We start from the raw sequence: 40,391 nt of genomic DNA, 5'->3' as shown, positions 1-40,391 counted from the left end.
TCGCCGGGGCGGTCGCGGGGGTCGCGGCCGCCACGGCCGGGGTCGTGATGCTGAGCCAGCTGACGGCACCGGAGCCGCGCGTGGAAGCCGTGCCGGTGCAGACGCTCGATCCGCGCCCGCACGGCGACCCGCTGCCGCGTCCGTCGGCGACGTCGGGGACGGGTGCGACCGAGCCGTTCCCCGGTACGACCCCGCAGGCGGGGCAGTATCTGCACGTCACCACGACGGTGGACTCTCTCCTGTATCGGGACGCGCGGGTGACGGTGTTCACCTGGCCCTGGCATCAGGACGGCCTCGCGCCGATCGGCGCGCTCCTGGTTCGGGACCACAGCGAGACGTTCGTCCCCGCTGATCGCTCGGGCGAGTGGAGGGGGAGCAACGGCCCGAACTCCCAGCGGCTGCAGTTCTTCCCCGAGGACCAGTGGCCTGCGGGGGAGCTGGCCTGGGACAACCTGTTCCCGGCGAACGACAGCGTGGGCCGATGGACGTTCACCGGGGGATTCGATACCGAGGTGGGGCCGCCCACCGGCTCGACAGAGTACTTCGCGCAGTTCCCCCGCGATCCGCAGGCGTTGCTGGAGTTCGCGAAGAGCTTCGAGCGCGGGTACGAGATGGTGCCGGAGCAGGCGGACGAGGCAGCGGTCATCACGATCATGGACGCGCTCCGGTCTAATGTGGCCCCGGCCGATCTCCGCGAGGCACTGATCTCGGCCCTCGCCCTCTCCCCGCTCGTCGAGGCCACCCCGTCCGGTGGGACCGTGATCTACCGCGCACGGTTCCAGCACATCGATGCGCGGACCGACACCCTGACGGTCGATACGACGACCGGCTGGATGAGCGAGTACACGCTGCGCTACGACCGCACGGACGGTGCGGACGGCGACATGGTTCCGACCGACGTCCCCGACATCCGATACACCGCGACGGTGTCGATCGTCGACGCGATCCCCTGACAGCCACGGCGACCCGGACACGGGCCCCGGCACCGATCTCGGTGTCGGGGCCCCGCCGTAGACTCGGAGCATGGCATCCGATTCCTTCGTCCACCTGCATGTGCACAGCGAATACTCGATGCTGGACGGCGCGGCGAAGATCAATGCCATGACGCAGGCGGCGGCCGACTACGGCATGCCGGCGATCGCCGTGACCGACCACGGCAACACGTTCGCGGCGTTCGAGTTCTACCGGGCGGCTCAGGCCGCGGGCATAAAGCCGATCGTCGGGCTGGAGGCGTACGTCACCCCCGGCACGCACCGCAGCGACAAGACCCGCGTGCAGTGGGGCTCGCCCGATCAGAAGAGCGACGACGTCTCGGGGTCCGGCGCGTACACCCACATGACGATGTGGAGTCAGAGCACCGAGGGGATGCACAACCTCTTCCGGCTCAGCTCGCTGTCGAGCATGGAGGGCTACTACTTCAAGCCCCGCATGGACCGCGAGCTGCTGCAGACCTACGGCAAGGGCCTCATCGCGACGACCGGGTGCCCCTCGGGCGAGGTGCAGACGCGTCTTCGTCTCGGGCAGTACGACGCGGCGCGGGCGGCGGCGGCGGAGTTCCAGGACATCTTCGGCAAGGAGAACTACTTCGCCGAGATCATGGACCACGGCCTGTCGATCGAGCGCCGGGTGATGACCGACCTGCTGCGGCTGGCCAAAGACCTGGGCATCCCGCTGGTGGCCACGAACGACTCGCACTACACGCACCAGCACGAGGCCGACGCGCACGAGGCGCTGTTGTGCGTGCAGTCGGGGTCAACGCTCGACGACCCGAACCGCTTCAAGTTCGACGGCGACGGGTACTACATCAAGACCGCGGCCGAGATGAGGCAGCTGTTCCGCGATCACCCGGAGGCGTGCGACAACACGCTGCTGATCGCCGAGCGCTGCGAGGTGGAGTTCAACACCTCCGCCAACTACATGCCCCGCTTCCCCGTGCCAGACGGCGAGACCGAAGACAGCTGGCTCATCAAGGAGGTCGAGAAGGGCCTCCACTACCGCTACCCGAGCGGTATCCCCGACCGGGTGCGCAAGCAGGCGGAGTACGAGACCGGCATCATCCTGCAGATGGGGTTCCCTGGCTACTTCCTCGTCGTCGCCGACTTCATCAACTGGGCCAAGGACAACGGCATCCGCGTCGGTCCCGGCCGAGGCTCCGGTGCCGGATCGATGGTGGCGTACGCGATGCGGATCACCGACCTCGACCCCCTGGAGCACGGTCTCATCTTCGAGCGCTTCCTCAACCCGGACCGCGTCTCGATGCCCGACTTCGACGTCGACTTCGACGACCGCCGCCGTGGCGAGGTCATCGAGTACGTGACGGAGAAGTACGGCTCCGAGCGCGTGGCGCAGATCGTGACCTACGGCACGATCAAGTCCAAGCAGGCGCTCAAGGATGCCGGCCGCGTGCTCGGGTTCCCGTTCAGCATGGGGGAGCGTCTGACCAAGGCCATGCCCCCCGCCGTCATGGGCAAGGACATGCCCCTCGACGGCATGTTCGACTCCGCGCACCCGCGCTACAAGGAGGCGAGCGAGTTCCGGGCGCTGATCGAGACAGACCCCGAGGCGAAGACGGTGTTCGATCGCGCGCTCGGGCTCGAGGGGCTCAAGCGCCAGTGGGGCGTGCACGCTGCCGGTGTGATCATGTCGTCGGAGCCGCTGCTCGACATCATCCCCATCATGCGCCGCGAGCAGGACGGGCAGATCGTCACGCAGTTCGACTACCCGTCGTGCGAGACGCTCGGCCTGATCAAGATGGACTTCCTGGGGTTGCGCAACCTCACGATCATCTCGGACGCGCTCGACAACATCCGCATGAACCGAGGCGAGGAGCTCGACCTCGAGCACCTCGGACTCGACGACCCTGCGGTTTACGAGCTCCTCGCGCGCGGCGACACGCTGGGCGTGTTCCAGCTCGACAGCCCTCCGCTGCGGTCGCTCATGCGCCTGATGAAGCCGGACAACTTCGGTGACATCTCGGCCCTCATCGCGCTGTACCGCCCGGGCCCGATGGGCGCGAACTCGCACACGAACTACGCGCTGCGCAAGAACGGCCAGCAGCAGATCACGCCGATCCACCCGGAGCTCGAGGAACCCCTGGCCGAGATCCTGGAGGAGTCCTACGGCCTCATCATCTACCAGGAGCAGGTGATGGCCATCGCGCAGAAGGTCGCCGGGTTCAGCCTCGGTCAGGCCGACATCCTCCGTCGCGCGATGGGCAAGAAGAAGAAGTCCGAGCTGGACAAGCAGTACGAGGGCTTCGCCGGCGGTATGAAGGAGCGCGGCTTCGGCGAGGGCGCGATCAAGGCGCTGTGGGACATCCTCCTGCCCTTCTCCGACTACGCGTTCAACAAAGCGCACTCCGCCGCGTATGGTCTCGTGTCCTACTGGACCGCGTACCTGAAGGCGCACTACCCGGCCGAGTACATGGCGGCGCTGCTGACGAGCGTCGGCGACTCGAAGGACAAGATGGCGCTGTACCTGAACGAGTGCCGCCGCATGGGTATCCGGGTGCTGCCGCCCGACGTCTCGGAGTCGATCAACTTCTTCGCCGCCGTCGGCGACGACATCCGCTTCGGTCTGGGAGCGGTGCGCAACGTGGGCACCAACGTCGTCGACGGGATCGTGCAGGCCAGGAAGGATGAGCGCTTCACGTCGTTCCACCACTTCCTCGACAAGGTCCCGCTGCATGTCGCCAACAAGCGCACCGTGGAGTCGCTCATCAAGGCGGGCGCGTTCGACTCGATGGGCGACACGAGGCGTGCGCTGCTGGAGGTGCACGAGGACGCCGTGGAGGCCGCGGTCGACCGGAAGCGCAACGAGGCTCAGGGCGCGATCGGGTTCGACTTCGACAGCCTGTACGACGGGCTGGAGGAGGTCGCGCCGGCCAAGGTCCCCGCCCGACCCGAGTGGATCAAGAAGGACAAGCTGGCGTTCGAGCGGGAGATGCTCGGGCTGTACGTGTCCGACCATCCGCTCGCGGGCCTCGAGGTGCCTTTGGCGAAGCACGCGTCGATCTCGATCCATGACCTCAACAACTCGGAGGACCTGCAGGACGGCGACCAGGTGACGGTCGCGGGCCTGGTCACGAGCGTGCAGCACCGGGTGGCGAAGGCCAGCGGAAACCCGTACGGCATGATCACGGTCGAGGACTTCAACGGCGAGGTCACCGTGATGTTCATGGGCAAGACGTACACGGAGTTCCAGCACACCCTCCAGCAGGACGCGATCCTGGCCGTGCGGGGGAGGGTGTCGCGCCGCGACGACGGCCTCAACCTGCATGCCCAGTCGGCCTTCGCACCCGATGTGGGCTCGTTCGACGCCGCAGGCCCGCTGTCGCTCGTGCTCGCGGAGCAGCGCGCCACCGAGCGCGTGATGCACGAGCTTGCCGAGGTGCTGCGACGGCACAACGGCGAGACCGAGGTGCTGCTTCGGGTGCACCGCGGCGGGACGGCGAAGGTGTTCGAGGTCCCGATGCCGGTGAAGGTGTCGGCCGACCTCTTCGGCGACCTCAAGTCACTGCTCGGCCCGACCTGTCTGGGGTGAACGGGTAGGATCGGGAGCCGTCGACAGCACCGCCACGGCCAGAGTGCGCCGGTGATGAAAGGACCACTATGAGCACGGAACTTCCCGAGCCGGATGCCGCCGACGCGGTGTTCAGCGACGAGGACGGCGTCCTCTACGACGACGAAGTGACCCCGGAGTACGGCATCCTCGGCTTCACACTGCGTGAGCTGTTGATCGTCGGCGTCTGGCTGGTGTCGTTCCTCGTCTCCTTCTTCCCCCTCAGCGGCGGCGTCTCGCTGTGGGGCATCGGCATCCAGTGGATCCTGCCGATCGGCGTCCCGACGGTGGCCGTGTTCCTGCTGGTGCTGCGCCGGTTCTCTCCCGACGGCATCCGCCGCGTGGGCTCGTTGGGCATCGATCAGTTCGCCTCCGTCGCCTTCGCCGTATCCGCGTGCGTGTGGGCGGGCAACCTCTGGCTGGCGGTGTCCGCCGCGATCGCCACGGGTCAGTGGGGTCTGCCGTGGAACGCGCTCGTGCAGGTCATCACGTCGGTGGCGCTGGTCGTCCTGACCGTTTTCGCACCGCTGATCCCGGGGCTGCGTGAAGACTTCCAGGGTCGGCTGGTGACTCTCGCGCACCGGAACGCGAATCCCGTCCGGCCGGTGATCGCCCGTCCGCGCCCGGAGTCGACGTCCGGGGAGACTCAGGACGAGGCGGCGGTGGGGTCGCCGGAGGAGTCCGACACGGACGCGGTCATCGACACCGGACCCCCCACCAGCCCGGACACCGCAACCGACGCCGTCACCGACGTGGTACCCGATGCGGGCGATGGCGATCGGCGTCACGACGACACCGACGCGTACCCGGCCGACTACTCGGACCGGATCCCGCTCACTGCGCACGCGTCGGGCGGAGGCACGGGGACGATACCCGTGGCCGACGAGGAGGAGTACACGCCGAGCTACTCCCGGCGTTCCCGGGCCGAGCAGCCCGAGATCGTCTCCGACACCGGGAGCATCGAGTCGCTCCTCGGCACGACCGCTCGAGAGGAGACAGGAGCGGTCGATGTCCCCGACGATGCCACGGCCGTCAATCCGATCGTCGCGGACGAGCAGGACGACGACGTCGAGGCCACGATCCCCCGCCAGTACACGGAGGCGGCGCAACCGTTCTGGATCCTGGCGCCCACCGAGCGCGATGTGCACGACGAGCGCGGCGAGCCGATCTTCCGGGTGGGGCCGACCGCGTGGGCGCTGGTGATCGAGGATCGCGGAGGGGCCTACGTCGTTCGCCATGACGACGGCCGCATCGGATACCTCCACGACATCACCGACATCACGAAGGGCTGACATGCGCACGATCGATCTGCGGGGGCGCGAGCTCTCGCCCGCGGACATGCTCGCGGCCGTCCCCCGCGCCACGCAGGCGCGCGCGGAGGCGCTCGACACCGCGGCACGCCTCGTCGAGGAGGTGCGGGAGCGCGGTGAGGGTGCGCTGCGAGAGCAGGCGGAGCGGTTCGACCGGGTCGTCGGGCACGAGGTTCGCGTGCCTGAGGCGCACATGACGCAGGCCCTCGACTCGCTCGATCCGGCAGTGCGGGCGGCGCTCGACGAGGCGATCCAGCGCGTGCGCCTGGCCTCAGCCGCTCAGGTCCCGGCCTCGCAGGTCACGACCATCGGCGCGGGCGCCACGATCACTCAGCGGTGGCAGCCCGTGCACAGGGTCGGTGTCTACATCCCCGGCGGAAAGGCCGTCTACCCGTCGAGCGTCGTCATGAATGTCGTCCCCGCGCAGGTCGCCGGGGTGCAGCAGATCGCCCTGGCCTCGCCGCCGCAGGCGGATCAGGACGGTCGTGTCCACCCGACGATCCTGGCGGCCGCGGCTCTGCTCGGAGTGACCGAGGTGTACGCCATGGGAGGTGCGGGAGCGATCGGTGCCTTCGCGCACGGTGTCCCCGGTCTCGGCCTCGATCCCGTCGATGTGGTGTCGGGCCCCGGCAACAACTACGTCGCCTCGGCCAAGCGGGCCGTGGCGGGTGTCGTCGGAACGGACTCCGAGGCTGGAGCGACCGAGATCCTCGTGGTCGCGGATTCCACCGCCGATCCGCGTCTCGTCGCCGCCGACCTGGTCAGCCAGGCCGAGCACGACGAGCAGGCGTCGGCCGTGCTCGTCACCGATGCGGAGGGACTCGCGGACCGGGTCGTCGCCGAGGTCGAGCGGCTCACCGCGGCGACGCGCCACAGCGCACGTGTCGCTGCCGCGTTGGCTGGTCCGCAGTCCGCGGTCGTCCTGGTCGACGACCGCGCGATGGCGGTGGCGTTCAGCAACGCGTACGCGCCGGAGCACCTGGAACTGCACCTGTCCGACGCCGAGCAGGCAGCGGCGGCGTTCACCAGCGCCGGCGCGGTGTTCGTGGGCGACCACACCCCGGTGAGCCTCGGCGACTACATGGCGGGGAGCAACCACGTGCTGCCGACCGGCGGCCAGGCGCGCTATGCACCGGGCCTCGGCGCCTATACCTTCCTCCGTCCGCAGCAGGTCGTCTCCTACGATCGCGCCGCCCTGGCCGCGGTTCGCGAGGGGGTCGTCGCCCTGGCGAACAGCGAAGCGCTGCCCGCGCACGGTGAGGCGATCGAGGCGCGGTTCACCGCGTAGGATCGGTCAGATGCACTGCCCCTTCTGCCGTCACCCCGACTCCAGGGTCATCGATTCCCGCACCAGCGACGACGGACTCTCGATCCGCCGTCGCCGACAGTGTCCGGAGTGCGGAGGACGGTTCTCGACGACGGAGACGGCCAGCCTGAACGTGATCAAGCGCTCGGGCGTGATGGAGCCGTTCAGCCGGGAGAAAGTGATCTCCGGCGTGCGAAAGGCCTGTCAGGGGCGTCCGGTGACGGAGGCCGACCTGGCGATCCTCGCGCAGCGCGTGGAAGAGGCGGTGCGTCAGACCGGGGTGTCCCAGCTCGATACCAACGAGATCGGCCTGGCAATCCTGGGTCCGCTGCGTGAGCTCGATGAGGTCGCGTTCCTTCGATTCGCGAGCGTCTATCAGGCGTTCGACTCTCTGGAGGACTTCGAGGCGGCCATCGGCGATCTCCGCGCCGACCACGCGAAGGCGGAGGCGGGCGACCGGTAATCTGGCAGGGATGTATCCCCTCCTCTTCCGCGCCGTCCTGTCGCGCTTCGATCCCGAGTTCGCCCACCACGCCGGCATGGCCGTCATCCGTGCCGTCGGTGTCCCGCCGCTGTCCTGGGCGACCCGCGCGATGACCAGGCCGGATTCGTCACTGCGTGTGGAGGCGCTGGGTCTCACGTTCCCGTCGCCGTTCGGTATCGCCGCGGGCTTCGACAAGAACGCGGTCGGCGTACGAGGTCTCGCCGCGCTCGGCTTCGGACACGTCGAGGTGGGCACGATCACGGCGATCCCGCAGGACGGGAATCCGAAGCCGCGGCTCTTCCGCCTGATCGCCGACCGTGCCGTGATCAACCGGATGGGCTTCAACAACAGGGGAGCGGACGCCGCGGCCCGTCGTCTGGCCCGGCTCCGGCGGGGCGCGCCGGACACGGTCATCGGGGTCAACATCGGCAAGAGCCGCGTGGTCGATGTCGAGGACGCGACCGCCGACTACGTCGCGTCAGCCACCCGGCTCGCGCCTCTCGCCGACTACCTCGCGGTGAACGTCTCCTCTCCGAACACTCCCGGCCTTCGCGGGCTTCAGGCGGTGGAGACGCTGGCGCCACTGCTGCGCGCCGTCCGCGACGCTTCGGGCTCGACCCCGCTGCTGGTCAAGATCGCGCCCGACCTCGCCGACGATGAGATCACCGCGATCGCGCAGCTCGCCGTTTCGGAGGGACTAGCGGGGATCATTGCCCACAACACCACGATCAGCAGGGACGGGCTCGTCACCGATGCCGCGACGGTCGAGGCTGCGGGTGCCGGCGGGCTCTCCGGTGCTCCCCTCAAGCGGCGCTCTCTCGAGGTGTTGAGGGTCGTCCGTTCCGCGGTGCCCGAGGACTTCTGCGTGATCGCGGTCGGCGGAGTGGAGACAGCCGCCGACGTGCAGGAGCGTCTGGACGCTGGAGCGACCCTGGTGCAGGGGTATACGGCGTTCCTCTACCGCGGCCCGTTCTGGGGTCGCGAGATCAACCGCGGGCTGGTCAGTCGGGGTACTGCCCGCGCTTGACCTGCGGCTTCGGCAGGCGCATGAACCGCATCTGCAGTGCGCGCATGCCGGCGTACCATCCGAGGCCCTTCTCGACGCGGTCGGCGCCGAACTTCGCGGCCGCCTTGCGCTTGACCCGAAGGCCGAGCAGGATCATGCCGCCGATCGCGATGACGAGGTACGCCATCATGAACAGGTACGCGTAGAACGAGATCATGAGGTTCGTCGGCAGGAGTGACGCCAGGATCACCAGCACCATGACGCCCATGACGAACTCCGCCGGGTGCCAGCCCGCGTCGACGTAGTCGCGCACCCAGCGCCGCTGCGGGCCCTTGTCGCGCACCGGGAGGTACTTCTCCTCACCGGCGGCCATCCCCGCCTGGGCGCGTGCGCGCCGCTCGTTCAGCTCGGCACGGGCGGCCGCCTTCGCCTCCTTGGTGTTGGCCACCAGCGGCCGACGTCGCGCGGCCTCCTGCTCGGCGCGGGTCGGCGTGGCGCGCCCCTTGCCGACGGCGGGCGTCTGCGGGGCGTCGTCGTTCGTCGAAGGGGAGACGGGGGTAGTGGCCACGGGTTTCCTCGGTTCGCTGAAGATGGTCACCTTAAGATTACTCGCATGACCTCACCTGCACTTCCCAGCGAGTCCGACGCCGCCGTCCTCGAGGCCGTGGCCACCGGCATCCCGTCCGTGCTGTCCGATCTGGGGCACCTGGTCCGCATCCCCGGCATGGCCTGGCCCGCGTTCGATCAGACGCAGCTGGAGCGCAGTGCGGACGCCGTCGCGACGCTGGCCAGGGACACGGGGGTGTTCGACGAGGTGCGTGTGCTGCGTGCCGCGATCCCGGGCACCGATGAGCACGGGCAGCCCGCGGTGCTCGCGACCCGCGCTGCTCGCAACGGCAAGCCGACGATCCTCCTCTACGCCCACCACGATGTGCAGCCCCCCGGCGACGACGCCCTCTGGGAGACCCCGCCGTTCGAGCCGACGGTGCGCGACGGCCGCCTCTACGGACGCGGGGCCGCCGACGACAAGGCGGGGATCATGGCCCACATCGGTGCGATCCGCGCGGTGTCGTCGGTTCTCGGTGCCGACCTCGACCTCGGGATCGCGATGTTCATCGAGGGGGAGGAGGAGTACGGCTCCCGCTCGTTCGCCCAGTTCCTCGCCGACAACAAAGACGCCCTCCGCGCCGACGCCATCGTCGTGGCGGACTCCGGCAACTGGGATTCGGTGACGCCCGGGCTCACCGTGTCGCTCCGGGGGAACGCCCGGTTCACGATGAAGGTCCGCACGCTCGACCACGCGTCCCACTCGGGGATGTTCGGTGGCGCGGTGCCCGACGCGATGATGGCCACCGTCCGGCTGCTCTCGACGCTCTGGGACGCCGACGGATCGGTCGCCGTCGAGGGTATGACGAGCCGCGAGGCGGAGACGCCGGAGTACGCGGAGGCGACCCTGCGCGACGAAGCGGGTCTCCTTCCCGGCACGATGCCGATCGGCGACGGGACGATTCTGAGCCGCATCTGGAACAAGCCGTCGGTGACCGTCATCGGCATCGACGCGACGAGCGTTTCGGCCGCGTCGAACACGCTGCTGCCGGAGGTCACCGTCGTGATCAGCGCGCGGGTGGCACCCGGGCAGACGGGGCAGGAGGCGTATGACGCGCTGGAGCGGCATCTGCGTGCCCACGCCCCGTTCGGCGCCGAACTGTCGTTCTCCGACGTCGACCTGGGCAACCCGTTCCTCGTCGACACCAGCGGCTGGGCGGTCTCGCTCACCCGCGACGCGATGCGCGACGGCTACGGCGTGGCGCCGGTCGACCTGGGAGTCGGCGGGTCCATCCCGTTCATCGCCGACCTCGTCCGCGAGTTCCCCGACGCGCAGATCCTCGTGACGGGAGTGGAAGACCCGCATTCCCGCGCGCACAGCCCGAACGAGTCGCTGCACCTGGACACCTTCCGTCATGCGGTCGCGACCGAGGCCCTGCTGCTGGCACGGATGAACGCCGTCGAGCTCTGAGCCCGTCGCGGGAAGCGGCGGTAGAATCGTCACAGAAGCCGTGTATCGCGGCCCGTCCCAAGGAGTGACATGACCGACACCACCCTGTCCGCAGAGACCACCCGCGCACACGGCGTCAGCCTGACGGACGCCGCGGCCACCAAGGTCAAGAACCTTCTGGAGCAGGAGGGCCGTGACGACCTGCGTCTGCGCGTGGCCGTTCAGCCCGGCGGGTGCTCCGGCCTGATCTACCAGCTCTACTTCGACGAGCGCTTCCTCGAGGGCGACGAGACGGTCGACTTCGACGGCGTCGAGGTCATCGTCGACAACATGAGCGTCCCGTACCTCGACGGCGCGTCGATCGACTTCAAGGACACGATCTCCGAGCAGGGCTTCACGATCGACAACCCGAACGCCGCGGGAAGCTGCGCCTGTGGAGACAGCTTCCACTGATCTGCGGATTTCCGGACCACGGCCGTCGTCACCTCGCGTGACGGCGGCCGTTTCGCGTGCGGAACCTGCGTGGATGGCATGAATCGGGTGTGAGGTTGCTCTAGACTTGAACGTGCCCTGTCCGCAATCTGAAAGGTGCATCGTGCCCTCGAAACGCCGCCTTCGTTGGGCCGCACTCCCTGTGGGAGTCGTGGCAGCTGTGGCTCTGGCGGGATGTACTCCCACCGAGCTGAACGGCTTTCTTCCGGGCTTCGTGGAGGGTGGCCCGGCAGCGACCAACCAGACGGAGCGCGTGTCGTCGCTCTGGGTGAACTCCTGGATCGTTCTTCTCGCCGTCGGCGTCATCACCTGGAGCCTCATGGCGTGGGCCGCGATCGCGTACCGCCGGCGCAAGGGGCAGACCGGTCTCCCGGTGCAGATGCGCTACAACATGCCGATCGAGATCTTCTACACGATCGTGCCGCTCATCCTCGTGCTGGGCATGTTCTTCTTCACGGCGCGCGACCAGACCGAGATCGAGACCAAGTGGGACAACCCCGACGTCGAGATCACCGCGATCGCCAAGCAGTGGGCGTGGGACTTCCAGTACAACGGCGACACCGAAGACGACACGGTCTGGACGATGGGCATCCAGGCCCAGCCCGATGCCGAGGGCAACATCGACAAGGCCGAGCTCCCGACGCTGGTGCTCCCCGTCGACAAGAAGGTCACGATCAACCTTCAGTCTCGCGATGTGATCCACTCCTTCTGGATCATCGACTTCCTGTACAAGAAGGACATGTTCATCGGCAAGGACAACTCCTGGTCCTTCATCCCGACGCGCGAGGGCGAGTACGCCGGCAAGTGCGCCGAGCTCTGCGGTGAGTACCACTCGATGATGCTGTTCAACGTGAAGGTCGTCTCCCAGGAGGAGTACGACGCCTACCTCGAGTCGCTCGAGGAGAAGGGCAACACGGGCGACATCACCGACGCGTACGACCGTCTCTCGAACCTCCCCGGCACCTCCGGGAAGACCGACACCGAGGAAGGAGAGGAGTAAGTCATGTCGACCACTGAAGCTCCTCGCACCGACGAGGCACCCCGCTCCCGTCCCACCACTCTGCCCGCACGTCAGGCGGCTCTCATGAGCTCCTCGCGTGTGGAGCAGAAGGGCAACATCGTCGTCAAGTGGATCACCTCCACCGACCACAAGACCATCGGGTACATGTACCTGATCGCGTCTGTGCTGTTCTTCCTCCTCGGCGGCGTGATGGCCCTGGTCATCCGCGCCGAGCTCTTCGCGCCGGGCATGCAGATCATCCCGACGAAGGAGCAGTACAACCAGCTGTTCACGATGCACGGCACGATCATGCTGCTGATGTTCGCGACGCCGCTGTTCGCCGGTTTCGCCAACGCGATCCTGCCGCTGCAGATCGGTGCGCCCGACGTCGCCTTCCCACGTCTCAACGCCTTCGCGTTCTGGCTGTTCCTCTTCGGGTCGACGATCGCCGTCGCCGGCTTCCTGACCCCGCAGGGTGCCGCCTCCTTCGGCTGGTTCGCCTATCAGCCGCTGGCCAACGCCTCGTTCTCGCCGGGTGCCGGTGGAAACCTCTGGATGCTCGGTCTGGGCATCTCCGGCTTCGGAACGATTCTCGGTGCGGTGAACTTCATCACCACGATCATCACGATGCGTGCCCCGGGTATGACCATGTGGCGCATGCCGATCTTCTCGTGGAACACGCTGATCACCAGCCTGCTCATCCTGATGGCGTTCCCGGTGCTCGCGGCCGCGATCTTCGCCGCCGCCGCCGACCGCGTCCTCGGCGCTCACGTCTACGACCCGGCCAACGGCGGTGTGCTCCTGTGGCAGCACCTGTTCTGGTTCTTCGGGCACCCCGAGGTCTACATCATCGCGCTGCCGTTCTTCGGTATCGTCTCGGAGATCTTCCCGGTCTTCAGCCGGAAGCCGATCTTCGGCTACAAGACGCTGGTGTACGCGACGATCGCGATCGCCGCGCTATCGGTCGCGGTGTGGGCGCACCACATGTACGTCACCGGTTCTGTGCTGCTGCCGTTCTTCGCGCTGATGACGATGCTCATCGCCGTCCCGACCGGCGTGAAGATCTTCAACTGGATCGGCACGCTCTGGCGAGGGTCGGTCACGTTCGAGACGCCGATGGTCTTCGCGCTCGGCTTCCTGGTGTCGTTCGTCTTCGGTGGTCTGACCGGTGTCATCCTCGCGGCCCCGCCGCTGGACTTCCACCTCAGCGACTCGTACTTCGTGGTGGCGCACTTCCACTACGTGGTGTTCGGCACGGTCGTGTTCGCGATGTTCGCGGGCTTCTACTTCTGGTGGCCTAAGTGGACGGGACGCATGCTCAACGAGCGTCTGGGCTACGTGCACTTCTGGATGCTGTTCGTCGGCTTCCACATGACCTTCCTGATCCAGCACTGGCTGGGTGTGGACGGCATGGTGCGTCGCTACGCGGACTACTCGGCGGCCGATGGCTGGACCTGGCAGAACCAGGTCTCCACGATCGGCGCGATCATCCTCGGCGCCTCGATGCTGCCGTTCTTCCTGAACGTCTGGATCACCGCGCGCAAGGCGCCCAAGGTGACGGTGAACGACCCGTGGGGTTACGGCGCCTCGCTCGAGTGGGCGACCTCGTGCCCGCCGCCGCGGCACAACTTCACGTCGATCCCGCGTATCCGCAGCGAGCGTCCCGCGTTCGACCTGAACCACCCGGAGGCGGCCGAGTTCGCGACCACCGCACCCGGCGAGCGAGAGGGCCACTGAGTCATGCGCGATAACGTCATCATCTGGTGGGTCCTGACCGCGTTCTTCGCCCTTGTGGGCGTCGTCTACACGGGCTGGAACATCCTCGCCCACCCCGGCCTGCCGCTCGTGAATCAGATCGAGTGGGTCGGCACCGTGGCGCTGTTCTTCTCCGCCTTCATGGGAGCGATGGTCGCGTTCTACCTCGACCGCACCCACAAGGCGCAGAACGGTGAGCTGCCGGAAGACATCCTGACCTCCGACATCGACGACGGTGACCCCGAGCTCGGAGAGTTCAGCCCGTGGTCGTGGTGGCCGCTCGTGCTCGCCGCTTCGGCCGGTGTGTTCGTTGTCGGGCTCGCGGTGGGGCACTTCCTCCTGCCGATCGGTCTCGCGATCTTCGTGGTCGCGATCGTCGGCTGGGTCTACGAGTACTACCGCGGGAACTTCGCCCGCTGAGCGCTGTACCTGCGAAAGGCCCCCCGGATCGTTCCGGGGGGCCTTTGCCGTGTGTGTGAGTGCGGCGTTCAGGCGCGCGTGCGGATCCGTGGAATCCCGGTGAGGGGATCGACGGGGCGGTGGTGCACGCCATCGGCATCTTCGACCGGGTATCCCTCTCGCACCCAGTACTCGAATCCGCCGATCATCTCGCGGACCCGATACCCGAGGCTGGCGAACTCGGCCGCGCCCCGCGTACCGCCGTTGCAGCCGGGGCTCCAGCAGTACACCACGACCTCGGCGTCGGGGGAGATCTCCTGCGGCGCCCGGGCGGCGATCTCACTGTGGTGCATGTGAACCGCGCCCGTCACGCGCCCCTGGGTCCACGCCTCCGAGGACCGGACATCGATCACGACGAGCTGTTCGCCCGCGGTGCGCGCGGCGTGCACGTCGGCGGGATCCGTTTCATAGGCAAGCTTGGCGGCGAAGTAGTCGGAGCGCGAGATCATGTCTCCACGCTAGTTCCCGCTCTGGCCGCGTGGCGCAGTGAGACGGACGTCGGTCGTGCGGATTCTGCCGTTGGCCCCCGCTGTCAGTGGCCCCCGCCGTCAGTGGCGCCGCGTCATCTGCACGCGTGTCCCGTATGCGTCCAGCCCGAGGGCGTGCTCGATGCTCACGAGGGACTCGAGGAACGGCGTATCGGGAGTGCTCACGGCGAACCCGCACGTGGCGTAGAACGGGGCGTTCCAGGGAACCTCGGCGTAGGTGCGCAGGGTGATGCGCTGATTCCCCCGTCGAACGCTCTCGTCCTGCGCGGCATGCACCAGCTGCCGACCGATACCCCGGCGACCATGATCAGGGTGCACCGACAGTTGCTCGAGATGCCCATCTCCGTCGATCTGCAGGACGTGGGCGAAGCCGACGACGGTGAGCGCAGGTCGGGCGGGATGCGCGGCACGGCGCGAATCGACCACCTCGCCGACCAGGACGTAGCCATCATGGGCGGCGCGCTCGGCCGCCGTCGCCGGGGGCGGCCAGTCCTGCGCGCGGAAGCGTTCGACCAGGAGACGATCGGCCGCGAGCTCGATCTCCTCCAGAGCAGCGATGTCCTGCGGCTCCGCCGGCCGGATACGCACGCGTGTCATAGCGACGCCGCCGAGCCGATGACGGCGGGGGTGCTCCGTGTCGTTTCGTCCTGGGCCGCGTGCCCCATGTCCAGCGTGATCGGGAACGTGTCGGTCGTGGCCGATGCAGGGGTCGATGGGTTCGGCATGGACCGCGTGACAGACGCGAACCAGCGGTGCACGTTACGGGCTCCATGTCCAACGATGTGGATGTCGGTACGGGCTTCGGCGATGGGCTCAGCAGCGCCGGCGTGAGTGCCGTCAGGGGGAGCGGCGGGGGCAAGGGGCCCGGCAGCGGCGTGGGGACCGGCGAGGGGTCCAGGAGCGACGACGTGAGTGCTGCCGGTGGGAGCTGCGGCTGTAGAGGCGGCGGTGACGGGTCCGCCGGCGTCGTTGAGATCGTCGAGGGATAGGGATCCAGCAGCGCCGTGGGGACCGGCGAGGGGGCCAGCAGCGGCGTGGGGACCGGCGGCAGACTCAGCGGCGAGATGGAGCGCGCGTCGGGGCGAATGTGCGCGCGAGCGAGCTGGCCGAGCACTGGATGACATGAAGTGATCCTCTCATCGGTGAGACGACGAAGGCCCCGTCCGACGGGACGGGGCCTTCAGCGGGGGAGTGGCGACTACTCGTCGTCCTCCGACTTCTTCTTGCGCGGACGCTTCACGGGCTCCGTCGAGATCACCGTGCTGGGCGTGTTCGGCGTCTCGTCGACGTGAGTCTCGTCCACCGTGAGCGGGGCGTCGGGGAAGCCGGCGCGCTCGTGAGCGCCCTGGATCTCCGCGGCCTCGGCCGCCTCGTTGTCCGCCGTGACGTGGTGCTGGTGTGCATCGGCGGCGTCAACCTCGGCCTGCGTGAGCGGAGCCAGACGGTCCTCGAAGAACCAGCGCGACATCGCCGAACGGAGGTTCTCCGTCCACGGGATGCGGCCCTTGGCGTTCGGGCGCACCACGAGGGGCTCGTAGCCGTCGATGTCGATGAGCTTCCAGCGGTCGTACTTGTCGACCGGCTGGTGCACCTCGATGTACTCGCCGCCGGGGAGGCGGACGATGCGGCCCGACTCGAAGCCGTGCAGCACGATCTCGCGGTCCTTCTTCTGCAGCGCGATGCAGATGCGCTTGGTGACGAAGTAGCCGATGATCGGGCCGAGGAACAGCAGCACCTGGAGCGTGTGGATCACGCCCTCCATCGTGAGCATGAAGTGCGTCGCGATGAGGTCGGACGATGCCGCCGCCCACAGCACGGCGTAGAAGATGACGCCCGCGACACCGATCGCCGTGCGCGTGGCCGCGTTGCGGGGACGCTGAGCGATGTGGTGCTCGCGCTTGTCGCCCGTGACCCACGCCTCGATGAACGGGTAGATCGCCACGATCACGATGAACAGGCCGAGCACTGCGACCGGAGCCAGGATGCCGAACGACCACGTGTGGTTCAGGAACACGATGTCCCAGTTCGACGGGGCGAGGCGCAGCGCGCCGTCCGCGAACCCGATGTACCAGTCGGGCTGCGTACCCGCCGAGACGGGGGACGGGTCGTACGGGCCGTAGTTCCAGATCGGGTTGATCTGGAAGAACGTCGCGATCAGCACGATGGTGCCGAAGACGATGAACAGGTAGCCGCCCATCTTGGACATGTAGACCGGCATCATCGGGTAGCCCACGACATTGTCGTTCGAGCGGCCGGGGCCGGCGAACTGCGTGTGCTTGTTGATGACCATGAGCATCAGGTGCAGGACGATGAAGGCGATCACCAGCATCGGGAGCAGCAGGATGTGCAGGGTGTAGAGACGGCCGACGATGTCGGTGCCGGGGAACTCGCCGCCGAAGAGGAGGAACGACGTCCAGGTGCCGATGAGGGGCAGGCCCTTGATCATGCCGTCGATGATGCGCAGACCGTTGCCCGAGAGCAGGTCGTCGGGGAGCGAGTAGCCGGTGAAGCCCTCGGCCATCGCCAGGATGAACAGCAGGAAGCCGATCACCCAGTTCAGCTCGCGCGGCTTGCGGAACGCGCCGGTGAAGAACACCCGCAGCATGTGCACGCCGATACCCGCGATGAAGACCAGCGCAGCCCAGTGGTGGATCTGGCGGACCAGGAGCCCACCGCGCAGGTCGAACGAGATGTGCAGCGTCGACTCGAGAGCCGAGGACATCGCGATTCCGCGCATGGGAGCGTATGCGCCCGTGTAGTGCGTCTCGACCATCGAGGCCTGGAAGAAGAACGTCAGGAAGGTTCCGGAGAGGAACACGACGACGAAGCTCCACAGGGCGATCTCACCGAGCATGAACGACCAGTGGTCGGGGAAGATCTTGCGACCGAGCTCCTTGACGAAGCCGGAGAGGCTGGTGCGCTCATCGATGTAGTTCGATGCGGCGCCGACGAAGCGGCCGCCGAGAGGCGCCTTGGTGTCCTTCTCGTCCTTGGACAGCGTTGCGGTGCTCAATGGCGCTCCCAGAAGCTCGGGCCGACGGGTTCGGTGAAGTCGCTGCGTGCGATGAGGTAGCCCTCGTCATCCACGGTGATGGGCAGCTGCGGAAGCGGACGGGCGGCCGGTCCGAAGATGACCTTCGCGTGGTCGGTGACGTCGAACTGCGACTGGTGGCACGGGCACAGCAGGTGGTGCGTCTGCTGCTCGTACAGAGCCACCGGGCAGCCGACGTGGGTGCAGACCTTGGAGTAGGCCACGATGCCGTCGTACGACCAGTCCTTGCGGTCCTCGGCCTCGATCAGCTGCTCGGGCCGCAGGCGCATCATCAGCACGATGGCCTTGGCCTTCTCCTCGAGGTAGCCCTCGTCGTGGCCGAGTTCGGCGAGGTCCTCGGGGATGACGTGGAAGGCAGAGCCGAGCGTGACGTCGGCGGCGCGGATCGGCGTACCGTCGGGGTCGCGCACCAGGCGCATCCCCTTGTCCCACATCGTGTGCTTCAGCAGCGCCACCGGGTCGCCCTTGGTCGGGTCGTCCGGCGTGGAATGCGGTGCGAGACCGCGGAACAGCGTGACTCCGGGGATGATCGACGCCACGATCGCCGCGAACAGCGAGTTGCGGATCATGGTGCGGCGGCCGAATCCGGACTCCTCGTTGGCGTCGGCGAACGCCTTGATGGCGGCCTCGCGCGTCGAGTCCTTGCCCCGCGTGGGGTGGCGCAGCTCGACGTGCTCCTTGTCGGACATGAGCGCCTTCGACCAGTGGATCGCGCCGATGCCGAGGGCGAGCAGCGCGAGAGCGATGCCCAGACCGATGAAGAGGTTGTTCTGCCGGATGTCGATGAGCGCGCCGCTCTCGATCGGGAACAGCATGTAGGCGGCGACCGCCCAGATGCTGCCGGCGAGCGACAGGTAGAACAGCGTGTAGACGGTACGGACCGCAGCCTTCTCAGCGCGCGGGTCCTTATCGGTCATCCGCTCGCGGTGCGGCGGCAGCCCGGGGTTCTGCACGGGATCGCTGACTGCGACACCCAGCCCCGGAGAGGGCTGGTAGGCCCTGTCAAGAGCCTGCGAGTCGTCGTCGTGTGCCATGGTGCTCCTCGTACGTTCCTCTTCGATGAATATGCGTCAGTTGGACTTCGCCGTGATCCACACGGTGATGGCGACCAGAGCGCCGATACCGAAGATCCACACGAACAGGCCCTCGGAAACCGGGCCGAGCGACCCCAGCGAGAAGCCACCGATCTGCACCGACTGCTGCTGGAAGAGCAGGGCCGAGATGATGTCGCGCTTGTCCTCGTCGGACAGGTTCATGTCGCCGAAGACCGGCATGTTCTGCGGGCCGGTGACCATGGCGGCATAGATGTGCAGCGCGCTGGTCTCGGTGATCGCGGGGGCGTACTTGCCCTCGGTCAGAGCACCACCGGCGGCCGCGACGTTGTGGCACATCGCGCAGTTGACGCGGAAGAGCTCGGCACCGTGCGCGACGTCTCCCTCGCCGTCCAGGATGCGGTCGGACGGGAACGTCGGACCGGGGGCCTCGGACTGCACGTAGGCCGACATCGCGAGGATCTGCTCCTCGGTGAACTGCGGCTCCTTCTGCGGTGCCTGCGGGCCCTGCATCTGCAGCGGCATGCGGCCGGTCGACACCTGGAACTCCACAGCCAGCTCGCCGACGCCGTAGAGGCTCGGTCCGTTGGGGGTGCCCTGCAGGTCGAGGCCGTGACAGGTGGCGCAGTTCGCCTGGAACAGCTTCTCGCCGTCTTCCACTGTCAACTGCGTCGCCGCGCTAGGGGCGTCGTTGGCCGCGAAGGCGGCGGACGCTCCTGCGTACACGGCGCCCGTGATCATCAGTCCAGCTCCGATGAGCGCGGCCGCCGCCAGTGGGCTGCGACGACCGCTCGAACGGCGCTTCTTCTCTCGTGCCATCTCGGGGATCAGCTCCGCTCTTATTTCAGGAAGTAGATAACGAAGAACAGCACGATCCAGACGACGTCGACGAAGTGCCAGTAGTAAGACACCACGATCGAGGACGTCGCCTCCTTGTGCCGGAAGTTCTTGACGGCGTACGCGCGGCCGATGACGAGGAGGAACGCGACGAGACCGCCGGTGACGTGCAGGGCGTGGAAGCCGGTCGTCAGGTAGAAGGCCGAGGCGTACGAGTCGGCCTGGATGGGCATGCCCTCCGCGACCAGCTGCGCGTACTCCCAGACCTGGCCGGAGACGAAGATCGCGCCGAGGGCGAAGGTGAGGAAGAACCACTCGACCATGCCCCAGCCGAACAGACGACGGCGACCGGCGCCGTTCTTCTGGCCCTTCGCGATGCGGTAGGGCTGGAGGTCCTCGGCTGCGAACACGCCCATCTGGCACGTGAACGACGAGAGCACGAGGATCGCCGTGTTGACGGCCGCGAACGGCACGTTCAGAAGCTCGGTACGGTCGGCCCAGAGCTCGGGTGAAGTGCTGCGGAGCGTGAAGTAGATCGCGAAGAGTCCCGCGAAGAACATCACCTCGCTGCCGAGCCACACAATGGTGCCGACAGCTACCGGGTTGGGCCGCTTGATCGTTCTCGCCGCCGGGGCATACGTCGCTGAGGTCGTCACCCCTCCATTATGGCCGATCCGCGGACGTGATTCTTGCACCCACGGCCGTCGAATCCCTCGTCAGCGACTTAGGGGACCCTAAGAGATCACTGCGAATCATCGGTGAATCCGCGGGAAACGGCGGTCGACACCCGTCTGCGCGGAAGCGCGGATCGATCTGCACGTTTTCTCCGCGCCGATAGGATCGCACACATGGCTGAATCCCTGACCTGGTCCGATGTGCTCACCACCCTTCTGGAGCATCGGGACCTCAGCGTCTGGGAATCCACATGGGCGATGCGCCAGATCATGTCGGGCTCGGTCACCGAGGCGCAGCTCGCGGGGTTCCTCATCGCACTCAGGGCCAAGGGGGAGACCATCGACGAGATCGTCGGCTTCCGGGACGCGATCCTCGAGGCGGCCGTTCCTCTCCCGGTCTCGCCGGACGTTCTCGACATCGTCGGAACGGGGGGCGACCGCGTCGGGACCGTCAACGTGTCCACGACCGCGGCCATCATCATCGGCGCTACCGGAGTCCCTGTCGTCAAGCACGGCAATCGCGCTGCGAGCTCGGCATCCGGCTCCTCCGACGTGCTCGGCGCGCTCGGCCTGGAACTCTCGCTGGACCCCGCTGCCGTGGCCTCGATCCTCGACCGGACCGGGATCACCTTCGCGTGGGCCGGGGCGTTCCATCCCGGGTTCAAGCACGCGGGAGCCGTGCGCGCGCAGCTCGGCGTTCCGACCGTGTTCAACATGCTCGGCCCGCTCTGCAACCCCGCACGAGCCGAAGCGAACGCGGTGGGGGTGGCGCAGATGGAGCGGGTGCCGCTCATCACCGGCGTCTTCCGCACCCGCGGCGCCACCGCCCTCGTGTTCCGCGGAGACGACGGGCTGGACGAGCTCACCACGACCGGTCACAGTCGCATCTGGGAGGTGACCCGAGGAGACATCCACGAGCACGACCTGGATCCGCGCGACCTCGGCATCCCGCTCGCCGACCTCGCCGACCTGATCGGCGGCTCGCCCGAGCACAACGCGGAGGTGCTGCGACGCACGCTCGCGGGTGAGACCGGGCCCGTGCGTGACATCGTGCTGCTCAACGCCGCGGCCGGCATCGTCGCGTTCGAGCTCTCGCAGGACGCCACGCAGGTGCAGCGGCCGATCCTGGAGCGTCTGCGTGAGGGATACGCTCGCGCGTCCGCGGCGGTCGACGACGGGCGGGCCCTCGCGAAGCTCGACGCGTGGATCGGTGCGAGCCGCGAACTGGCCGCCGTCGAGGAGTGACCATGGAGCCCGTCGACGCCCTCCTCGAGATCGCCTCGCTGCTCGAGCGCGAGCGGGCATCGCGGTATCGGGCGAAGGCGTTCCGACAGGCAGCCGCCACGTTCGAGGATCTCCCCGAGGACGTGCGGAACGACCCCACCCGGCTTCGCGCCGCACGGGGGATCGGGGAGTCGACGTTCGCCGTGATCCGCCAGGCCCAGGAGGGCCGCATCCCCGAGTACCTCGTAGAGCTGCGCGGGGAGGTCGAACCCGAGCGGGTCTCGGAGCTGCGGGGCCGACTGCGTGGCGACCTGCATGCCCACACCGACTGGTCGGACGGCACCACATCCATCGAGGTGATGGCCGCCGCCGCTCGAGCCCAGGGGCACGAGTATCAGGCGATCACCGATCACTCGCCGCGTCTGCGGGTGGCGCGTGGCCTCTCCGCCGAACGGCTGCGGGAGCAGATGCCGCTCGTGCGGGCGCAGTCTGGCGACGGTTTCACGCTGCTCGCGGGCACCGAGGTGGACATCCTCGAAGACGGGTCTCTCGACCAGGACGACGATCTCCTCCGGGAACTCGACATCGTGGTCGCCTCCGTGCACTCGAAGCTGCGCATGGACGCCAGGCCCATGACCGCGCGCATGATCGCCGCCGTCTCGCATCCACGCGTCAATGTGCTCGGTCACTGCACAGGCCGGCTCGTGCAGGGCGACCGGGGGACGCGCCCGCCGTCGGCCTTTGACGCTGCGGCGGTTTTCGCCGCCTGTGCCGAGAACGGCGTGGCCGTGGAGATCAACTCGCGACCGGAGCGACAGGATCCACCCGACGAGTTGATCGCGATCGCTTTGGAAGCCGGGTGTCTCTTCTCGATCGACTCCGACGCCCACGCGCCGGGACAGCTCTCGCTGCTGGACTACGGTGCCGAACGCGCCGAGCGTGCGGGAGTGCCCGCGTCGCGCATCGTCACCACCTGGGGTCTGTCCCGCCTGCTCGCCTGGGCGGAGTGACGCTCACTCCTCGGTCGCTGCGCGTCCGGCCTCCGTCACCGCGGTGACCGCCCGCGTCATCGAGCCGCCGAGGTTCCACCTCTCCGCCAGTGCCGTCGCCGTCGTGACCTCGCTCTCCGACAGGGCACGGAGGGGGATGTCCGGTGTGGCGATCGGGAGATCCGTCGCCACGGCCACGACGGTCGGTGCGACATCGAGGTAGGCCGTCGCTGCGAGGATCTTGGCGCGCACCCCTGCGCTCATGCCCTCACCCGCCTCCGCCGCCTCCCGGATCCCCACCAGGTCGCCGTGCACCCCCAGCAGCGTGGCCGCCGTCTTCTCGCCCACCCCGGCGACGCCGGGGAGGCCGTCGGACGCATCCCCTCGCATCGTGGCGAAGTCGGCATACTGCGACGGGCGCACCCCGTACTTGGCGACGACGGTGGCGTCGGTGACCACCTCGAGGTTGCTCATGCCGCGCGCCGTATAGATGACCCGGATGTCGGCGGCGTCGTCGACGAGCTGGAAGAGGTCGCGATCGCCCGTCACGATGTCGACCGGCATGGATGCGTGCGTCGCCAGGGTGCCGATCACGTCGTCGGCCTCGTGCTCGGCCACACCGATGATCGGGATCCCGATGGCGGCGAGGGTCTCGCGGATGAGCGGGATCTGCGCCTCGAGGGGATCGGGCACCTCCTCGACGTCCGGCGCACCGGCCACGACCTCCACCACGCGGTGCGTCTTGTAGCTCGGGATCAGGTCGACGCGCCACTGCGGCCGCCAGTCGTCGTCCCAGCAGGCGACCACGTGCGTCGGCTGATACAGGGTGACGAGCTTCGCGACGATGTCGAGCAGTCCGCGCGCGGCGTTGATGGGGGAGCCGTCCGGGGCGGTCACCTTGTCGGGCACGCCGTAGAAGGCGCGGAAGTACAGACTGGCGGTGTCGAGCAGCATGAGGCGTTCGGCGCGGGGCATGGCTTCAGGGTAGAGCGTGCGTGCGCACGGGTCAGCAGCCGGGGGCGGTGGGTTGCTCGGTGCACGTGTGACGGACGAGCGCTGTGGTGGCCTCATAGATGCGGATGGCCTGGCCGGGCCCGGGGATGGTGAGCTCGCCGGGGAGGGGCACCCAGCCGCTGCCGGTGTCGAGCTCGGCGGTGTAGTGGACGGCGGTCGTGGCGGTGTAGGTGCCGCGGGCGCGGTACACGTGGCTGGTGGGGGTGGGGGTGAGCTGGGATTGACGGAGCGCGGCCCACGGGAGTCCCGGCGTCGTGGTGGATGCGGTCGTGCCGTCGCCGTAAACGAAGTCGTAGCGGACCGGGGTGAAGCGCACGGTGATGGGCGTGCCCAGGAGAGTGCCGGTGCGGGCCGGAGGGGCGGTGGGGGTGAGGAAGTTCGTGGGGAGTCCGGCGACGCCGATGTTGGACGGCTCGGCGCTGGTGGCGGCCGGGTCCGGCGCGAACTGGGCGACATCGGTGATCGTGAGCGCGGGACCCGGGGCAGCAGGCCGGGGTGCGGGAGGGGTCTGAAGAGCCGTGGCGCGGCATCGTTCGTCGGCTATTCCCGCGCACACGTCGGTCTGACGGTTCTGGTCCGGGCGGGGGTAGCGGCGGGGCGTGCCCGTGTGGCGTGCGTCGGGGGTGGCTTCGACGGGGGATGCGCCGGGACGAGTCTGTGACGCCGACACGGTGACCTCTGACCCATCCAGATTCGACGACCAGGATGCTTCGGAACCGATCTGTGGCGGGGGCGGGTTCGTCGCCGTCATCAGCACAACGACAAGCGCCAGACCGCGCGTTCTCGCTAACACGTCAAGATGTCCGTCGGAATAGCGGACGAGATTGCCAAGCCTGTTGCGGTGTCGGCTGAAATCATCGTCACTTCTACGGCTCGCCGCGGCGGCCTGTCCCCGGGAACGACGGAGTGACCCTCCGCATCCAGAACGTCAACATCAGAGACGTCGATGCAGAGGCGGACGACTACCGTTCGGGCCTCGGGGTCATAGCTGCCGGGGGTGAAGTGGTCGAATGACGACGCCCCGGTCCGCGTAACGCCGCTGGCGTAGTACTCGCTGTAATTCTTGCGAGCAGAGTCGAGAGCATCCGCGCGCAGCCAGGCAAATACCGGGTCGAATGTGTCGGCGTCGGTAAGGATCGTCGCGTTGGATGCGTCGGTATACGCGCGGTAGGTGACTTCGGCGGCGGCGAAGGCGTCTTCCTTGTTTGCGAACAGCGGGGTGGCGGTGGGGCTCGGGGTCGTGTGCGGGCTCGGTGCGCAGGCGGCGACGCTGAGGAGCGTCGCGACGAGTGCGGCGGTCAGCGTCGCACGGAGCCGGATGGCGGATGACGGGATCACCCGGTCACGGTACGGGGAATGCGGGATCAGGCGTCGCGGTTGTCCACAGGGGAGCGGCGGATTCCCCGCTCGCGGGCGGATCGCTTCTTCTGATAGCCTGAATCGTCACTCGTGGCGTGCATGCGCATGCCCAGGTGCCGAACAATCACAATCCAACCGCTGTGAAGCATGCTGTCGGCCGTGCGCGGCCGCGCTTCCAGCCCGAGTATCCATTCAACAAGGACAACCCACTACATGACTACCGCAACGACCGCCCCGGCCACCAAGCAGGTCGCCATCAACGACATCGGATCTGCTGAGGACTTCCTGGCCGCGGTCGAGAAGACCCTGAAGTTCTTCAACGACGGCGACATCATCGAGGGCACGATCGTCAAGATCGACCGCGATGAGGTCCTCCTCGATGTCGGCTACAAGACCGAGGGCGTCATCCCCTCGCGCGAGCTCTCGATCAAGCACGACGTCGACCCCAACGAGGTCGTCGCCGTCGGCGACCAGGTCGAGGCCCTCGTTCTCCAGAAAGAGGACAAGGAAGGCCGCCTGATCCTCTCCAAGAAGCGCGCCCAGTACGAGCGTGCCTGGGGAGACGTTGAGAAGATCAAGGAGAACGACGGCGTCGTCACCGGTACGGTCATCGAGGTCGTCAAGGGTGGACTCATCGTCGACATCGGCCTCCGTGGCTTCCTCCCGGCGTCGCTCATCGAGCTGCGCCGCGTGCGCGACCTCACGCCGTACCTCGGCCAGGAGATCGAGGCGAAGATCCTCGAGCTCGACAAGAACCGCAACAACGTCGTCCTCAGCCGCCGCGCGCTGCTCGAGCAGACGCAGTCGGAGTCGCGCACCACGTTCCTGAACAACCTGCACAAGGGTCAGGTCCGCAAGGGTGTCGTCTCGTCGATCGTCAACTTCGGTGCGTTCGTCGACCTGGGCGGCGTGGACGGTCTCGTGCACGTCTCCGAGCTGTCCTGGAAGCACATCGAGCACGCCTCCGAGGTCGTCGAGGTGGGCCAGGAGGTCACCGTCGAGATCCTCGAGGTCGACCTCGACCGCGAGCGCGTCTCCCTGTCGCTGAAGGCGACGCAGGAGGACCCGTGGCAGGTCTTCGCCCGCACCCACGCGATCGGTCAGGTCACGCCGGGTAAGGTCACCAAGCTCGTCCCGTTCGGTGCGTTCGTGCGCGTCGCAGACGGCATCGAGGGCCTCGTCCACATCTCCGAGCTCTCCAGCAAGCACGTCGAGCTGGCCGAGCAGGTCGTGTCGGTCGGCGAAGAGGTCTTCGTCAAGGTCATCGACATCGACCTCGAGCGTCGCCGCATCTCGCTGTCGCTGAAGCAGGCCAACGAGTCGGTCGACCCCAACGGCACCGAGTTCGACCCGGCCCTGTACGGCATGCTCGCCGAGTACGACGAGAACGGCGAGTACAAGTACCCGGAGGGCTTCGACGCCGAGACCGGTGCGTGGAAGGAAGGCTTCGACGCCCAGCGCGAGGCATGGGAGCAGGAGTACGCTGCGGCCCAGGCTCGCTGGGAGGCGCACAAGGCTCAGGTCGCCAAGGCGGCCGAGGCCGAGGCTGCGGCCGGCGACGACTTCGGTGGCCAGTCCTTCTCGAGCGAGTCGGCCGGTGCCGGCACGCTCGCCGATGACGAGGCTCTCGCCGCTCTGCGCGAGAAGCTCTCGGGCGGCAACTCCTAAGTAACATTCCGAGAAGGGCCGTCACCCCGCCTCACGGCGGGCGTGGCGGCCCTTTTCGCGTACCGGATTCGGTGGCGATCCGCTGCGTGACGGAACATTACGACCGCATTCGTAACACAGGAGCCGCTCCGCCAGCATGGGCCTATGACCGCCCTGCTGCCCGCGTCGCGCACCGCCGACGTCACGACGACCGCAGCGACGGCGCAGGACGTGCGACTCGACGCCGTCGAACGGTCCTTCCCGATCGCACGAGGCACCCGACGGGTGCTGCGCGGCATCGACCTGGACATCCGCGCGGGGGAGATCGTCGCTGTCGTCGGCCCCTCCGGGTGCGGCAAGTCGACTCTCCTGCGTCTCGTGGGCGGACTCGATGCCCCGAGCCGCGGCAGCATCCGCATCGGGGGCACCGCGGTCGCCGACGTGGACGAGCGCACCGCGGTCGCCTTCCAGGAGCCGCGGCTGCTGCCCTGGCGGACGATCGCACAGAACGTCGAGCTCGGCCTGCCACGAGGCACCGGGCGTCGAGCGGGACGCGCGCGCGTGCAGGAGCTGCTGCACCTGGTGGGACTCGACCATGCCGCCGATCAGCGCCCGCGTGAGGTTTCCGGGGGCATGGCGCAGCGGGCATCCCTCGCGCGAGCCCTCGCCCGCAACCCCTCCGTGCTGCTGCTCGACGAGCCCTTCGGCGCGCTCGACGCCCTCACGCGCCTGCGCATGCACGACCTGCTGCTGAAGATCCACGCAGCCGAGCCCACCACCGTGCTCCTCGTGACGCACGACGTGGAAGAGGCCCTCTACCTCGCCGACCGCGTGCTGCTGCTGCGCACCCTCGGCGACCACGACCACGCCTCCGTCGCCCGCGCGATCGAGGTGCCGGGAGCCCGACCCCGCGACCGCGCCGACCGCGGCCTCGCCGACCTGCGCGCCGACCTCCTCGAGGGACTCGGCGTCGACACCCACCACCGCAGCACCGAGGAGACCCGATGAGCACCGTCACCCGCCGAATCATCCCCGCGATCGCGATCGCCGGGACGATGATGCTCGTCGCGACCGGCTGCGTCGCGGGAGAGAACGCGACCGCCGACACCGACACGGACACCGCACCGGCGGCCGACGCCGAGTGGTCGTCCGACACCCTCACCATCGACTTCGCCACCTACAACCCGCTCAGCCTCGTCGTGCGCGACCAGGGGATCCTGGAGGACATCCTGGGCGACGACGTGACGGTCGAGTGGGTGCAGTCCGCCGGCTCCAACAAGGCGAACGAGCTGCTCCGCTCCGGTTCTGTCGATGTCGGCTCGACCGCGGGATCCGCGGCGCTGCTCGCCCGCGCCAACGGCTCGCCCATCCAGGTGATCGACATCTTCTCGCAGCCGGAGTGGTCGGCGATCGTCGTCGGACCAGACAGCGACATCACCTCGGTCGAAGACCTGAAGGGTGCCTCGGTCGCGGCCACCAAGGGCACCGATCCCTACTTCTTCCTGCTGCAGGCGCTGGACGAGGCGGGCCTCTCCCTGTCCGACGTCGAGGTGCAGAACCTGCAGCACGCCGACGGTCGCGCCGCGCTCGACGGCGGTTCCGTTGACGCGTGGGCCGGCCTGGACCCGATCATGGCGGCCGCCGAGGTCGAGTCGGGGGACACGCTCGTCTACCGCAACGTCGACTTCAACACCTACGGCTTCCTTAACGCTACGGAGGACTTCCTCACAGAGCACCCCGACCTCGCCCAGGCCGTCGTCGACGCCTACGAGCAGGCGCGCGAGTGGGCTCTGCAGAACCCCGAGGAGACGGCGGCGCTGCTTGCGGAGGTCGCAGGCATCGACGTCGAGGTCGCCACCACCGTGATCCAGGAGCGCTCGAACCTCGACGTGAGCGGCATCCCCGGAGACGACCAGCTCGCGGTGCTCGAGAAGATCGCGCCCGTGCTCGCCGAGTCCGGCGACGTGCAGGGAGGTCAGGCGTCGGTCGACAAGGCGCTCTCGTCGATCGTGAACGACACGTTCGCGAAGAAGGCGGTCGGGGACGAGTGACCGATCTCGACCAGCGGGCCATCGTCCCGGCGGACTCGCGGGACGCGCTCGACGTCGCGAAGGGCGAGCACCGACGTCCGGCCGGCACGGGGCACGGGTGGAACCGCCCGGCCGTGCGGGTCGTCGCCGGGCTCGTGCTCCCGCTGCTGATCCTCGGCGCCTGGCAGTACGTGACCGCGACCGGGATCGTGCCGCCCTACCGGCTGCCCGCACCCGCCTCGGTCGTGACGGCCGGTGTCGAACTCGCACAGCGCGGAGAACTGTGGACGCACATCGCGATCTCCGTGCAGCGCGTGCTGCTCGGCTTCGCGATCGGCTCGGTGATCGGTCTCGCGATCGCCGGGATCGTCGGTCTCTCGCGCCTCGGCGACGTGCTGCTGAGTCCCACGCTCGCCGCGCTGCGGGCCGTGCCCTCGCTCGCCTGGGTGCCGCTGCTCATCCTGTGGATGCAGATCGGCGAGGAGTCGAAGGTCACCCTGATCGCGATCGGTGCCTTCTTCCCCGTGTACACCACCGTCGCCTCGGCCCTGCGACACGTCGACCCCCAGCTGGTCGAGGCCGGCCGCTCCTTCAGCCTTCGCGGATGGTCGCTGTTCCGGGTGGTGCAGCTGCCCGCCGTGATCCCCTCCGTCGTGTCCGGACTGCGGCTCGCCCTGGCTCAGGCGTGGCTGTTCCTCGTCGCCGCGGAGCTCATCGCGTCGTCGATGGGGCTCGGCTTCCTGCTGACCGACTCGCAGAACAGCGGACGCGTGGATCGGATCCTGCTGTCGATCGTGCTGCTGGCCCTGCTCGGCACCCTCACCAACGGGGTGCTCGCGCTGGTCGAGAAGTACCTGCTGCGGCGATGGACGTGACCGCGACCGAGGCCCGGCTGCACGAGACGCGCGTCTACCCGCCGTCACCGCTGTTCCCGGACGCCAACGTGACCGCCGAGGCCTATGCCAGGGCGGCCGCCGACCCCACCGCGTTCTGGGAGGAAGCCGCACGGCGGCTGGAGTGGTCTGCACCGTGGCACACCGCGCACGAGTGGGAGCCCCCGATCGACGGGCGCGTTCCCGCCGCGCGGTGGTTCGTCGGCGGACGGCTCAACGTGGCCGTGAACTGCCTCGACCGCCATGTCGCCGCGGGCCGCGGAGACCGGGTCGCACTGCACTTCGAGGGCGAGCCCGGCGACCGGGAGTCGGTGACGTACGCCGAGCTGCTGCGCCGGGTGTCCCGCGCCGCGAACGCCCTCACGGCGCTCGGCATCGGCGCGGGCGACCGGGTCGTGATCTACCTGCCGGTGCTCGTGGAGACGGTGGTGGTCACCCTGGCGTGTGCGCGCATCGGCGCCGTCCACTCGCTCGTGTTCGGCGGGTTCTCGGCGGAGGCCGTGCGCTTCCGGCTCGAGGACACCGGCGCGAAGCTCCTCGTCACCAGCGACGGGCAGTTCCGGCGCGGCGCCGCGACCGAGGTCAAATCCACCGCGGACCGCGCGGCAGCGGGCCTGGACACCCTGGAGCACGTCCTCGTGCTGCGCCGCACGGGCCAGGACGTGCCGTGGACCGAGGGCAGAGACGTGTGGTGGCACGAGGTGGTCGACACGGCCTCGCCTGTCCACGACGCGGAGGCGTTCGACGCGGAGCATCCGCTCTTCGTGATCTACACCTCCGGCACGACCGGGAAGCCCAAGGGGCTGGTGCACACGTCCGGCGGCTACCTGACGCACGCGAGCTGGGCGCACTGGGCGCATTTCGACGCGAAGCCGGACGACGTGCACTGGTGCACGGCCGACCTGGCCTGGGTCACCGCGCACACGTACGAGATCTACGGGCCGCTGTCGAACGGTCTGACGCAGGTGATCTACGAGGGCACGCCGGACGCCCCGCATCGCGAGCGGCACCTCGAGATCATCGAACGGTACGGCGTCACGGTGTACTACACGGCCCCGACGCTCATCCGCACGTTCATGACCTGGTTCGGCGCGGACCTCCCCGCGGGTCACGACCTGTCCTCGCTGCGTCTGCTGGGCACGGTCGGCGAGGCCATCAACCCGGAGGCCTGGGTGTGGTTCCGCCGCGCCTTCGGCCGCGATGAGCTGCCCGTGATCGACACGTGGTGGCAGTCGGAGACGGGGGCCGCGATGATCGCGCCGCTTCCGGGGGTGACGGCTCTCAAGCCGGGTTCCGCCTCGGTCCCGCTGCCCGGCAGCGACGTGGCCGTGGTGGACGAGCACGGCGACGAGGTCGCCGCCGGTCAGTCCGGCACATTGGTGGTCCGGCGCCCGTGGCCCGGCATGGCGCGGACGGTGTGGGGCAACCCGCAGCGCTATCGCGACGCGTACTGGTCGGCGTACGCGGGCCGGGGCGAGCACGGCGGCTACTACGTCGCGGGTGACGGAGCCACGAGGGATGCGGACGGGTACATCTGGATCCTCGGCCGCCTCGACGACGTCGTGAACGTGTCGGGTCACCGGCTTTCCACGATCGAGATCGAATCAGCCCTCGTGGCCCACGACACCGTCGGCGAGGCGGGCTCGGCCGGAGTGCCGGACGCCGTCACCGGACAGGCCGTCGTGGCGTACGTGACCCCGTCCGGCCGGGCGGAGGTCGAACCGGCCGCGCTGCGCGAGCAGGTCGCACGGGCGATCGGCCCGGTCGCGAAGCCCCGACACATCGTCGTCGTGCCTGATCTGCCGAAGACCCGCTCCGGCAAGATCATGCGCCGACTGCTGGCAGAGTTGTGGGAGGCCGAGCACGACCGTCGAGCCGGTCGAGTGCCCCGCCCCCTCGGGGACACCACCTCGCTGCAGAACCCGTGGGCCGTCGACGACATCGCCGACGTGCTCTCCGCCGCCGAACTGAGGACATCATGACGGAAGAACATCGCTTCGGGTTCCGCACCAGGGCCCTGCACGCCGGCGGCACGCCGGACGCATCGACGGGCGCACGGGCGGTGCCGATCTACCAGACCACGTCGTTCGTGTTCGACGACGCGGCGGACGCCGGAAACCTGTTCGCTCTGCAGAAGTACGGCAACATCTACTCGCGCATCGGCAACCCCACGGTCGCCGCGCTCGAGGAGCGCCTGGCCTCGCTGGAGGGCGGCATCGGGGCCGTCGCGACCGCCTCGGGCATGAGCGCGGAGTTCCTCACCTTCGCGGCCCTCGTCGGGGCCGGGGACCACGTCGTCGCCGCGGCACAGCTCTACGGCGGCACGGTGACGCAGCTCGACGTGACCCTGCGCCGCTTCGGCGTCGAGACCACGTTCGTCGCCTCGACCGACCCTGTCGACTTCGCCGCGGCGATCCGTCCGGAGACGAAGGTCGTGTACGTCGAGATGATCGGCAACCCCTCCGGCGAGATCGCGGATATCGAGGGTCTCGCCGCGGTCGCCCATGCGGCGGGCGTCCCGCTCGTCGTGGACGCGACGCTCGCCACGCCCTACCTGGCGCGTCCGCTCGAGCACGGTGCGGACATCGTGATCCACTCGGTCACCAAGTTCCTCGGCGGCCACGGGACGACCCTCGGCGGTGTCGTGATCGAGAAGGGCACCTTCGACTGGGGCAACGGGAAGTTCCCGCAGATGACGGAGCCCGTCGCGTCGTACGGCGGCATCCGGTGGTGGGACAACTTCGGCGAGTACGGCTTCCTCACCAAGCTCCGCTCCGAGCAGCTGCGCGACATCGGGCCGGCGCTGAGCCCGCAGTCGGCGTTCACCCTGCTGCAGGGCATCGAGACGCTGCCGCAGCGCATCGATGCGCATCTGGCCAACGCCCGGGTCGTCGCGGACTGGCTGGCATCCGACCCGCGGGTCGCCTACGTCACGTGGGCGGGTCTGGAGGATCATCCGCATCACGAGCGTGCGGCGAAGTACCTCCCGCTCGGTCCCGGCTCCGTGTTCGCGTTCGGGGTGGCCGCGGACGACGGGCGTGCCGCGGGGGAGAAGCTGATCGAGAACCTGCAGCTCGCGTCGCACCTGGCGAACATCGGCGACGCCAGGACCCTGGTGATCCACCCGGCTTCGACCACGCACCGCCAGCTCACCGAGGAGCAGCTCGTGGACGCCGGGGTGCGTCCCGATCTGATCCGCATCTCGGTCGGGCTGGAAGACGCGGACGACATCCTCTGGGACCTGGATCAGGCCCTCACCATCGCGACGGGAGTCACCCGATGAGCGCCACGACCTCGACCGGCGACGCCTGCGCTCTTCCGGCGGCGCCCGCGGACGGGCAGAGCTGCGCCCTTCCCGCGGCCGCGCCCGCCCCTGGTCGCACGTGGACGGGGCCCACGCAGCAGGAGCGATTCGCGCTGCTCCGCAGGGCGAGGACCATCGCGATCGTCGGAGCGTCGAACAACCCGGCACGGGCGTCGTTCTTCGTCGCGACCTACCTGCTGTCCAGCACGGCCTACGACGTGTACCTGGTGAACCCGCGGGAGACCGAGATCCTCGGACAGCCCGTCTACGCCTCCCTCGCGGACCTTCCCGTGCGGCCGGACATCGTGGACGTGTTCCGTCGCCACGACGACCTGCCGGGCGTGGCGCAGGAGGCGATCGACGCGGGGGCCTCGACCCTGTGGCTCCAGCTCGGGTCGTGGAACGAGGAGGCCGCCACGATCGCCGAGGCCGCGGGGCTCGCGGTGGTGATGGACCGGTGCATCAAGATCGAGCACGCACGCTTCCACGGCGGACTGCATCTCGCGGGATTCGACACCGGCGTGATCAGCTCGCGACGGCAGTTGCTCGCGCGCTGAGGCCCGTCGTGGGGAACCTAGACTGACGTCATGCCCCTCATCGCCCTCACCGGTGGCATCGCCTCCGGGAAGTCGACCATCGCCCGTCGTCTCGCGGAGCACGGAGCGATCATCGTGGATGCGGACGCGATCGTGCGCGACGTGCAGGCGCCCGGGTCGCCGGTGCTGGAGCGGATCGCCGAGGTGTTCGGCCCGGAGGTCATCGCGGAGGACGGCTCCCTGGATCGGCCGGCGCTGGGCGCGCGGGTGTTCGGCGACCCGGAGCAGCTGGCGCAGCTGAACGCGATCGTGCACCCCGCCGTGCGCGACGAGTCGCAGCGCCGCTTCACGGACGCGCTCGCCGCCGATCCGCACGCGGTGGTGGTGTACGACGTGCCGTTGCTGGTGGAGGCGAGGGTCGACGACCCGTGGGACCTGATCGTGGTCGCGCATACCCCGGCGGAGGAGCGTCTGCGTCGGCTGGTCGAGCTGCGGGGCATGGACGAGGCTGCCGCCCGCGAGCGCATCGGCGCGCAGGTGTCCGACGAGAAGCGTCTGGCGATCGCCGACGTGGTGATCGAGACCGGCGGCGCTCTCGCCGAGACGGTCGCGCAGGCCGACGCGCTGTGGGAGCGCCTCTGCACCGGCTGACCGACCGGACGTTCAGCATTTCTCCAGGTGCGCAGAACGTCGCCGATATTCTGGAAGGGCGTGGGGACGCACCAGGGGATGGTCTGCTGGGGGAGAGCTTTTTCCGCGCGCTGGGGAGTGGAAGAAGTGACTCAGTCGAGCCATGGCATCTCGCGTCGGACTCTGATCAAGGGAGCGGCCTGGTCGGCCCCCGTCATCGCGGTGGCCGTCGCTGCGCCGCTGGCGGCAGCCAGCGCGACCGTCGTCCCGAACAGCACGGCGAACTACTACTGGGACGCGGAGGCGCAGGGCGCGTTCACCAGCCTGGTCGCGGCGAGCGGTGGCCTGCGCGCCACCTTCAGCACCCAGATCAGCTATCGGGCGAACCCCTGGATGAGTCCGCCCGCCGGTGGCTCGCTTGTCGTGGTCGTCACGTTCTCCTCTCCCGTCACGCTCGACCCCGCGTCGTCGTTCGGGGCCTGGGCGCCGCAGCCCGTCGGCGGCTCCACCGCCACGAGCTTCACCTTCATCAGGACGCCGTCGAGCTTCGGCGACGCGCTGAGCTTCAACGTGATCGGCTCGGCGCCCGGCGAACTGCGCTCGACCGCGACCATGACGCTCCTCAACGGCGGGAGTGCGACCGCGACCACCGAGCCCTCGGCGGAGACGGCGGTCCTGGTCGCCTGACCCGGCCCCGATGTCGGAGGGGCGGCCTACGCTGGAAGCATGCAGCCCACGCGCAGTGTCCGTCCCTTCGAGGTCATCAGCGAGTACGCCCCGGCCGGTGATCAGCCGCAGGCCATCGCCGACCTCGCCTCGCGCATCAACGCGGGCGAGACCGACATCGTCCTCCTCGGCGCCACGGGTACCGGCAAGTCCGCGACGACGGCGTGGCTGATCGAGCAGGTGCAGCGTCCCACGCTGGTGCTCGCGCACAACAAGACCCTCGCCGCCCAGCTCGCCAACGAGTTCCGCGAGCTCATGCCGAACAACGCGGTGGAGTACTTCGTCTCGTACTACGACTACTACCAGCCAGAGGCGTATGTGCCGCAGACGGACACCTTCATCGAGAAGGACTCGTCGATCAACGCCGAGGTCGAGCGGCTCCGACACTCCACCACCAACTCGCTGCTGAGCCGGCGCGACGTGGTCGTGGTGTCGACGGTGTCGTGCATCTACGGCCTCGGCGCGCCGGAGGAGTACCTGCGAGCCATGGTGGCGCTGCAGGTGGGGGAGCGGTACGACCGCGACGCGCTCATCCGGCAGTTCATCGCGATGCAGTACAACCGCAACGACGTCGACTTCTCGCGGGGCAACTTCCGGGTGCGCGGCGACACGATCGAGATCATCCCCGTCTACGAGGAGCACGCGATCCGCATCGAGCTGTTCGGCGACGAGATCGAGGCGCTGTACTCGCTGCACCCGCTCACCGGCGAGGTGATCGAGAAGCTCGACGCCGTGCCGATCTTCCCCGCGTCGCACTACGTCGCGGGAACCGACGTGATCCAGCGCTCCATCGGCACGATCGAGCACGAGCTGGAGGAGCGGCTGAAGGAGTTCGAGCGCCAGGGCAAGCTGCTCGAGGCGCAGCGTCTCCGCATGCGCACCACGTTCGACCTGGAGATGCTGCAGCAGCTCGGCTTCTGCTCGGGGATCGAGAACTACTCGCGGCACATGGACGGCCGCATGCCGGGCGAGCCCCCGCACACGCTGCTCGACTTCTTCCCCGACGATTTCCTGCTGGTGATCGACGAGTCGCACGTCACGGTGCCGCAGATCGGCGCGATGTACGAGGGCGACGCCTCCCGCAAGCGCACGCTGGTCGACCACGGCTTCCGGCTGCCCAGCGCGATGGACAACCGCCCGCTGCGGTGGGACGAGTTCAAGAACCGCATCGGGCAGACCGTGTACCTGTCGGCGACGCCGGGCAAGTACGAGATGGGCATCGCCGACGGCGTGGTGGAGCAGATCATCCGCCCGACGGGTCTGGTCGACCCGGAGATCATCGTGAAGCCGTCGAAGGGGCAGATCGACGACCTGCTCGAAGAGATCCGGCTGCGGGTCGAGCGCGATGAGCGCGTACTCGTCACGACGCTGACGAAGAAGATGGCCGAGGAGCTCACCGACTTCCTCGGTGAACACGGCGTGCGGGTCCGCTACCTGCACTCCGACGTCGACACGCTTCGCCGAGTGGAACTGCTCAGTGAGCTGCGCGCCGGCGTGTACGACGTGCTCGTGGGCATCAACCTGCTGCGTGAGGGCCTCGACCTGCCCGAGGTGTCGCTGGTGGCGATCCTCGACGCCGACAAGGAGGGCTTCCTCCGCTCCGGCACCTCGCTCATCCAGACGATCGGCCGCGCGGCGCGAAACGTCTCGGGTGAGGTGCACATGTACGCCGACAACATGACCGACTCCATGGCGAAGGCCATCGAGGAGACCGACCGCCGTCGCGAGAAGCAGATCGCGTACAACAAGGAGAACGGCATCGACCCGCAGCCCCTGCGCAAGCGGATCGCCGACATCACCGAGGTGCTCGCCCGCGAGGGCGCCGACACCGCCGACCTGATGTCGGGCCGTGGCCGGGCCTCGGGCAAGGGCAAATCGCCGACGCCGAACCTCCGGCGCACGGGCATCGCGGCCGAGGGGGCGCAGCAGCTCGAGGCGACGATCCAGGATCTGACCGATCAGATGCTCGCGGCGGCCGCCGAGCTGAAGTTCGAGCTCGCCGGGCGCCTGCGCGATGAGGTGCAAGACCTCAAGAAGGAGCTCCGCTCGATGGAGCGGGCCGGGCACGCCTGAGTGGAGTGGCGATGGATGACGCAGGGAACGACCTCGCCGATCGGATCCGGGCGCTGCTGAGCGCGGATGACGCGATCGAGGAGCGCCGGATGTTCGGAACCAAGGCGTTCCTGGACGGCGGGCGCATCCTGGTGGGCGCGCGCACGGGCGGTGTGCTCCTCGTCCGCGTGGACGACGAGAACGGGGCGGCGATGCTCACGGAAGCGGGGGTCTCCCGCGCGGTGATGGGCTCGCGCACCATGAGTTCCGGATGGCTCGACGTCGCGCCGTCGGCGATCGAGGACGATGCCGCGCTGATGCTGTGGCTCGATGTCGCGCGCGAGTCGACGGGCGCCGCGGTCGAGGCGGCTTCCGACGAGGGCTAGGGGCAGTGCACCAGGGTCTTCGGACCCGATCGGTCGATCTCGTGCTGTGTCATCGGCGCCCCGCACAGCGGGCAGGCCCGCTCGGCGCGCTCGGCAGCGCTGGGAGGCGGCGTCTTCTCGTACGGTCCGACGGACGCGGGACCGGCGAGACGGACCAGGTTGGTGTTGACCCAGGTGTAGAGGCCCCCGGCCTCGCGGATGCGGGTGCGAAGCGGGGGCCGAGTGGAGTCGTTCGACATGTTCATTAGTGTACTAATGATTCGTGCAGATGTATAGTCGATCCGTGACCGCCTCCGACGACCTGCTCCGCCTCGAGAACCAGTTGTGCTTCGCGATCGTCACGGCCGCTCGCAACATCGTGGCGATCTACCGCCCGATCCTGGAGCCGCTGGGACTGACGCATCCGCAGTACCTGGTCATGCTCGCGCTGTGGGAAAGGGCGCCGCGCACCCTCAACGACCTTGCCGCAGACCTCGCGCTGGAGCCGGCGACGGCCTCGCCCCTCGTCAAGCGCCTGGAGACGGACGGCCTCGTGGCACGACAGCGCAGCGCCGAGGACGAGCGTCGGCTCGAGATCACGCTCACGGAGGCGGGCGTGGCGCTGCGTGCTCGCGCTGTCGACGTGCCCGTGCAGGTCATGCGCGCCGTCGGCATGAGCATCCAGGAGGTCGGTGCGCTCCGCGACGGACTCGGCGCTTTCGCCGGGCGCCGGCTCGACAGCGGCTCCACGGCAGCGCCGTCCGCCTGACCACGCCCGCGCCGCGCCCGACCCTAGGGTGGACTCATGTCGCGCACCGAGGCCCCCACTCGCGGAGCCCCGCGCGCGAGCGGTCGCGGAACACTCCGCCGGATCCTGCTCCTCGGCGGGGTGGTCGGTCTCTTCGCTCTGCTGATGCTCGCCGCGGCGCTTCAGGGGCAGCCGCAGTTCGCGCCGTCGTCGCCGCCCCCGCCGGAACAGCAGCCCGACGCGGTCGTCGTCCCCGAGACGACGAGCTCGCCCCTCCCGGAGCTGGAGCCGCCGGAGGACTCGGTGCTGCAGAACATCCTCGGCGTCGTGTTCGGAGCGCTGCTCGCCGCCGTCGCGGTGCTGGTGCTCGTGGTCGTGGCACGGTGGGCCGCCCGCCGCCTCCGTGATCTGTGGCGCGATCGTCCCCTGCGGCGCACGGACGCGGCCGTCCCGGACGCCGCGTCCGGGGGGCCCGTGGTCGAGGCGGCGCCCGACGATGCGGTCATCCGCCGGGGAGTCGACGCAGCGCTCCGAACGATCGCGGAACGTCCGCGGGCCGCCGACGCCATCGTCTCCGCCTGGGTCGGACTGGAGGAGTCGGCGGCGGATGCCGGGGCCGGCCGCTCGGCGACGGAGACGCCGTCGGAGTTCACGGTGCGTATCGTCGGGCGCCGGGCGGGCATCCGCGACGACGTGATCACGCTGCTCCGTCTCTACGAGCAGGTGCGCTTCGGCGGCCGCGTCGCCGACGAGGCGGATCGCGCTGCCGCGGCCGCGAGCCTGCGCGGCATCAGGGAGGGGTGGCGATGAGGGCGCGGACCGTCGCGATCGCCGCGGGCTGTGTGCTGCTCGCGGTCGCCCTCGTGCTGGGGCTGCGCGCCGCGGGTGTCCCGCTGGCGTTCGCGGTGTCGTGGACGACGGTCGCCGCGGCGGTGTCCCTCGCGCTGCGCGGGGTCCTGGTCGACGATCCCGTCCTCTGGCCGCCCGAGCGTCCGCCGCGCGAGGCCAGGGGCTCCGAGGTCTCCCGGCTGGCATGGGCGATCAACACGCGTTCGGGCGTTGCGGGGACCATCCTCGTGCGCCGCGTGCAGAACGTGCTCCGCCGGCGGCTCGCGCACCGCGGCCTCGACCTCGACGATCCCGCCGACCACGCGGCCATCGACGCGCTGCTCGGCCAGGGCATCCGCGCGGGACTGTCCCGCCGCGAGGTGCGGCGCGACGACATCGAGAGAGCGTTGGACGCGCTCGAACGCATACCCACCGACACGGAGGAGACAGCATGACCACGGATGAGACCACCGAGATCGCGACCACGGGTCGCCGTGTGCTGGAGGGGGTGCGCAGCGTCGTCGTCGGTATGGACGAGACGCTCACACTCGCCCTCGCGGCGATCCTGGCCGGGGGTCACGTGCTGTTCGAGGACGTGCCGGGGCTCGGCAAGACGCTGGCCGCGCGGAGCCTGGCCCAGGCGCTGGGACTGGAGTTCCGACGGCTGCAGTGCACGCCGGACATGCTGCCCGGCGACGTGACGGGCTCGTACGTGTACGCGCCGACCGAGGGGGACTTCGTCTTCCGGCCCGGGCCGATCTTCACGGGTCTGCTCCTCGCCGACGAGGTGAACCGCACCACGCCCAAGACGCAGTCCGCGATGCTCGAGGCGATGGCCGAGCGGCAGGTCACGGTGGAGGGGAACCGTTTCCCACTGCCGCAGCCCTTCCACGTGATCGCGACCTCCAACCCCATCGAGTACGAAGGGACCTACGCCCTGCCGGAGGCGCAGCTCGACCGGTTCATGGTGCGCCTCACCGTGGGCTACCCCGCCCCGGACGACGAGACGCGCATCATCGTCGACAGGGTGCGGCGGCAGACGCCCGACGTCCGCGTGCCCGCCGTGGTCGACACGGAGGGGCTTCTCGCGCTCCAGGCGGCGGTCGAGCGCATCAACGTCGATCAGGACGTGGTGCGCTACGCCGTGGACCTGACGAGGGCGACCCGCGAGGCGGTGAACGTGTCGGTGGGTGCCTCGCCTCGCGGATCCCAGGCGCTCGTGCTGCTCGCTAGGGCCGTCGCGGCACTCGAGGGGCGGTCGTACGTGCGGCCCGACGACGTCAAACGCGTCGCCGTCCCTGTGCTGGCGCATCGGCTGACACTCACTCCGCAGGCCTGGGCGCAGGGGGTGGATCCGGGTGGAGTCGTGGCGGCGGCGGTCGAACGCACCCCGGTGCCGCCGACCGTCGCGGCCGCGCGATGACCGACGAGACCACGACGACGGCATCCGCGGGGGTGGCGTGGCATCGGACGCCCGTGATCGCGCTCGGCCTCGCCGGGGCGGCCGTGCTCGCGGGCCTCGGGCTGGTGCTGTCGCGCCCCGACGTGATCGCGGTGGGTCTGCCGCTCGCCCTC

The 40,391-nt window shown here is 68.9% G+C and carries 39 protein-coding genes; 28 read left to right on the top strand and 11 right to left on the bottom strand.

Annotation, left to right across the window (positions count from 1 at the left end):
• From DW309_RS19560 to DW309_RS10795, 6 genes are all read left to right on the top strand, one after another.
• A partial coding sequence (locus tag DW309_RS19560) for a hypothetical protein (protein ID WP_168387245.1) occupies positions 1 to 953 on the top strand: 953 nt, incomplete at its 5' end.
• A 70-nt stretch (positions 954 to 1,023) separates the two neighbouring features.
• Positions 1,024 to 4,542, top strand: a complete 3,519-nt coding sequence (gene dnaE, locus DW309_RS10815; RefSeq protein WP_136031345.1) for a DNA polymerase III subunit alpha — start codon at positions 1,024 to 1,026, stop codon at positions 4,540 to 4,542.
• A gap of 68 nt (positions 4,543 to 4,610) precedes the next feature.
• Positions 4,611 to 5,852, top strand: coding sequence for a DUF2637 domain-containing protein (locus tag DW309_RS10810; protein ID WP_136045376.1), 1,242 nt, complete (start codon positions 4,611 to 4,613; stop codon positions 5,850 to 5,852).
• Position 5,853: 1 nt separating this feature from the next.
• Positions 5,854 to 7,158 (top strand): histidinol dehydrogenase, encoded by a 1,305-nt coding sequence (gene hisD, locus DW309_RS10805; RefSeq protein WP_136031349.1) that lies wholly within the window; start codon positions 5,854 to 5,856, stop codon positions 7,156 to 7,158.
• Positions 7,159 to 7,168: 10 nt separating this feature from the next.
• Positions 7,169 to 7,639, top strand: coding sequence for a transcriptional regulator NrdR (gene nrdR / locus DW309_RS10800; protein ID WP_136037296.1), 471 nt, complete (start codon positions 7,169 to 7,171; stop codon positions 7,637 to 7,639).
• Positions 7,640 to 7,649: 10 nt separating this feature from the next.
• Positions 7,650 to 8,687 (top strand): quinone-dependent dihydroorotate dehydrogenase, encoded by a 1,038-nt coding sequence (locus DW309_RS10795; protein WP_136045375.1) that lies wholly within the window; start codon positions 7,650 to 7,652, stop codon positions 8,685 to 8,687.
• Here the strand turns inward: DW309_RS10795 and DW309_RS10790 are convergent.
• Positions 8,662 to 9,234 (bottom strand): DUF3043 domain-containing protein, encoded by a 573-nt coding sequence (locus DW309_RS10790; RefSeq protein ID WP_136031354.1) that lies wholly within the window; start codon positions 9,232 to 9,234, stop codon positions 8,662 to 8,664. The genes DW309_RS10795 and DW309_RS10790 overlap by 26 nt on opposite strands.
• Positions 9,235 to 9,279: 45 nt before the next feature.
• Here DW309_RS10790 and DW309_RS10785 point away from each other — a divergent pair, with 45 nt between their 5' ends.
• From DW309_RS10785 to ctaF, 5 genes are all read left to right on the top strand, one after another.
• Positions 9,280 to 10,683, top strand: coding sequence for a dipeptidase (locus DW309_RS10785; protein WP_136045374.1), 1,404 nt, complete (start codon positions 9,280 to 9,282; stop codon positions 10,681 to 10,683).
• A 69-nt stretch (positions 10,684 to 10,752) separates the two neighbouring features.
• Positions 10,753 to 11,115: an iron-sulfur cluster insertion protein ErpA gene (erpA, locus tag DW309_RS10780; RefSeq protein ID WP_136031358.1), complete on the top strand. Its 363-nt coding sequence runs from the start codon at positions 10,753 to 10,755 to the stop codon at positions 11,113 to 11,115.
• Between the two features lie 142 nt (positions 11,116 to 11,257).
• Entirely contained in the window at positions 11,258 to 12,154 is an 897-nt protein-coding gene (ctaC, locus tag DW309_RS10775; RefSeq protein ID WP_136031360.1) for an aa3-type cytochrome oxidase subunit II, read from the top strand.
• Between the two features lie 3 nt (positions 12,155 to 12,157).
• A complete protein-coding gene (ctaD, locus tag DW309_RS10770; protein WP_205812734.1) occupies positions 12,158 to 13,891 on the top strand; it encodes an aa3-type cytochrome oxidase subunit I in 1,734 nt (577 codons plus the stop codon).
• Positions 13,892 to 13,894: 3 nt separating this feature from the next.
• A complete protein-coding gene (ctaF, locus tag DW309_RS10765) occupies positions 13,895 to 14,329 on the top strand; it encodes a cytochrome c oxidase subunit 4 (protein WP_025105064.1) in 435 nt (144 codons plus the stop codon).
• 68 nt (positions 14,330 to 14,397) lie between these two features.
• Here the strand turns inward: ctaF and DW309_RS10760 are convergent, their stop codons facing one another.
• The 6 genes from DW309_RS10760 to ctaE form a co-directional block, all read right to left on the bottom strand.
• Complete coding sequence (locus tag DW309_RS10760) at positions 14,398 to 14,817, bottom strand: rhodanese-like domain-containing protein (RefSeq protein ID WP_136045373.1); 420 nt, start codon at positions 14,815 to 14,817, stop codon at positions 14,398 to 14,400.
• Positions 14,818 to 14,916: 99 nt separating this feature from the next.
• The gene (locus tag DW309_RS10755) at positions 14,917 to 15,453 is read right to left on the bottom strand and encodes a GNAT family N-acetyltransferase (protein ID WP_136045372.1); all 537 of its coding nucleotides are present in this window, start codon (positions 15,451 to 15,453) and stop codon (positions 14,917 to 14,919) included.
• A 601-nt stretch (positions 15,454 to 16,054) separates the two neighbouring features.
• Positions 16,055 to 17,869, bottom strand: coding sequence for a cytochrome bc1 complex cytochrome b subunit (gene qcrB, locus DW309_RS10745; RefSeq protein WP_136045370.1), 1,815 nt, complete (start codon positions 17,867 to 17,869; stop codon positions 16,055 to 16,057).
• Complete coding sequence (gene qcrA, locus DW309_RS10740) at positions 17,866 to 18,942, bottom strand: cytochrome bc1 complex Rieske iron-sulfur subunit (protein WP_136028787.1); 1,077 nt, start codon at positions 18,940 to 18,942, stop codon at positions 17,866 to 17,868. The genes qcrB and qcrA overlap by 4 nt, the downstream gene beginning before the upstream one ends.
• Before the next feature lie 36 nt (positions 18,943 to 18,978).
• Positions 18,979 to 19,779 carry a cytochrome bc1 complex diheme cytochrome c subunit gene (gene qcrC / locus DW309_RS10735; protein WP_136028788.1) on the bottom strand — a complete coding sequence of 267 codons (801 nt, stop codon included), beginning with the start codon at positions 19,777 to 19,779 and terminating at the stop codon, positions 18,979 to 18,981.
• A 20-nt stretch (positions 19,780 to 19,799) separates the two neighbouring features.
• On the bottom strand, positions 19,800 to 20,453 hold the full coding sequence (gene ctaE / locus DW309_RS10730) for an aa3-type cytochrome oxidase subunit III (protein WP_136028789.1): 654 nt from the start codon (positions 20,451 to 20,453) through the stop codon (positions 19,800 to 19,802).
• Between the two features lie 192 nt (positions 20,454 to 20,645).
• Here ctaE and trpD point away from each other — a divergent pair, with 192 nt between their 5' ends.
• Together trpD and DW309_RS10720 are read left to right on the top strand one after the other, a co-directional pair.
• On the top strand, positions 20,646 to 21,716 hold the full coding sequence (trpD, locus tag DW309_RS10725; RefSeq protein WP_136045369.1) for an anthranilate phosphoribosyltransferase: 1,071 nt from the start codon (positions 20,646 to 20,648) through the stop codon (positions 21,714 to 21,716).
• A gap of 2 nt (positions 21,717 to 21,718) precedes the next feature.
• Positions 21,719 to 22,705, top strand: a complete 987-nt coding sequence (locus DW309_RS10720; RefSeq protein ID WP_205812732.1) for a PHP domain-containing protein — start codon at positions 21,719 to 21,721, stop codon at positions 22,703 to 22,705.
• Between the two features lie 3 nt (positions 22,706 to 22,708).
• On the opposite strand, the gene DW309_RS10715 is transcribed toward DW309_RS10720, so the two are convergent.
• From DW309_RS10715 to DW309_RS10705, 3 genes are all read right to left on the bottom strand, one after another.
• Positions 22,709 to 23,659, bottom strand: a complete 951-nt coding sequence (locus tag DW309_RS10715) for a 5'-3' exonuclease (RefSeq protein WP_136045367.1) — start codon at positions 23,657 to 23,659, stop codon at positions 22,709 to 22,711.
• 31 nt (positions 23,660 to 23,690) lie between these two features.
• A complete protein-coding gene (locus tag DW309_RS10710) occupies positions 23,691 to 24,368 on the bottom strand; it encodes a hypothetical protein (RefSeq protein WP_136045366.1) in 678 nt (225 codons plus the stop codon).
• Between the two features lie 116 nt (positions 24,369 to 24,484).
• On the bottom strand, positions 24,485 to 25,036 hold the full coding sequence (locus tag DW309_RS10705; protein ID WP_136045365.1) for a chlorophyll a-b binding domain-containing protein: 552 nt from the start codon (positions 25,034 to 25,036) through the stop codon (positions 24,485 to 24,487).
• Between the two features lie 234 nt (positions 25,037 to 25,270).
• Here DW309_RS10705 and rpsA point away from each other — a divergent pair, with 234 nt between their 5' ends.
• From rpsA to DW309_RS10650, 11 genes are all read left to right on the top strand, one after another.
• The gene (gene rpsA / locus DW309_RS10700; protein WP_136028795.1) at positions 25,271 to 26,725 is read left to right on the top strand and encodes a 30S ribosomal protein S1; all 1,455 of its coding nucleotides are present in this window, start codon (positions 25,271 to 25,273) and stop codon (positions 26,723 to 26,725) included.
• A gap of 144 nt (positions 26,726 to 26,869) precedes the next feature.
• On the top strand, positions 26,870 to 27,712 hold the full coding sequence (locus DW309_RS10695) for an ABC transporter ATP-binding protein (protein WP_136045364.1): 843 nt from the start codon (positions 26,870 to 26,872) through the stop codon (positions 27,710 to 27,712).
• Positions 27,709 to 28,755 (top strand): aliphatic sulfonate ABC transporter substrate-binding protein, encoded by a 1,047-nt coding sequence (locus DW309_RS10690; protein ID WP_136045363.1) that lies wholly within the window; start codon positions 27,709 to 27,711, stop codon positions 28,753 to 28,755. The genes DW309_RS10695 and DW309_RS10690 overlap by 4 nt, the downstream gene beginning before the upstream one ends.
• On the top strand, positions 28,752 to 29,609 hold the full coding sequence (locus tag DW309_RS10685; RefSeq protein ID WP_136045362.1) for an ABC transporter permease: 858 nt from the start codon (positions 28,752 to 28,754) through the stop codon (positions 29,607 to 29,609). Before DW309_RS10690 ends, DW309_RS10685 begins: the two co-directional genes overlap by 4 nt.
• Positions 29,600 to 31,609, top strand: coding sequence for an acetate--CoA ligase (gene acs / locus DW309_RS10680; RefSeq protein ID WP_136045361.1), 2,010 nt, complete (start codon positions 29,600 to 29,602; stop codon positions 31,607 to 31,609). Before DW309_RS10685 ends, acs begins: the two co-directional genes overlap by 10 nt.
• Positions 31,606 to 32,910, top strand: coding sequence for an O-acetylhomoserine aminocarboxypropyltransferase/cysteine synthase family protein (locus DW309_RS10675; protein ID WP_136028801.1), 1,305 nt, complete (start codon positions 31,606 to 31,608; stop codon positions 32,908 to 32,910). The genes acs and DW309_RS10675 overlap by 4 nt, the downstream gene beginning before the upstream one ends.
• Positions 32,907 to 33,488 (top strand): CoA-binding protein, encoded by a 582-nt coding sequence (locus DW309_RS10670; protein WP_136028803.1) that lies wholly within the window; start codon positions 32,907 to 32,909, stop codon positions 33,486 to 33,488. Before DW309_RS10675 ends, DW309_RS10670 begins: the two co-directional genes overlap by 4 nt.
• A gap of 30 nt (positions 33,489 to 33,518) precedes the next feature.
• Positions 33,519 to 34,118 (top strand): dephospho-CoA kinase, encoded by a 600-nt coding sequence (coaE, locus tag DW309_RS10665; protein WP_136045360.1) that lies wholly within the window; start codon positions 33,519 to 33,521, stop codon positions 34,116 to 34,118.
• A 126-nt stretch (positions 34,119 to 34,244) separates the two neighbouring features.
• Complete coding sequence (locus DW309_RS10660) at positions 34,245 to 34,784, top strand: hypothetical protein (protein WP_136045359.1); 540 nt, start codon at positions 34,245 to 34,247, stop codon at positions 34,782 to 34,784.
• A 39-nt stretch (positions 34,785 to 34,823) separates the two neighbouring features.
• Positions 34,824 to 36,896 carry an excinuclease ABC subunit UvrB gene (gene uvrB, locus DW309_RS10655; RefSeq protein WP_136028809.1) on the top strand — a complete coding sequence of 691 codons (2,073 nt, stop codon included), beginning with the start codon at positions 34,824 to 34,826 and terminating at the stop codon, positions 36,894 to 36,896.
• Between the two features lie 11 nt (positions 36,897 to 36,907).
• Positions 36,908 to 37,261 carry a TfoX/Sxy family protein gene (locus tag DW309_RS10650; RefSeq protein ID WP_206253332.1) on the top strand — a complete coding sequence of 118 codons (354 nt, stop codon included), beginning with the start codon at positions 36,908 to 36,910 and terminating at the stop codon, positions 37,259 to 37,261.
• Here DW309_RS10650 and DW309_RS10645 read toward each other — a convergent pair.
• Complete coding sequence (locus DW309_RS10645) at positions 37,258 to 37,500, bottom strand: hypothetical protein (protein WP_205812731.1); 243 nt, start codon at positions 37,498 to 37,500, stop codon at positions 37,258 to 37,260. The genes DW309_RS10650 and DW309_RS10645 overlap by 4 nt on opposite strands.
• A 44-nt stretch (positions 37,501 to 37,544) precedes the next feature.
• On the opposite strand from DW309_RS10645, the gene DW309_RS10640 reads away from it, so the two are divergent.
• The 4 genes from DW309_RS10640 to DW309_RS10625 are packed head-to-tail and all read left to right on the top strand — an operon-like array spanning position 37,545 to position 40,239.
• Positions 37,545 to 38,009 (top strand): MarR family winged helix-turn-helix transcriptional regulator, encoded by a 465-nt coding sequence (locus DW309_RS10640; protein ID WP_240744490.1) that lies wholly within the window; start codon positions 37,545 to 37,547, stop codon positions 38,007 to 38,009.
• A gap of 36 nt (positions 38,010 to 38,045) precedes the next feature.
• Entirely contained in the window at positions 38,046 to 38,798 is a 753-nt protein-coding gene (locus tag DW309_RS10635) for a DUF4129 domain-containing protein (protein ID WP_136045358.1), read from the top strand.
• Positions 38,795 to 39,271 (top strand): hypothetical protein, encoded by a 477-nt coding sequence (locus tag DW309_RS10630; RefSeq protein WP_240745375.1) that lies wholly within the window; start codon positions 38,795 to 38,797, stop codon positions 39,269 to 39,271. Before DW309_RS10635 ends, DW309_RS10630 begins: the two co-directional genes overlap by 4 nt.
• A complete protein-coding gene (locus DW309_RS10625; RefSeq protein ID WP_136045357.1) occupies positions 39,268 to 40,239 on the top strand; it encodes an AAA family ATPase in 972 nt (323 codons plus the stop codon). Before DW309_RS10630 ends, DW309_RS10625 begins: the two co-directional genes overlap by 4 nt.
• The last annotated feature ends 152 nt before the right edge of the window (positions 40,240 to 40,391 follow it).

Origin of the sequence: Microbacterium sp. K41, from assembly GCF_004794395.1 — a bacterium.
In the GTDB taxonomy this organism is placed as follows: domain Bacteria; phylum Actinomycetota; class Actinomycetes; order Actinomycetales; family Microbacteriaceae; genus Microbacterium; species Microbacterium sufflavum.
Note: the sequence above shows the minus strand (reverse complement) of the source record. Positions and strands in the feature narration are given on the sequence as shown.

Bases quoted from the DNA above. Each gene is read 5' to 3' on its own strand.
- DW309_RS10695 (WP_136045364.1), top strand. From the start codon at position 26,870: ATGACCGCCCTGCTGCCCGCGTCGCGCACCGCCGACGTCACGACGACC.
- DW309_RS10795 (WP_136045375.1), top strand. From the start codon at position 7,650: ATGTATCCCCTCCTCTTCCGCGCCGTCCTGTCGCGCTTCGATCCCGAG.
- DW309_RS10755 (WP_136045372.1), bottom strand. From the start codon at position 15,453: ATGACACGCGTGCGTATCCGGCCGGCGGAGCCGCAGGACATCGCTGCT.
- ctaF (WP_025105064.1), top strand. From the start codon at position 13,895: ATGCGCGATAACGTCATCATCTGGTGGGTCCTGACCGCGTTCTTCGCC.
- DW309_RS10650 (WP_206253332.1), top strand. From the start codon at position 36,908: ATGGATGACGCAGGGAACGACCTCGCCGATCGGATCCGGGCGCTGCTG.
- DW309_RS10630 (WP_240745375.1), top strand. From the start codon at position 38,795: ATGAGGGCGCGGACCGTCGCGATCGCCGCGGGCTGTGTGCTGCTCGCG.
- qcrA (WP_136028787.1), bottom strand. From the start codon at position 18,942: ATGGCACACGACGACGACTCGCAGGCTCTTGACAGGGCCTACCAGCCC.
- DW309_RS10760 (WP_136045373.1), bottom strand. From the start codon at position 14,817: ATGATCTCGCGCTCCGACTACTTCGCCGCCAAGCTTGCCTATGAAACG.
- erpA (WP_136031358.1), top strand. From the start codon at position 10,753: ATGACCGACACCACCCTGTCCGCAGAGACCACCCGCGCACACGGCGTC.
- dnaE (WP_136031345.1), top strand. From the start codon at position 1,024: ATGGCATCCGATTCCTTCGTCCACCTGCATGTGCACAGCGAATACTCG.
- DW309_RS10690 (WP_136045363.1), top strand. From the start codon at position 27,709: ATGAGCACCGTCACCCGCCGAATCATCCCCGCGATCGCGATCGCCGGG.
- coaE (WP_136045360.1), top strand. From the start codon at position 33,519: ATGCCCCTCATCGCCCTCACCGGTGGCATCGCCTCCGGGAAGTCGACC.
- DW309_RS10785 (WP_136045374.1), top strand. From the start codon at position 9,280: ATGACCTCACCTGCACTTCCCAGCGAGTCCGACGCCGCCGTCCTCGAG.
- ctaD (WP_205812734.1), top strand. From the start codon at position 12,158: ATGTCGACCACTGAAGCTCCTCGCACCGACGAGGCACCCCGCTCCCGT.
- uvrB (WP_136028809.1), top strand. From the start codon at position 34,824: ATGCAGCCCACGCGCAGTGTCCGTCCCTTCGAGGTCATCAGCGAGTAC.
- acs (WP_136045361.1), top strand. From the start codon at position 29,600: ATGGACGTGACCGCGACCGAGGCCCGGCTGCACGAGACGCGCGTCTAC.
- DW309_RS10720 (WP_205812732.1), top strand. From the start codon at position 21,719: ATGGAGCCCGTCGACGCCCTCCTCGAGATCGCCTCGCTGCTCGAGCGC.
- DW309_RS10635 (WP_136045358.1), top strand. From the start codon at position 38,046: ATGTCGCGCACCGAGGCCCCCACTCGCGGAGCCCCGCGCGCGAGCGGT.
- hisD (WP_136031349.1), top strand. From the start codon at position 5,854: ATGCGCACGATCGATCTGCGGGGGCGCGAGCTCTCGCCCGCGGACATG.
- DW309_RS10670 (WP_136028803.1), top strand. From the start codon at position 32,907: ATGAGCGCCACGACCTCGACCGGCGACGCCTGCGCTCTTCCGGCGGCG.
- DW309_RS10645 (WP_205812731.1), bottom strand. From the start codon at position 37,500: ATGTCGAACGACTCCACTCGGCCCCCGCTTCGCACCCGCATCCGCGAG.
- DW309_RS10625 (WP_136045357.1), top strand. From the start codon at position 39,268: ATGACCACGGATGAGACCACCGAGATCGCGACCACGGGTCGCCGTGTG.
- DW309_RS10675 (WP_136028801.1), top strand. From the start codon at position 31,606: ATGACGGAAGAACATCGCTTCGGGTTCCGCACCAGGGCCCTGCACGCC.
- DW309_RS10810 (WP_136045376.1), top strand. From the start codon at position 4,611: ATGAGCACGGAACTTCCCGAGCCGGATGCCGCCGACGCGGTGTTCAGC.
- trpD (WP_136045369.1), top strand. From the start codon at position 20,646: ATGGCTGAATCCCTGACCTGGTCCGATGTGCTCACCACCCTTCTGGAG.
- rpsA (WP_136028795.1), top strand. From the start codon at position 25,271: ATGACTACCGCAACGACCGCCCCGGCCACCAAGCAGGTCGCCATCAAC.
- nrdR (WP_136037296.1), top strand. From the start codon at position 7,169: ATGCACTGCCCCTTCTGCCGTCACCCCGACTCCAGGGTCATCGATTCC.
- qcrC (WP_136028788.1), bottom strand. From the start codon at position 19,779: ATGGCACGAGAGAAGAAGCGCCGTTCGAGCGGTCGTCGCAGCCCACTG.
- DW309_RS10715 (WP_136045367.1), bottom strand. From the start codon at position 23,659: ATGCCCCGCGCCGAACGCCTCATGCTGCTCGACACCGCCAGTCTGTAC.